This window comes from Clostridium sp. (assembly GCF_036642255.1).
GTDB lineage: Bacteria > Bacillota > Clostridia > Clostridiales > Clostridiaceae > Clostridium_J.
Map to the genome: position 1 here is coordinate 1 of NZ_JAVWDJ010000031.1, position 46,012 is coordinate 46,012.

38 protein-coding genes, 2 pseudogenes and 1 riboswitch are annotated in these 46,012 nt (G+C 31.4%); of the genes and pseudogenes, 15 read left to right on the forward strand and 25 right to left on the reverse strand.

Going from position 1 to position 46,012, the window contains the following annotated elements:
* The 8 genes from RR409_RS14910 to RR409_RS14945 all read right to left on the reverse strand — a co-directional run.
* The coding region (locus RR409_RS14910) for a (2Fe-2S)-binding protein (protein ID WP_332558563.1) at positions 1-472 on the reverse strand (472 nt) is incomplete at its 3' end.
* On the reverse strand, positions 465-2,597 hold the full coding sequence (locus RR409_RS14915) for a xanthine dehydrogenase family protein molybdopterin-binding subunit (protein ID WP_332558564.1): 2,133 nt from the start codon (positions 2,595-2,597) through the stop codon (positions 465-467). The genes RR409_RS14910 and RR409_RS14915, both read right to left, overlap by 8 nt.
* A 36-nt stretch (positions 2,598-2,633) precedes the next feature.
* Positions 2,634-3,227 carry a nucleotidyltransferase family protein gene (locus RR409_RS14920; protein WP_332558565.1) on the reverse strand — a complete coding sequence of 198 codons (594 nt, stop codon included), beginning with the start codon at positions 3,225-3,227 and terminating at the stop codon, positions 2,634-2,636.
* A 34-nt stretch (positions 3,228-3,261) separates the two neighbouring features.
* Positions 3,262-5,568 carry a molybdopterin cofactor-binding domain-containing protein gene (locus tag RR409_RS14925; RefSeq protein ID WP_332558566.1) on the reverse strand — a complete coding sequence of 769 codons (2,307 nt, stop codon included), beginning with the start codon at positions 5,566-5,568 and terminating at the stop codon, positions 3,262-3,264.
* The gene (locus RR409_RS14930; protein WP_332558567.1) at positions 5,569-6,018 is read right to left on the reverse strand and encodes a 2Fe-2S iron-sulfur cluster-binding protein; all 450 of its coding nucleotides are present in this window, start codon (positions 6,016-6,018) and stop codon (positions 5,569-5,571) included. It abuts the gene before it with no gap.
* Positions 6,018-6,806: an FAD binding domain-containing protein gene (locus RR409_RS14935; RefSeq protein WP_332558568.1), complete on the reverse strand. Its 789-nt coding sequence runs from the start codon at positions 6,804-6,806 to the stop codon at positions 6,018-6,020. The genes RR409_RS14930 and RR409_RS14935 overlap by 1 nt, the downstream gene beginning before the upstream one ends.
* 24 nt (positions 6,807-6,830) lie before the next feature.
* Positions 6,831-7,910 carry a 4Fe-4S binding protein gene (locus tag RR409_RS14940; protein WP_332558569.1) on the reverse strand — a complete coding sequence of 360 codons (1,080 nt, stop codon included), beginning with the start codon at positions 7,908-7,910 and terminating at the stop codon, positions 6,831-6,833.
* Between the two features lie 48 nt (positions 7,911-7,958).
* Entirely contained in the window at positions 7,959-9,257 is a 1,299-nt protein-coding gene (locus RR409_RS14945) for an amidohydrolase family protein (RefSeq protein ID WP_332558570.1), read from the reverse strand.
* Positions 9,258-9,972: 715 nt separating this feature from the next.
* Between RR409_RS14945 and RR409_RS14950 the strand changes: the two genes are divergently transcribed.
* From RR409_RS14950 to RR409_RS14965, 4 genes are all read left to right on the forward strand, one after another.
* The gene (locus RR409_RS14950) at positions 9,973-10,422 is read left to right on the forward strand and encodes an NAD(P)H-dependent oxidoreductase subunit E (RefSeq protein WP_332558596.1); all 450 of its coding nucleotides are present in this window, start codon (positions 9,973-9,975) and stop codon (positions 10,420-10,422) included.
* 17 nt (positions 10,423-10,439) lie between these two features.
* Entirely contained in the window at positions 10,440-12,335 is a 1,896-nt protein-coding gene (gene nuoF / locus RR409_RS14955; protein WP_332558571.1) for an NADH-quinone oxidoreductase subunit NuoF, read from the forward strand.
* A gap of 30 nt (positions 12,336-12,365) precedes the next feature.
* Positions 12,366-14,102, forward strand: coding sequence for an NADH-dependent [FeFe] hydrogenase, group A6 (locus RR409_RS14960; protein ID WP_332558572.1), 1,737 nt, complete (start codon positions 12,366-12,368; stop codon positions 14,100-14,102).
* Positions 14,103-14,190: 88 nt separating this feature from the next.
* Positions 14,191-14,349 carry a DUF2935 domain-containing protein gene (locus RR409_RS14965; RefSeq protein ID WP_332558597.1) on the forward strand — a complete coding sequence of 53 codons (159 nt, stop codon included), beginning with the start codon at positions 14,191-14,193 and terminating at the stop codon, positions 14,347-14,349.
* Between the two features lie 102 nt (positions 14,350-14,451).
* Here RR409_RS14965 and hydF read toward each other — a convergent pair whose 3' ends face one another.
* The 5 genes from hydF to RR409_RS14990 all read right to left on the reverse strand — a co-directional run bounded on the left by hydF (position 14,452) and on the right by RR409_RS14990 (position 18,810).
* Positions 14,452-15,681: a [FeFe] hydrogenase H-cluster maturation GTPase HydF gene (gene hydF / locus RR409_RS14970; protein ID WP_332558573.1), complete on the reverse strand. Its 1,230-nt coding sequence runs from the start codon at positions 15,679-15,681 to the stop codon at positions 14,452-14,454.
* A gap of 19 nt (positions 15,682-15,700) precedes the next feature.
* On the reverse strand, positions 15,701-17,110 hold the full coding sequence (gene hydG / locus RR409_RS14975; RefSeq protein ID WP_332558574.1) for a [FeFe] hydrogenase H-cluster radical SAM maturase HydG: 1,410 nt from the start codon (positions 17,108-17,110) through the stop codon (positions 15,701-15,703).
* 116 nt (positions 17,111-17,226) lie between these two features.
* Positions 17,227-17,472: a TM1266 family iron-only hydrogenase system putative regulator gene (locus RR409_RS14980; protein WP_332558575.1), complete on the reverse strand. Its 246-nt coding sequence runs from the start codon at positions 17,470-17,472 to the stop codon at positions 17,227-17,229.
* A gap of 392 nt (positions 17,473-17,864) precedes the next feature.
* On the reverse strand, positions 17,865-18,464 hold the full coding sequence (locus tag RR409_RS14985; protein ID WP_332558576.1) for a lysine exporter LysO family protein: 600 nt from the start codon (positions 18,462-18,464) through the stop codon (positions 17,865-17,867).
* A gap of 1 nt (position 18,465) precedes the next feature.
* Entirely contained in the window at positions 18,466-18,810 is a 345-nt protein-coding gene (locus RR409_RS14990) for a LysO family transporter (protein ID WP_332558577.1), read from the reverse strand.
* 153 nt (positions 18,811-18,963) lie between these two features.
* Here RR409_RS14990 and RR409_RS14995 point away from each other — a divergent pair, with 153 nt between their 5' ends.
* A complete protein-coding gene (locus RR409_RS14995) occupies positions 18,964-19,806 on the forward strand; it encodes a hypothetical protein (protein WP_332558578.1) in 843 nt (280 codons plus the stop codon).
* Positions 19,807-20,074: 268 nt separating this feature from the next.
* Here RR409_RS14995 and RR409_RS15000 read toward each other — a convergent pair whose 3' ends face one another.
* The gene (locus tag RR409_RS15000; protein WP_332558579.1) at positions 20,075-21,970 is read right to left on the reverse strand and encodes a glutamine synthetase; all 1,896 of its coding nucleotides are present in this window, start codon (positions 21,968-21,970) and stop codon (positions 20,075-20,077) included.
* A 439-nt stretch (positions 21,971-22,409) separates the two neighbouring features.
* On the opposite strand from RR409_RS15000, the gene RR409_RS15005 reads away from it, so the two are divergent.
* The 6 genes and pseudogenes from RR409_RS15005 to RR409_RS15030 all read left to right on the forward strand — a co-directional run bounded on the left by RR409_RS15005 (position 22,410) and on the right by RR409_RS15030 (position 28,468).
* A complete protein-coding gene (locus tag RR409_RS15005) occupies positions 22,410-23,030 on the forward strand; it encodes a 3'-5' exonuclease (protein WP_332558580.1) in 621 nt (206 codons plus the stop codon).
* 188 nt (positions 23,031-23,218) lie between these two features.
* Entirely contained in the window at positions 23,219-24,385 is a 1,167-nt protein-coding gene (locus RR409_RS15010) for an amidohydrolase (protein ID WP_332558581.1), read from the forward strand.
* A gap of 301 nt (positions 24,386-24,686) precedes the next feature.
* The gene (locus tag RR409_RS15015; protein ID WP_332558598.1) at positions 24,687-26,444 is read left to right on the forward strand and encodes an ATP-dependent metallopeptidase FtsH/Yme1/Tma family protein; all 1,758 of its coding nucleotides are present in this window, start codon (positions 24,687-24,689) and stop codon (positions 26,442-26,444) included.
* A 224-nt stretch (positions 26,445-26,668) separates the two neighbouring features.
* A pseudogene (locus RR409_RS15020) lies at positions 26,669-26,908 on the forward strand (WYL domain-containing protein); the annotation flags it as partial.
* 571 nt (positions 26,909-27,479) lie between these two features.
* Complete coding sequence (locus tag RR409_RS15025; RefSeq protein ID WP_332558582.1) at positions 27,480-27,713, forward strand: DUF2249 domain-containing protein; 234 nt, start codon at positions 27,480-27,482, stop codon at positions 27,711-27,713.
* A 383-nt stretch (positions 27,714-28,096) separates the two neighbouring features.
* The gene (locus tag RR409_RS15030) at positions 28,097-28,468 is read left to right on the forward strand and encodes a hypothetical protein (protein ID WP_332558583.1); all 372 of its coding nucleotides are present in this window, start codon (positions 28,097-28,099) and stop codon (positions 28,466-28,468) included.
* 44 nt (positions 28,469-28,512) lie between these two features.
* Here RR409_RS15030 and RR409_RS15035 read toward each other — a convergent pair whose 3' ends face one another.
* From RR409_RS15035 to RR409_RS15050, 4 genes are all read right to left on the reverse strand, one after another.
* The gene (locus tag RR409_RS15035; RefSeq protein ID WP_332558584.1) at positions 28,513-28,662 is read right to left on the reverse strand and encodes a hypothetical protein; all 150 of its coding nucleotides are present in this window, start codon (positions 28,660-28,662) and stop codon (positions 28,513-28,515) included.
* A 118-nt stretch (positions 28,663-28,780) separates the two neighbouring features.
* A complete protein-coding gene (locus RR409_RS15040) occupies positions 28,781-29,350 on the reverse strand; it encodes a response regulator (protein WP_332558585.1) in 570 nt (189 codons plus the stop codon).
* 11 nt (positions 29,351-29,361) lie between these two features.
* Positions 29,362-31,209: an ATP-binding protein gene (locus tag RR409_RS15045; RefSeq protein WP_332558586.1), complete on the reverse strand. Its 1,848-nt coding sequence runs from the start codon at positions 31,207-31,209 to the stop codon at positions 29,362-29,364.
* Between the two features lie 373 nt (positions 31,210-31,582).
* Positions 31,583-32,176, reverse strand: a complete 594-nt coding sequence (locus tag RR409_RS15050) for a hypothetical protein (protein ID WP_332558587.1) — start codon at positions 32,174-32,176, stop codon at positions 31,583-31,585.
* Positions 32,177-32,653: 477 nt separating this feature from the next.
* Here RR409_RS15050 and RR409_RS15055 point away from each other — a divergent pair, with 477 nt between their 5' ends.
* Together RR409_RS15055 and RR409_RS15060 are read left to right on the forward strand one after the other, a co-directional pair.
* Entirely contained in the window at positions 32,654-33,688 is a 1,035-nt protein-coding gene (locus RR409_RS15055; RefSeq protein WP_332558599.1) for a carbohydrate-binding protein, read from the forward strand.
* Positions 33,676-34,122 carry a hypothetical protein gene (locus RR409_RS15060; protein WP_332558588.1) on the forward strand — a complete coding sequence of 149 codons (447 nt, stop codon included), beginning with the start codon at positions 33,676-33,678 and terminating at the stop codon, positions 34,120-34,122. Before RR409_RS15055 ends, RR409_RS15060 begins: the two co-directional genes overlap by 13 nt.
* Positions 34,123-34,404: 282 nt before the next feature.
* On the opposite strand, the gene catA is transcribed toward RR409_RS15060, so the two are convergent.
* Positions 34,405-34,971 carry a type A chloramphenicol O-acetyltransferase gene (catA, locus tag RR409_RS15065; RefSeq protein ID WP_332558600.1) on the reverse strand — a complete coding sequence of 189 codons (567 nt, stop codon included), beginning with the start codon at positions 34,969-34,971 and terminating at the stop codon, positions 34,405-34,407.
* An 827-nt stretch (positions 34,972-35,798) separates the two neighbouring features.
* Positions 35,799-35,974: riboswitch (cobalamin riboswitch) on the forward strand.
* A 109-nt stretch (positions 35,975-36,083) separates the two neighbouring features.
* Here catA and RR409_RS15070 point away from each other — a divergent pair.
* Positions 36,084-36,605, forward strand: a complete 522-nt coding sequence (locus RR409_RS15070) for an ECF transporter S component (RefSeq protein WP_332558589.1) — start codon at positions 36,084-36,086, stop codon at positions 36,603-36,605.
* Complete coding sequence (locus RR409_RS15075; RefSeq protein WP_332558590.1) at positions 36,583-37,332, forward strand: alpha-ribazole kinase; 750 nt, start codon at positions 36,583-36,585, stop codon at positions 37,330-37,332. Before RR409_RS15070 ends, RR409_RS15075 begins: the two co-directional genes overlap by 23 nt.
* Before the next feature lie 249 nt (positions 37,333-37,581).
* On the opposite strand, the gene RR409_RS15080 is transcribed toward RR409_RS15075, so the two are convergent.
* The 6 genes and pseudogenes from RR409_RS15080 to RR409_RS15105 all read right to left on the reverse strand — a co-directional run bounded on the left by RR409_RS15080 (position 37,582) and on the right by RR409_RS15105 (position 45,942).
* Positions 37,582-38,676, reverse strand: coding sequence for a diguanylate cyclase (locus RR409_RS15080; RefSeq protein WP_332558591.1), 1,095 nt, complete (start codon positions 38,674-38,676; stop codon positions 37,582-37,584).
* Positions 38,677-39,231: 555 nt separating this feature from the next.
* Positions 39,232-40,239 carry a hypothetical protein gene (locus tag RR409_RS15085; RefSeq protein ID WP_332558592.1) on the reverse strand — a complete coding sequence of 336 codons (1,008 nt, stop codon included), beginning with the start codon at positions 40,237-40,239 and terminating at the stop codon, positions 39,232-39,234.
* Positions 40,240-40,828: 589 nt separating this feature from the next.
* Positions 40,829-41,317 (reverse strand): annotated as a pseudogene (locus RR409_RS15090) (cupin domain-containing protein); the annotation flags it as partial.
* 702 nt (positions 41,318-42,019) lie between these two features.
* A complete protein-coding gene (locus tag RR409_RS15095; protein WP_332558593.1) occupies positions 42,020-44,029 on the reverse strand; it encodes a methyl-accepting chemotaxis protein in 2,010 nt (669 codons plus the stop codon).
* A gap of 196 nt (positions 44,030-44,225) precedes the next feature.
* Entirely contained in the window at positions 44,226-44,792 is a 567-nt protein-coding gene (locus RR409_RS15100) for a TetR/AcrR family transcriptional regulator (RefSeq protein ID WP_332558594.1), read from the reverse strand.
* 424 nt (positions 44,793-45,216) lie between these two features.
* Positions 45,217-45,942 carry a VCBS repeat-containing protein gene (locus tag RR409_RS15105; protein WP_332558595.1) on the reverse strand — a complete coding sequence of 242 codons (726 nt, stop codon included), beginning with the start codon at positions 45,940-45,942 and terminating at the stop codon, positions 45,217-45,219.
* Positions 45,943-46,012: the final 70 nt, after the last annotated feature.

A 46,012-nucleotide genomic window follows, 5' to 3' on the forward strand; every position in this document is an offset into this window, starting at 1 on the left:
ACCACAATCCCTCACCTCTTTCAGAAGCTAGTTTAATGGCTTCAACTATCATAGTATAACCAGTACATCTACAAAGATTTCCAGAAATTCCAATTCTAATGTCTAACTCCGTTGGGTGAGGTTTTTTCCTTAGCAATGCTTCAGATGCCATAATCATTCCAGGAGTGCAGAAACCACATTGAACAGACCCAGCATCTTCATATGCTTGTTTAAGAACTTCAAATCTTTTTGTAAATTTAAATCCATCTATTGTTAGTATTGTAGCATCATTTAGTGTACCTACAGGAATTAAACATGAATTTACAAGATCATCGTTAATAATTACAGAACAAGCACCACATTCTCCTTGCCCGCACCCTTCTTTAGACCCTTTTAGGGAGAAGTCATCTCTTAGCACATCAATTAATCTTTTTAGAGGATTGCATTCAATTGTTACCTCATTGTTATTTAAAATAAATGTAATTTCATTCATTTGTCATCACCTCCATTAGGTATTCAGGAGTTACTGGAATATGAGTTATATTTTTACTAGTACCAATGGCATTTTTAACTGCAATGGCATAAGCAACTGGTGCACCAACAAAAGTTAATTCTCCCGCACTCTTAGCTCCAAATGGGCCATTTTCATAAGGATTATTTATTATTGCGCTTTCAACTTTAGGAAAATCTAATGAAGTTGGAATTACATAATCAGTATTTGTTCTTTGAATTAGCCTTCCGTCCTTAATGTTCATCACTTCTATAGATCCATGTCCCAACCCCTGAATTACTCCACCATCTATTTGTCCTCGGATAATCTTTTCATCAATTGCAACACCAACATCAAATACTGTGTATACTCCTAGAACAGTTACTTCATAAGTTAAAGGATTTACTTCAACTTCCACAACATTAACACCCCAAGAATATTCATTATAAGCGTCACCCTCAAATTTGGAATCATCCCAATAAAAACCTTCAGGGAATTTATAGTTTTCTGTTATCTGTTGTTCCATTCCATCAATCCAGTGTCTTTTCAATTTAGCTGAGGCTTGTTGTAACAGCTTTCCTACAATCATAATAGTTCTTGAGGCTACTGTAGGTCCAGAATCTGGAACTCTATCTGTATCAGGGTTTACTAAAATAACCTGATCTGCTGGAATGTTTAATTCCTCAGCCACAATTTTTCGAAGAGTGGTTTGAGTTCCTTGTCCCATTTCAACATTAGAAATAAGTATTTCTACTTTATCATCTTTGTATTTCCTTAACTTTACAACGGCTTTTATATGATCTCTTTCCCCACTTCCAGTGAACCCACCACCATGAAAGAACACAGACATACCAATACCCTTATAAAGCCCATCTTTATATTCTTTATATTTATCACTATAATTAGATAACTCTTCAACTTTCTCTATTAATTCTTTTAGAGGTACATACCCTCTATAAGTTCCTCCAGTAGAAGTTAAGTCCCCTTGTTTTACTAAGTTTGCATTTTTAAATTCTAAAGGTGTTAACCCAAGTTCTCTAGCGACATGTTCCATGTGCATTTCGAGGGCAAAAAAACCTTGAGGCGCACCGAACCCTCTAAAACCTCCACAGGGAACTGTATTTGTTGCAATTGACCTCCCTCTTACTCTTACATTTGGGATGTTATATGCTCCTGTAGCACTAAACATAGCCCTTTGCAAAACAATATTAGTTAAACCGCAGTATGCTCCACCATTTATTTTCACATCATTATCTATACCGATTATTTTATTATTTTTATCAATTAAAATGGTAACTTTTATCTTAGATGGATGCCGTTTTGTAGAGAACTCAATGTCTTCATCTCTATCAAAAATCATCAACACAGTTTTTTTTGTTTTTATTGCAGCAAAGGCAACATGTCCACCAGTTAAAGATGGGTATTCTTCTTTTCCACCAAAAGCTCCACCAGTAGTGCTTTGTATAATTTGAACCTTATCTTTTTCCCATCCAAGAGCTTGCACCACAGCATCTTTCACATAATATGGACATTGAATAGATCCGTATATTGTTACTTTATCATTATTAAAACTTGCTGCAATTCCTTGAGGCTCAAGATATATGTGTTCTTGATAACCAGTTTCATATTCTTTTGAAAATACCTTAGAAGCATTTTTGTATGCATCTTCAATACTACCTTTTTTATAGGTATAATCAGCAAATAAATTATTATCTCCATATATTGGGGTTTTATATTCTGATTCTTCCATTGTAAGTATTGGGTCTAACTCTTCATAATTAATCTTAATCTTTGATAGTATATTAAGTATTTTTGACTTTTCTTTCCCTACCACTAAACCAATAGGTTCTCCAATATAATTCACTACATTTTCAGCAAAAAAAGGCATATCGTAAGAAATAATTTTCACATTATTTTTACCAGGAATATCGTTCTTATCTATAATATAATATTCTTCAGGAAGCTCTGGGTATTCAATAGAAATTATTTTAGCTCTTGCTTTTGTTGACCTTATGGTCTTTGCATAAAGTAAGTCATCAAATTGAATATCACCTAGATACTTTGCCTCTCCTTTAATCTTATCACCAGCATCAAACCTATTAATTGGAGTACTTATACATTTATTCAATTAAAACACCCCCATACTCCTGTATAAAAGTAGAGCCTAAGCTCTGCTTCCATACTTAAAAAAATATTTTTCTTTTACGAATTTATAATCTTCATAGGTATCTATATCATATAAAATACTTTCATCTTTTAAATCTAGGGTCTCAAAACCTATGTGGGAAATCACCTCTCGTAAATTATTAAACTCGCTTCTATTTATTAGTGATTTTATGCAATCATTTTTAAAAAACACAGGATGACCCTTTATACCTTCATAGGAAGGTATAACTATTGACTTTTTGCTTTCATAATTAATTAAAGAATTGTAGATACTACTTCCTACAAGAACATAATCACCTGGGATTAGGAAGAATCTATCAGAAGAAATGGAATTTATACCTAGCCTTACTGAGCTAAACATTCCATCCTCATATCTATCATTTGATACTAAATTCACCTTATTGTAGTTTTTCAATAGATTCTTTATTATATGGAAATTGTATCCTCCAACTACTATAATTTTATCTACTTCATTGTACATATTTTCAATACAAGTCTGTAAAACAGTTTTGTTATTAAACTCCAATGCCATTTTGTAACTTGGTGCCCTAGATGACAATCCGGCCGCTAGAACAATAGCTTCTATACTCAATAGTTACACCTCCTTTTACTTAAATTCTATTAATCTATAATTTTTTTAACTCCATTAAAACCTTTTCAGGTGTTATTGGTAACTCTCGAATTCTTACACCACAAGCATTATAAATGGCGTTGGCTATAGCAGCTGGAGGAGTATCTATACCTATTTCTCCTACAGACTTAGCACCAAATGGACCTGAAGGTTCATAGCTTTCTGCAAATTCAACAGTTAATTTAGTTACATCTTTTCTAGTTGCCACCTTGTAGTGCATTAGGTTATTTGTTAACAGTTTTCCTGATACATTTCGAACTACATTTTCGTATAGTGTCATGCCTATTCCTTGAAGAAGTCCGCCTTCCACTTGTATTCTAGCTAAATTTGGATTAATTGTTGTGCCACAATCAACTAGGGACACATAATCCTTTACTTCCACTTTCCCAGTTTCAGTGTCAACTTCTACTTCAGCAAAGGCTCCCATAAATGGTGCTGGTGACTGTTCTCCACAGTAAGATTCACAAGCAACCAATTGTTTTTGATTATTGTTGTAATACAACTCTGTAGAAAGATCCTTTAAAGTTACTTCCATTTTTTCATCAACGGTCCTAAAAAATTCCCCATCAAAGTCAACGTTTTCCTCAGAAACACCAAATTTAAGAGCTGCTTCTTTAATAAGCATTTCTTTCATCTTATATGCCGTTCTCCTTACTGCATTTCCGGATACAAAGGTTGTACTTGAAGCATACGCTCCCGTATCAAATGGAGTTAAATCCGTGTCTGATGAATAAACTACTATATCACTAGTTGAAACTCCTAATCCTTCTGCCGCTATTTGCGCAAGAATTGTATCACTTCCAGTACCTAAATCAGTAGCACCAATTAACAAATTAAAGAAACCACCATCGTTAAGTTTTAAAATTGCTGAAGCCATATCTATTTTAGGAATACCAGAGCCTTGCATAGCTATTGCCATGCCGTATCCTCTAACTTTTCCATTTTCCATGATTTTTCTAGGATAATTTTCTTTCCAATTTATAAGCTGGGATCCTCTGTCAACACAATAAGCTAGCTTACAATTTTCTAGAACCATATCCACCCCTTCTCCACCTTCACCCATAATTTTGAATACTGGGGAAGTTTCACCTTCAGTTATCATGTTCATTTTTCTTATCTCAAGTGGGTCCATATTTAGTTTATGTGAAAGCTCGTCTATAATAGATTCTAATGCAAAATTTCCTTGAATAGCACCATATCCTCTAAAAGCACCAGCAGGGGTTTGGTTTGTATAAACCACCTTACCACCGAATCTTACTGCATCTACTTTATTATATAACGGTAGGGTTTTTGATCCACCTACCATAAATACTGTTAAGGCATGTTCTCCATAGGCACCTGTATCAGAAAGCACCTTAACATCTAAACCTTTAATATTTCCATTTTTGTTCGCTGCCACTCTTACATCGAATCTCATAGGATGTCTATTATATGAGGCGTCAAAAACTTCTGTTCTTGAGTAAATGAGCTTACTTGGTTTGCCTGTTTTAAGTGTTACAGCAGCAACAAGCATCTCTCCATGAATAGCTTGCTTTCCACCATAACCTCCACCAATTCTAGGTTTCATAACACGAATTTTATTAAGAGGAATTCCGAGGGCAGTACCTACAATTCTTCTAGCATGAACAGGATTTTGTGTTGAAGATATTATATTGACCCTACCATGCATGTCTAGATAAGCTGCAGAAGAGTGAGTTTCCATAGTAACATGAGCTTGTGCTTGAGTGTAATAAGTTCCACTTAAGACTACTTCAGCATTTTTAAACGTTTCATCTATATCACCAACACACATACTATATGCTGCTGCAATGTTTCTTTTTGGTTCAAAGCCAATGTCAAACATAGAATGACACTCGGGTTCATCATGAATTATTGAACTATTTCCTTCTGCTTTTTCAAAATCAAGGACGGGTTCAAATACTTTATATTGAACCTTAATTAAACTTAAGGCATCTTCAGCAATTTTTTCATTTATTGCAGCAACAACCGCTACTTCATCTCCAACATATCTCACAAATTTATCTAAAATGAACTTATCATGTGGTGAAGGCTCTGGATAACCCTGACCTGCTCTTGTTACAGCATTTCTTGGTACATCCTTATATGTTAAAATTGTTTCAACCCCATATAGTTTTATTGCTTCTTCTGTATCAATGTCCATAATTTCTGCAAATGCATGAGGGCTCCTCAATACTTTGCAAATCAGAGAATTTTGTGGAGCAAGGTCATTTGTATATACAGGCTTCCCTTTCAGTAAACCCATACTTTCAATCTTTGGAATAGATTTCTTAACCTCTTTCATTTATTCCACCCCCAGATATTTTTTTATAGCGCGAGTATGTCCTACATATCCTGAACATCTGCATAAATTTCCTACCAAATAATGACGTATATCATCTAGGTTTGGATTTTTTAATTCTCTCTTCATTGCTAGTATCGTTAGCACAAAACTTGGTGAACAATATCCACATTGTTCAACCCCTTCTGCAGCTAAAAACTTTCCTATTTCTTCAGCTTCGGCTTGTACTCCTTCAATTGTAGTAATTTCATGACCATCTGCCCTAACAGAAAGCCATGCACATGAAGGTATTGGTTTCCCATCTAATAACACAGTACATGCTCCACATGAACCTGTATCACAACCTCTTTTTACACTTAAAAACCCATTAGTCCTTAGAGTCTCTAGTAAGAAATCTTCAGGTTCTACTTGTACATTTTTATTTATACCATTAATAATCAAATTAACAATCATTACAATACCTCCATAAGTGCTCTTTTAACCAAAACTTTAGCAACTTCTTTTCTGTAAGCTTCAGAAGCTCTTAGATTACTACTAAGTTTTAATTCTTCTACCAATGAGTTACATAAATTATCTATATTTTCTTTAGGATTTTGTGAACTATTAATTATATTCATAGATTTGTAAGCCATAGTTGCAACTCCTGGCCTTGAGCCCACAACAATTTTAAAACTATCAACGTTTTTTGAAACAGCTACATTTAATATAGAAAAATCTGTTGCTGTATTTCTTAGATCCTTGAAGGATGCCTTTGTAATACCTTTATTTATCTTTATTTTAGTAATAATATCTCTAGGAGTTTGAGATGAAGACAAGAATTCTTCTAGACTTACTTCTCCTTTTTTAAATAGCTCTACTGTAGTATCTAATGCTAATAGCGCAGTTAAAAAATCAGAGAATCCATATCTTCCGCCAACTGTACCTCCTACTGTAGCCACATTTCGCAGCTGTACTCCCATTATTACAGAGGCTGCTTTATTAACAATACCATCAAAATAATTCTTTAAAATCTCAGAGGTTTCAACTTCTCTTAAAGTTGTCATAGCCCCTATTTCAATAAATTTATCATATTCAATAATATAATTTAGGTTTAGTCCATACAAATCTATTGCTTTATCAATCTTTCTATTTCCAAGCTTTAAATATGCACCCCCACCTAAAACTACATTATTTCCTTCAGATATTAATTCATTATAGGCTTCTTCTATTGATTTTGGCCTTAAGTAATTATTAATTCTCAACACATATCCCCCCAAACTTGTTAATTATAAAACTCCACTTATAGCATGAACCGGACAACGACTTTCACACAATCCACATCCAAAGCATTCTTCCTTATGGACACAAGCAATTTTTTCCACCTTCATTGCAAAATATGGACAAACTTTTTCACAAAGTTTGCACCCAGTACATCTATTTTCTTCTATAATTGGATAAGTAGGATCAAATTTAACTTCATTAGTTAAATTTGTGTTTTTTACTTCTTCAATTGAATTAAAATTATACTTTTTTAGTGCTTTTGGTAAATCATTTACTATTTTTTCATATAAATCTTTTCCTCTTATCATTGCTGAAGATAACATTTGAACAGCATCAGCTCCAGCAAGCATAAACTCTATTACATCATCAGCACTTGAAATGCCTCCTACACCAATAATTGTAATGTCAGGAAAAGCTTCTCTAATCATAGCCACTATAGCAAGAGCAACTGGTTTTATGTTAGGTCCAGATGTCCAAACCTGACCTTTATCATTTCCTACTAATATTTTTCTTTTCATTAGGTCTATTAGCATACTTGGGCCAAGAGAATTTACAGCAACTATTCCATTTGCACCATTATCTAATGCCATCTTAACGAAGCCAATTGGATCTGGCATATGTGGACTCATTTTCATAAAGATGGGTTTATCCGTGAATTTTCTTATGGTAGCTACTGTTTGTCCTATAACTGTCAAGTCCTTACCTACATAGTGAGTAGATATTTCAAATGCATCAGCAAAGGGATGAAGTTTGGGAATTAAAAACTCCATATCTTCTTTTGTATATCCAGCACTAATGATCAAAGGCACGTTTAAGCACTTTTTTAAATTTGGTAATATTTCCTCAATCCACTTATGGCTTGGAAACTCAGACCACAATTCTGCATTCATGATTTTGTTGTTATCACCATATATACAAGGTCTTGGCACTACTGCAGCATTTACTGATATGGTTTTGGTAACCATAGCTCCTAATCCGAAGCCTTGTAATGCAAGCATCTTCCTTTCATCTCCAACTAATGGTCCTGATGCTGGCATCAATGGATTTTTCAATTCTATTCCACATATAGATGTACTAAGATTCATAATATCCCCCTCAAAAAAATAAGTCTTTTTATAGAAATGTATAAATTCTCATCTTAATTTATTCCATATTTTTGAAGATGCATGAATACTTTTTTCAAACACATCATTAGATGGAAGTGATATTTTATAGTTCTTCATTAATTCTTTACCTCCGCAATAAACGTCTTTTGGTGTGAAATTATCAAACAATCCAAAAAACACATGACTAAAAATGTTATCACCATCTAAATTAGTAGGAGGTTTATATGGAACGATAATTAAATCTGACACGTAATTTTCTTGAATTCTACCAATTTTCACATTTAACTGTTTAGACACATAACTATAAGTATTGTTGATTAAAACTAGTAAATCATCTAGACTAAAAGCTAATGGGTCTTTATATTTATTCTTCATAGAATAGGTAAGATTTAAATATTCTCTTGTAATATTCGCCCCTAACCCATCATTTCCGATAATGCACGGTACGTTGTATCTTTTTAATAGTCTATAATTAGGTAATCCAACAGCATTGTTCATATTTGAGGTTGGGTTTAAAGCAACATATACATTAGATTCTTTTAATACACTAGCTTCATTCTCATTGATGTGTACACAATGAGCAAGGATTGAATCTTCAGTGAGCAACTTATAGTCATGTAATCTTTCAACCACAGTTTTATCATAATTAACAATGGAATCTGCTTCATCTTCCATACTTTCTGCTACATGCATGTGAATAGGTAATTTTCCTTTGGAATAGGAAATCTTATCTAATGTATTATCTGAAAGGGTCATTGATGCATGCATTCCAAATAATCCACAATAATTTTCCCTTCTAGCTTGTGAAAATTGTATATTTTCATCAATACATTCATCCACATTAAACCTATCGCTAGTTTCAAAACAAAAAATCCCTCTCATGCCTAAATCATCACATATGGCGGTCTTAAGTTCGGTTAATGTTCCTAATATTTCTCCTCCACTTGCATGGTGATCAATCAAAGTAGTAACTCCACTTTTAATGCTGTCTAACCCGTACACAACTCCACTTATATAACAATCAGGTCTTTCTAAAACACTATCTAGTTTCCACCACAATTGTTCTAAAATCTGCTTAAAAGATTTTGGGTTGAAAGCAAGGTTCATCCCTCGAGAGAGAGTTGAATATATGTGAGTATGTCCATTAATTAATCCTGGCATCACTATTGAATCACTAGCATCAATTATAGTATCAAATGCAGTTTTGTCTAAAGTGTCAAAATTACTCATAGGTCCAACTTCTTTAATCACATCATTAAAAATAATATATATATCTTTGTTGAAATTTTTAAAGTCATAACTTGTGGCATTAATAATAGCCTTCATAATTTCCTCCTTATTAATAAAGCCCTTTAAAATCATAAATTATTTTCAATGGGCAAATCACATCTATAAAAAGTAATAATTTAAGTAATTTTTCTCAAAATAATAAAAATTATTATTTAAATGCGCATGTTGTATCATAAATGCTTAATTTGAAATAAGACATAAATGGAATTGTTCATAGCGTATAAAAGATAGATATGGAAAAATATAATAACCTAATTTTACCATATTATTACATTAATGTGAAGTAAATACATATACGTTAAAAATTAAATATTTTTATAAATGAATTTTACGTTTAAGAAAAATTCATATTAAAAAAACATGTTTAATATTTCCTTAGAATTAATATCAGAAAAATATTTTTTGTTCGATTTTCCATATATGGATGATTATTAGTTGAATTTCCATAATTTTATTGCTTTAATGTGATAAAATTATATCGTATTATGAATAAAAAATTTCATTTATAATATATATGACAATAGGAATTATTTTTTTAACATAAAATTTACAAAAAAAATGTCTAAAAATAGCTAAATACATAAATTTGATACTATACAATCTGCAAGAAAAGTATTATACTATATCTGACATTGTTAAATAATTTTCAAAGTATAAAATTTTTTTATTTTGAAATTCCAAAAAATATATAATATTTTTTTAAATTAAAGGGGGCAATTTTTAAGTGTGCTGTAATAATGATAAAAATCAAATGTATAAGGACTTAGAATCATTTATTAATAATCTTCCGTCAAAAGAAGGTGCACTAATCGAAGTATTGCATAAGGCTCAACATATCTTTGGATATCTTCCATCTGAAGTACAAGCCTTCGTGGCTGAAAAATTAAATCTTCCTCTATCCAATGTTTATGGCGTGGTTACATTTTATTCCTTCTTCACTACTGAACCTAGAGGGAAATATGTGGTAAACGTTTGCATGGGAACAGCTTGCTTTGTTAGAGGTGCTGGAGATGTCCTTAAAGAATTCGAAAAACAACTTAATATTAAATCTGGGGAAACTTCTTCAGATATGAAATTTACTGTAGGTTCCCTAAGATGTGTTGGAGCATGTGGATTAGCACCAGTTGTAACAGTAAATGATAAAGTTTATGGACATGTCTCTACTGACCAAGTTTCAAAAATAATAGGAGAATACATGTAACTGAGGGGGTAAAAATTTTGAATAAAATTAATTCTTTTAACGAGTTAAAGCAACTTCACAAAGAGCATAAATCTTTACTAGATATTAGAAAATCTACTGGTTTAGATAAATTTCAACCTAAAGAGAATAGCCACAAAAGAGAAATTTTAATTTGTGGTGGTACTGGATGTAAATCTGCTCAAAGTGACTTAATTATGTCTAATCTAGAAAATGAATTGAAAGCTGTTGGTTTAGAAAATGAAGTATTTGTTTCAATAACAGGATGTTTTGGATTTTGTGAAAAAGGTCCAATAATTAAAGTAACTCCCGATGATGTATTTTATGTTCATGTTACTCCTGAGGATGCTCATGACATAGTAACAGATCATATTGTAAATGGTAATACAATTGAAAGATTGTTATATGAGGAACCAACAATAAAAGAAAAGGTTAAAACTCAAGATGAAATGACCTTTTATAAAAAACAAGTAAGAATTGCTTTAAGAAATTGTGGACTAATTAACCCAGAAGATATCAATGAGTACATTGCTGAAGAAGGCTATATAGCTCTTGGTAAATGTTTGAATGAATATACTCAAGATGATGTTATCAATATTATGATAGAATCTGGACTAAGAGGCCGAGGTGGCGGTGGCTTCCCTACCGGAAAGAAATGGCAGTTTGCTAAAGCATATGATGCAGATCAAAAATATATTATTTGTAATGCTGATGAAGGTGACCCAGGTGCATTTATGGATCGTTCAATACTTGAAGGCGACCCACATAGTGTTATTGAAGCAATGGCAATTGCTGGGTACTGTATTGGTGCCACAATTGGTTGTGTATATATTAGAGCTGAGTATCCACTAGCAATTAATAGATTAAGAATTGCAATCGAACAAGCTAGGAAATTGGGCTTACTTGGCAAAAACATAATGGGAACAAATTTCGATTTCGATATTCAAATTAAATATGGAGCAGGAGCCTTTGTATGTGGAGAAGAAACTGCTCTTATTCACTCTATAGAAGGACAACGTGGAGAACCAACAAATAAACCTCCATTCCCTGCTGAATCAGGATTATGGAATAAACCTACCTCTGTAAACAATGTTGAAACCTTTGCTAACATACCTGCAATTATAAATAAGGGAGCTAAATGGTATAGTTCAATTGGTACTGCAACATCAAAAGGCACAAAAGTTTTCGCCTTAGCGGGAAAAATTAATAATGTTGGACTAGTAGAAGTTCCTATGGGAACTACCTTAAGAGAGATTATTTATGAAATCGGTGGTGGAATCAAAAACGGTCGTGAATTTAAGGCTGTTCAAACAGGTGGACCGTCAGGTGGATGTATACCTAAGGAACATCTAGATATACCTATTGATTATGAATCATTAAATTCTATAGGCTCTATGATGGGTTCTGGTGGAATGATTGTTATGGATGAAGATAACTGTATGGTTGACATCGCAAAATTTTACTTAGAATTCACAAAAGAAGAATCATGTGGAAAGTGTACTCCATGCAGGGTTGGAAATACTCGTCTTCTTGAAATATTAGATAAGATTAGTAAAGGAAAAGGAACTGAAGAAGATTTAGATAAACTTCAGTCTTTATCACAAGCCATCAAAGATACATCTTTATGTGGACTTGGTCAAACCGCTCCAAACCCTATTTTAAGTACAATGAAATACTTCCGTAATGAATATGAAGCACATGTTATAGATAAAACATGCCCAGCTGGGGTATGTAAAGACTTAATGAAGTATGTTGTTTCAGATAGATGCATAGGTTGTACGAAGTGTGCTAGACAATGTCCTGTTAGTTGCATCAGTGGAAAAGTTAAAACTAAGCATGTGATTGATCAAGATAAATGTATTAAGTGTGGAGCTTGTCAATCCTGCTGCCCTGTAGATGCAATAGATTTAATTTAATCAAAAAAAGTTATGAAAGAGGTGTCAACATTGAGTTTAGTTACACTTAAAATAAATGATAAAGAAGTTCAAGTTGAGCAAGGTAAAACTATTTTAGATGCTGCAAAAACCCTAAATATTAAAATACCTACACTTTGCTATTTGAATCTCCATGATAAAAAAACAGAAAACAAGCCTGGTTCATGTAGAGTATGTGTTGTTGAAGTAGAAGGAAGAAGAAATTTAGCTCCTGCATGCTGCACTCCTGTAACTCCAGGTATGGTTATAAAAACTAGTTCTCCAAAGGCTTTAAGTGCAAGAAAAACAATTTTAGAATTATTACTTTCAGATCATCCAAATGAATGTTTAACTTGTGCAAAAAGTATGAATTGCGAATTACAACAACTAGCTGCGGAATACGGAATAAGAAATATAGAATTTAGTGGTGATAAATCTATATGCCAAAAGGAATCTAATAACTACTCTATTGCTAGAGATACATCAAAATGTATCCTTTGTAGAAGATGTGAAACTGTTTGTAATGAGGTTCAAAAGGTTGGTGCAATTTCATCAATCAACAGAGGTTTCAATACAACTATAGCTCCTGCTTTTGGTGCAGACCTTAAAGATACTAAATGTACTTTCTGTGGACAATGTGTAGCTGTATGTCCTACTGGAGCTCTTGTTGAAAAAGACAATACCTCTAAAGTATGGAGAAACTTAGCTGATAATGATAAAATAGTTATTGTTCAAACTGCACCTGCAGTACGTACTGCTTTAGGTGAAGAGTTTGGTGTTGAACCAGGTACATCTGTAACTGGTAAAATGGCTGCAGCTTTGAGAAGCCTAGGTTTCGATAAAGTCTTTGATACAGATTTTGCAGCAGATTTAACAATTTTAGAAGAAGCAACTGAATTTTTAGGTAGAGTTCAAGAAGGTAAAAATCTTCCGATGATAACAAGCTGTTGTCCAGGCTGGATAACATTTATTGAAAAACATTATCATGATTTACTACACTTACCTTCCACTTGTAAGTCACCTCAACAAATGTGGGGATCGGTTGCAAAATCATATTTTGCAGAAAAAATGAATATTAAACCTGAAAATCTAGTTGTTGTTTCAGTAATGCCTTGTATAGCTAAAAAGTCTGAAGCAGCAAGAGAAGAATTTACTCTTGAAAGTGGAGTAAAAGATGTTGATATAGTTATTAGTACAAGAGAACTTGCAAGAATGATTAAGGAAGCAGGAATAGATTTTAACTCACTACAAGACGAAAGTTTTGATAATCCAATGGGAGAATCAACAGGTGCAGGGGTAATATTTGGAACTAGTGGTGGAGTAATGGAAGCTGCATTACGTACTGCTTATGAATGGATTACCGAAAGCACTCTAGATAAAGTTGATTTTGAAGGAATTAGAGGATTAACTGGTGTTAAAGAAGCAAAGGTTAACATAAATGGCAATGACATAAAAGTAGCTATAGTTAGTGGACTTGGTAACGCTAAAGCACTTTTAGAAGATATTAGAACTGGTAAAGCAGACTATCACTTCATTGAAGTAATGGCTTGTCCAGGAGGATGTATTAATGGTGGTGGTCAGCCATATTCCAATAATAGATTAGATATTATTGAAGGTAGAATGCAAGTTCTTTATAATGAAGATAAAGGAAAATCAATAAGAAAATCACATGAAAATCCTGAGGTTAAAAAATTATATGAAGAATACCTTGGAAAACCAAACAGTCATAAAGCTCATGAGCTACTTCATACACATTATATTAAAAGATAATGACTAAATAAAGTTTTGTAACCCTACAATGAAAATTGTAGGGTTATTCTAATTCAAACCTTTTTTATTAACCATTTCAGAAAAAGAAATCCTTAGTGTATTAGTATTAATGCCATTAATGCTAGACCATATGTACAGAGAAGCGTGCTACTATCTTACCAAACTTGCACTGGTGAGCAATATTGAGTGTTCCAACTGTAAACCGGATGCACCAAGGGAAATTACGTATATTTCTTTAGTTTTGTAAGTATACTTTGATATAAAAATTAAAGCAACAATTTGCAATTAGGTAAAATAGTAGTAAAAACTACAGCACTTAAAACAAACTTAAGTACTGTAGTTTTTTAATTTAATTTTTAAATTTAAAAGGTTCTACTACCCTATCAAGGATACCATTTATTTCAGCAATTGCAATACCAAAATTTGTTATGGGAACCTTAACTTCTTTACAAATGTCAATTCTAGATAACATTTGGGCTCTATTAAACATACAAGAACCACAGTGGATTACTAATTTGTATTCTCTCAAATTTTCAGGAAAATCTTTACCCGAATAATTATCTATTATGATGCTTCCAACTATAGATTTTAACCATGTGGGCAGCTTTTCCCTTGCTATATCCCCTTTTAATTGATGATGTGTGCAGGCTTCAGCTATAAGTATCTTATCGCCTTCCTTAAGAGAAGATATTACCTTAGCTCCTTTGATAAATTCATTTAAATCTCCTTTTGAACGTGCCATTATAATAGAAAAAGACGTTAATGGAACACATTCATATACTTTAGAATTTACAACTTTAAAAATTTGAGAATCAGTTATTACTAAATCTGGTTTATTATTTAGAAGTTCCAGTCCATTCCCTAAATTATCTAAAGTCACTGTGACGGGAATAGCTTTATTATCTAATAAATCTCTTATCACTTGTACTTGAGGTAGTATAAGTCTTCCCTTTGGCGCTTGGATATCTTGGGGAGCAACCAATAAGACTTTATCCCCTGGACTTATGATATCTCCAATTAATGTAGTACTTTCAAAATCTGTTGGAGCTAATTTTACAATAGTGGATTTTAATTCATCTACATGGATGTTTTTATCTGCACTAATTGATATAAATGGTATGTTAAATTTTATTCTTAATTTCTCTAAAGCTTCATCAATAAAATTTCTTTCTACTATTAGATCAACTTTGTTAAGCACTCCTATTATAGGAATTGACTTTTTCTTAAGGTTTTCACACCATTGCATCTCTAACCTGATATTTTCATTATCATCTCGAAAGTCTTCTACGGAAAAAATTATCAAAGCAAGATCAGTTTTATTTATTACTTCTTTTGTTCTTTCGACCCTCAAGTTTCCAATTTCTCCAACATCATCTATACCAGCAGTATCAATAAATACTACTGGCCCAATAGGAAGAAGCTCCATGGCTTTATAAACTGGATCAGTTGTAGTACCTTTTACATTAGATACAAGTGCTATATTCTGATTCGTTATAGCATTTATGACACTTGACTTCCCAGCATTCCTTCTACCATAAATGCCAATATGCAATCTATTTGATCTAGGTGTTTCTATCATAATATCTCCTCTACTTACATTAGAATCGTAGATCTCTCTCTCCGGCTTCAATTTTTTTTAGCTTTTCAATAGTAGCTTCTCTTCCTTTAATATTAGGAATATCTAATAAAGAACTTTCAATCAACTGATCCCCTAACTCTTTAGTCCTATCAGTGCCATAATCCAACATAAATTCCTTTAATGTTAATAGTGCATTTCCTTGACAAACATTGTGAATTTGCCCACTTTTAGCAAGGGCCATAAATCTATCTCCAGTTCTACCCTCTCTATAACAAGCAGTACAATAACTAGGTATATAGCCACTTTCGATTAAACTTTCTACCATTTCTATTGGGGAACGATGATCAGCAACTTCAAATTGAGGCTTCTCTTCTACATCTCGCTGACTTTCTGCATAACCACCCACTCCTGTGCATGAACCAGTACTAACTTGGGATATGCCAAGTTTTAAGATTTCATCTCTCAACTTTGGTTCTTCTCTTGTAGATAAGATCATACCTGCATAAGGAACTGCTAATCTTAATACAGCTACAATTTTTTTGAAGTTATCATCTCCAACTAAATATGGATAATCTTTTAAACTTACATTTTCCGCTTCTCTTAATCTTGGGACAGATATAGTATGAGGTCCTACACCTGTTGTTTTTTCTAAATCTTCAGCATGTAGCAGCATTGCAATAGTCTCATATTTATAGTCATAAAGTCCGTATAATACACCAATTCCTACATCATCTATACCTGCTTCACGTGCTCTATGCATAGCAGTAGTATGGAAATTATAGTTATGCTTTGGACCACTTGGATGCATTTTTTCATAGGTTTCTTTATGATAGGTCTCTTGAAATAATATATATGTTCCTATATCAGCTTCCTTGAGCTTTTTATATTCTTCCACCGTAGTAGCCGCAATATTAACATTTATTCTTCTAATAGCACCATTATCGAATTTTAAAGAGTAAATTGTTTTAATGCAATCTAATATGTATTCTAGAGGTGTATTAACAGGATCTTCTCCAACTTCTAAAGCAATTCTTTTATGACCCAGACTCTCTAAAACCTTAACTTCCTCTTTTAACTCTTCCATATTTAATTTTCTTCTTTTTAAGCTTTCATTACAGTGTTTATAGCCACAGTAAACACAGTTATTCACACAATAATTGCTCACATATAAAGGTGCAAACATAACTATACGTTTTCCGTAAATCGTTTCTTTTACTTGCCTTGCAACTTTAAACATTTCTTCAAGCATTTCATCATCATTCACAGATAACAATATTGCTGCTTCTTTATGAGAAAGCCCCGTAGCATTTCTAGCTTTCTCCAATATATCTCTAACTATCTTCTCATTCTTAGAAAGCTCTAAACTTTCTGAAATAACTTTGTTTATTTCATTTTCAACTATGAAATCCTCTGCTTTGTATTTATTCATTATACAATCACCACTTACTTTCATATTTATTAGAACACTCTTATTTATTGACAATGCATAGCTTAAAAAATAAATTTACAATTTTAGCTTCTCAAATATTTAATTACAAATTTTCATTATGCCTTTGTTATAGCTGCCTTTACAGATACACCTTTTAACTTTCCCATTCTTCCAGTCATTGCTGATATTTCATCCATGATTCCATCTACAATTACTGATATAACACTTAATCCCCTATCTCTATATGGAATTCCAATTCTTCCCACTATCATTGAATTAAACTCATGTAAAATATCATTTACATCTTTTGCTTTTTCTATATCTTCAATAATAATACCTATTACAGCAATTCTTTTCTCCAAGATTTAGCACCACCATACAAAAAAGTTAAACCAACACAAAAAGTGTTGGTTGAAATTGTTAATAAATTATCTATTTCACCACCCTTTTGTTTAGAATCTCTTCACAATTAGGTCATATTATGTTTTATACCTCCTACTGTAAGAAGCTCTCACAGTCAAGGTTATATTTTAATTATATAAATATTCTGAACGAGAGTAAATACATTTTATTCGACAAATTTAAAAAAAGTATATGCCAAGGCATATACTTTTCACTATTCAGTGTTAAAACATTGTCAAATATATTGTATGTATAATTAAAAATTAGCACTATATTAATCTTTATTACAAATAAATATCTTATATTTATACTCTCTTATTAAGTTAAAAATTTAAGTGTTATAGTAGATAAACTATTTTATATTATAAAAGAATGTAACTAGAACGGGTACCAATGAACTCATAATAACACCGTTTATAAATGAAATAACTACTATCTCTGGATTAGTAGCTTTCGCCACCAAAGGAAGAGTTGTGTCCATGGAGGTGGCTCCAGCAGGAGCTATGGCTGTATAATAATTCATTTTTTTTGCTAAAAAAGGTATTAAAATTACTGCGAATACTTCCCTAAAAACATTTGTTAAAAATGCTATAGCTCCCAAAGCCTCTCCACCTAACTCTTTTAGCATAACACCAGATAGACTATACCAACCAAATCCCGAAGCAATGGCCAAACTTTCATTTATGGCCATATTAAAAATTAATCCTGTAATAAATCCTCCAATTAAACTACCCATTATACCACCAATAGGAACTAAAAGAATTTTAAATCCTAAAGATCTAAGATCTTTTAAAATATCTTTATTAGATCCAACATCTATGCCTACAAAGAATATCAATGCATATAGAGAAAGCGAAGCCACAGTATCTAAGTTAGCTATGATTCCTTCAGGAAATATAAAGAAACCGCAACCTATTCCTAAAATAATTGCACTTAAAATTATTGAAGTCATCTTACATATCCTCCATTATCTCTTTAGAACAAAGATTTTTTTCTTTGATGCTATTCTCTTCATTACAAATTACTATTTTAGAATTTTTAAGAAATTTATTGCTTAGTAAAAACACTAAAACTATACTTCCTAAAATAGTAAAAGCAGCGTAACTAAAAGCTTTTATACCAATTTTAGCAAGATTAGCTATAATATTTTCATTGGCGCCTATAGATGCTCCCATAGAAAATAACAAGAATACCACACCAAGTTGCTGAAGTTTTCCGTTCAATGCCTTTTGTTTTTTATTTAGTTTTATAAAATATCCCACAATGATTCCCAAAATTAATGCTATTATAATTTCCAAGTAATCCCCTCCAGAAAAATTTACATGTTTATTATAACATTGTCATAGGTTTTTGTCATATATAGTATTTTAATGACTATAACTCAATAATAAATTCTAAAAATTAGTTCACTTTAATATATTATTATATACTTCTATAAATGGGAGGCTTCTATGAATGAATTCTTTGTGCCACTTTATGTTAACGATGAAATTATATTAAGCATGTTTAAAATTGCTATTGAAAGATTTATCGAAGTTGAAAAAATTACAAATAAGCAAGAAGTTATAATTAACTCAAATGTTCCCCTTTGTGAATTAACCTGTGGTAAAATTCTTCAAGGAAATGCATCTGTACAATTACTACAGGGATACACCAGAAGAACAATTCAAGAAATCGAAAAGTCTACTATAACTACATATATTAGACTTGTAGATATATTAAACAACAACAAATTTTTAAAACAAGTGAAGAATAAAAATGATTTAGAGTTTCTTCAAGATGGAGATATTGTTGAATTGAAATGTAAAATGAAAATGAATTCTAAACTTAAAAAGATACAACACGTAATTGATATTTTAGAAATAGAAAGTGCCTTAGATGATTTTAATTTAGAGAATACTAGGGATAGCAAAAGCAACAATAAAGCAATTTTGAACTGGTTCAAAAGCACTTTACAATCAGTGAAAGAATCCAAATGCACAAAGTATATTACAGAACCATTATTTAATACAGAGATGCGAGGAATCATACCGATTCAAAATAATCATTCTTTAATGGAGCTAGATTGTAACTATCACACTAACTTTACTATAATTGGCAAAGTTAGTTCTATAGAAAAGGGAGAGAATAAACTTACACCACCAATAAATACTGAAAGTTGCTTTGATTTTATAAATGATAAACTTTCTTCACTTATTGGCAATGAGCTATTAGATAAATTAAATTTAGATGAATTAAATGAGGAAGATTTCACTAAATATGTTGAGATAATTCCCGTTATGATATATGTATAAGTTAACTTTAAATAATAATACATGGAATAATCCCACAATAAAAGATTTTATCAGAGCATAGTTTTTGTTCAAATTCACTAGTATAATTTTAAGTTTTCTTTATTGTAATAAAAAGCATGGAAATTGATATGCTGCTCTAATAGTTTAGAGTGGACAATTCAAAATTTCCATGCTTTTAATGTTTAAATTTTTAGTTAATAATAAACTCTACTTAATTGAGTAGTATTAATGTTAGTACTAAACGAAAAATTTATTTTGTGTAAATCTATTATATATTTAATAAATTTCTCCTGTAGTTTAGGTATAACTTTCTTAATCTCTTCATTTCACTATCCAAATTTATTTGTAAATCAGATAAGGTTTTATAATCTTCATTTGAAATTGCTTCCCTCATTCTTGTAAATAAGCTTTTTCTAATATGACTATCTTTCATTATTGTCTCTCTAATTTTATTTATTTCCATCCACTTTTCTAAATCATATTCCATTATATCTTCACACTGCAATTTTACAGTATTTCTTATTTCATTCATATAATTTGGTATTAATCTATGCTCTATTTCAGTGACCCATCTTGTTAAAATAGCAATTTTATAACTATTTATTATTTTGCTACTAAATACTTTGCCTTCTTCCAGTACCAATAATTTGTTAGTGTTTTCGAATCCTACAATATTTTCATAAACAGTCATAGGTGCTCTGCCAAAGAAATTTTCTCTCTCTTCTTCAGTATAGTGTTCAAAAACATCTTCCTCACTTCTATAACATCTAGAATGTTCTAAATACTGAGCATCTTCATTTGGACTTTTAGATAGTTCTTTTAATAGTTCATCACAGCTTTTATTGTTTTCAATTGCATATTTAATACCATCTACCATAGCCAAATTCATTGTTGCTAACGCTAAATAAATATTAGTATGAGGATTTGGAGAACGTAATTCAAACCTAGTTGCCATAGGATTTTCCAAATCTCTTATAAGTCCAATCAAGATAGTTCTATTTCTAGAAGGTTGATCTTTTGTATGACCAAGGGATGTAACTATACAAACAGGTGCCTCAAAACCAGGTCTTAGTCTTCTAAATGCCCCATTTGTTGAAGATACAAATGGATTTATAACCTCGTAATTCTTCAGTATACCCATCAATGCACCGTAGCCTACTTCACTAAGATAATCATTTTTATGACTGTGAAATAGATTTATAACCTTGCCATTCTTCAACTTTAAAATTACACCAACATGAAGGTGCTTACCATTACCTGCTATTTCATCAATTGGTTTTGCTTGGAATGTTACATCTAGTCCGTTTTTTCTGAAAGTTTCCTTTATAATCTCTCTTGCTAAAAGCTCATTATCACAAGCCTGAATTGCTGTGGAATATTTCCAATCTATCTCAAGTTGCTCCATAATATGATTAAAAGAACCACCCTCAGTAAGCTTTGCCTTAACTCCACCAACTTCTTTATGCCCCATTTCTGGCTCAAGACCATAATTTTCAAGCATAATCAAGGATTTCTCTAATGCTGTTCTTACAACACCTTTTGTTCTTTTCCAATATTGTTCCTTAAGAACTTCTGACGTAGATAGCTCTTCTACTTCTGCAAATTCATTTGGTGTCTTAACCCAAAATTCAAGTTCTGTTGCTGCAGTTATAGAAACTTTATCTATATCTTCAAAAGATAACTGTGCATTATTTAAATATTCAGGATTCTCCTTTAATAATTGCAAAACTGTATTATTAAAATATTCAACTGAATTTTTTAATATATGTCTAGAATCAACAGGGAGATTTTCGTGATAAAGATGGCACGGTATTCTTAGCGTTCCAACAGGTCTACCAGATTTACTATCTAGGTTTTCAAAATTGTAGTCCACGAACCAATTGCATTCAAGATCAATTTTCATATCAACCTTAGCATTATTTAATGATGCTATTCCTGGAAGCACAACGGATGACCCGTCAGTCTGTATTGCTGTTCCGTGTAAAAAAGTATTGATGTTTTCTATAAAATTTTGAGTTGGTATTTTTTCATCTGTATCATTCCCTAGAAAATCTATTCCTACTAAAGATACAAATTTAATCTCCTCATGATCATTAAGAAGATTCAATAAATCTTTTTTGTTATGCTTATCGTTTTTTATCACATATAGTAAATCATAATGCATTGAAAGACCCTCCTACCCTGTATATACTACAGTTTTTAATTTGTATTTTTGCTAGTTGATTTATTGTAAGAAAATATCACTTGCGTTATATGTATTGCATAGGGACAGATATTTACATAACTAAATAATCAAACTATTATGCCAAGTTAAATTATTATTCAGATTATATCATAAACACTATTACATGTATACGAATTATAATCAAAAAAATATAATTATAGTTCGTTATTTTCCTAAAATTAGATTCTATCTATTTTCAATATAAATAACAAATCTTAAAATACACTTAAAACCAATAAAAATAATTCCTAAGAGCATATTATTCTTTTTTATTATTTTCGCAACAACATTTAGAAGGAAATTCTTTTATCAATGAATTTATAATGGATTTCTTACTATATTTATGGTTTAATAAATTTATAATAAGGGAGGTTTTAAATTGAAGCTTTTATTTTTTGACACAGAGACTACTGATATAAAACCTGGTAACATATGCCAATTATCATATATATTAGTTGATAATAGCACAAAACCTCAAACTACTATAGGGAAAAACTTCTTTTTTACTGTAGAAGATATGAGTGCTAGTGCTGAAGATATACATGGATTTTCTTTAGAGAACCTTTATGAGTTAAGTAATGGACAATACTTTGAAGACCAGTTAGAGAATTTTATTCATGATTTCTTAAATTCAGATATAGTTATAGGACATAATGTGAACTTTGATTTAAAGTTCCTAAATCATGAATTGGAGTTTTGTGACATAGGATTTAATCCTAATAATGTATTTTGCACCATGAGCTACTACAAAGACGTATGTAAAATGACTAATGGTAGAGGTGGTATTAAAAATCCACGATTAGAAGAAGTAGTTACCTTTCTACAGCTTACTCAAGATGAAATAAAAACTAAATGTAATGAATTATTTAATGGTGTTGGAAATTACCATGATGCCAGATTTGATACAACTGCCACATACTTAATTGTTACCAATGGAATAAAAAAGGGGCTTATTCCAAAAGGATACTTTTCACAAATGACTAATAAACTCAATAAGTAGACTTTCTAACTATTTGGTATGGATTAATAAGTTCACTTCAGTGAACTTTTATAAACTTTAACCGGACAATATTAAATAATTATTAGGAAAATGAAATATTATTTAATTTTTGTATTTTACAAAGGATTTTGAATATATTTATAGTATCAATAATTAAATAATATTTTCACCATAAGGGGGATTGGGTTATGCTAGTAATTAAGAATGCAAACATTCATACTATGGCACAAGAAAACTTTGAAAATGGAATGATGTTAATTGAAAGCGGCAAAATAGCTTTTATTGGAAGGAATTTAGTGATACCAGAAGGCGCAGAAGTTATCGATGCAAAAGGTGGATTTCTCATGCCAGGCATGATTGATGCACATTGTCACGTAGGAATGTGGGAAAATGCAATGGGATTTGAAGGCTCTGATGGTAATGAAGCTGTTGATCCAGTAACTCCACATTTGAGAGCAATTGATGCCATAAATCCTGTAGATAAATGTTTTACTGAAGCTCTTGAAGCTGGTGTTACAACTGTAGCAACAGGTCCTGGTAGCGCCAATGTAATTGGAGGTACTTTTGTAACAATGAAAACTTTTGGTAGAAGAGTTGATGAAATGATAATAGACTCTTGTACTGCTATGAAAGTAGCTTTCGGTGAAAACCCTAAGAGAGTTTATCATTCACAAAAGAAATCGCCTTCAACTAGAATGGCAACTGCTGCTATACTTAGAGAAAATTTGATTAAAGCTAAAAACTATGTAGAAAAACAATTAAAAGCAATTGAATGCGGAGAAAAAGCTCCAGAATATGATATGAAAATGGAAGCACTGTCTAAAGTAATAAAAAAAGAAATACCGATAAAGGCACATGCACATAGAGCAGATGACATTCTAACTGCCCTTCGAATAGCCAAAGAATTTGACTTAGACATCTCACTTGAACATTGCACGGAAGGACATTTAATTGTAGATTATTTAAAAGAAGAAAATCCAAAAGCCATAATCATAGGACCTAGCTTATCAGATAGAAGTAAGATTGAGTTACAAAACTTAACTTTTGAAACTCCTTCTATATTAAATAAAGCGGGTATAGAAGTTGCAATAATGACAGATCATCCAGTTATTCCACTACAATACCTTCCAATATGTGCTGCATTAGCAGCCCGCGAAGGTATGGAGGAAGAAGAAGCATTAAGAGCTATAACAATAAATGCAGCAAAAGCAATCAATATGGATCATAGGGTTGGTTCTTTAGAAGTTGGTAAAGATGCTGATGTAGTTATTTACAATGGCCATCCTTTTGACTTAAGAAATAAAGTAAAATTTGTTATGGTTAATGGTGAAATAGTAAAAGACCTATTGCAATAAATCGTAATAGTAAAAATTCCTCATAAAATATGGGGGATTTTTTTTGTTGATTTTATTATTAATTTTTAACTAAAATAATCATTAAACCATTATGTAAGTATAATTATCCTTTAAGAAATAACAATCAATGCCATTATCTATACTATTCTCAAATATACCATAAATTACATTTCCAACTTATATGAAAAAAATTAGACTTTATTATTATTTTATATATAATTATATGTATGTTGTAAGTTTTTGCTTATACAGTAAACAACGGTTTAGTAAATTTGGTAATATTAAGGGGGAATTTTAGTTGCTGAATAAAATAAAAAAGAATTATATCTTAATACCAATAGTCATTGCATTTCTTTCCCTTGTTGCTTTAATTTTTGCAAATTATAAAACTTCATCTGCTGAATTTAAATCATATGCAGAATTTTTAAAAGATATATCAAGTTCTACAGTATCTACTGTAGAAGTTAGTGCTTCTCCAAAAATTAATGTAATTTTAAAAGATGGTACTAAATATTTAACTGACAATCCAAATAGCATAACGCTTAAGGAAGAATTGTTGAGTAAGGGGATAGAGGTGAAAACTTCTAGCACTATGCCTCCAATTCAAAGGATTCCAGTTACCATGTTAGGATTATCCTTATTGGCTATTGTTATAATGACGCTGAGAAACACATCGTTAACTGGTGGGAAAATTACTTCGCTAAGTGCTGAAGATGTACAAGGCATGGCTAAAGAAAACTTTAATTTTAATTCTGTAGCTGGTAATGAAGAGGCTAAAGAAAGTCTAAATGATATTGTTGACTTTCTGAAAAACCCAGAGAAATATACAAATTATGGCGCAAGAATGCCAAAAGGTGTGATTTTATACGGTGATCCAGGCACAGGGAAAACTCTTCTTGCGAAGGCTGTTGCTGGTGAGGCGAATGTACCATTTTATGCTGTGTCAGGCTCGGATTTCGTTCAAGTATATGTAGGGGTTGGAGCTGGAAGAATTAGAAGTTTATTTAAGAAAGCAAAATCTCATGGAAGAGCTGTAATATTTATTGATGAAATTGATGCCATTGGAAAACAAAGAGATAGTGGTAAAAACGGTGGTTCTGATGAAAGAGATCAGACTTTAAATGCTCTCTTAACTGAAATGTCAGGCTTTAACGAAAGCAATGGAATAGTAGTTATAGCTGCAACAAACAGACTTGATATGTTAGATTCTGCCCTATTAAGGCCAGGAAGATTCGATAGACATATAGAAGTTTCTCTACCTGATATTGCAGCAAGAGAAAAAATCCTGAGCCTTCACTTAGAAAATAAGCCTGTGCTGGATGTTGATATTAAAGATTTAGCTCATAAAACTGCCTACTTTTCAGGTGCAAAGCTTGAAAGTCTTGCAAATGAAGCTGCCATTTTAGCATGTAAGGATAATTCTGAATTTATCACAGACTATCACTTCGATAAAGCGTATTCAATTGTGTTAGCTGGTTACGAAAAAGTAGAAAGAAGCTCCTTGAGTGAAGAAGACAGGAGAATTACTGCTTATCACGAAGCTGGACATGCATTAATTTCCATGTTAAAGTTACCAAAAGAAAAAGTATCAAAAGTAACAATAATACCTACATCAAAAGGTGCTGGTGGATATACTCTTAGTCTTCCTAATGATACAGCTTATCAAAACTTAGATTACTTAAGAAGACGAATAATGGTACTACTTGGTGGACGAGCTGCCGAAGAAATAATTTTCGGTAAAGATAAGGTCACCACAGGAGCTTTTAGTGATTTAAAACAAACTACAAATATGATAAATAATATGATTACTGAATATGGTATGGGAAATTCACTTGGACTTCTCAGGTTATCAGAGCTAAATGGAATAGCAAATAATAGTGATATTAGTAATATTATTCAAGAATGTAAAATCACTGTGGATGAATTATATAAAGAAGCAAAACTAACATTATTAAATAACAAAGATATACTAGAAGAAATTTCTAATCAATTACTTGATAAAGAAACACTACACCACAATGATTTATTAAAATTAATGGACAATAAAGTTGCAGTATAAAATGTGTAGTTTATTTAAAATATTTTACAAATAAATCGATGTTTAAGATAACCCATATGTATAATTATAGGGGTTATCTTTTTTCATTTTTAATTATGATATTAAGAATTTACTTTGTTTCATAATGAGCTTTTGTTTCTAAAAGAAATCATTGAAGCGTCTATGTCTAATCATATATAAACATAGAATACATAACACAAAATTAAAAAAATACTAAAAAGGAAGTAGCTCCAATAGGTATGTACGCCTATGATGGATTTTGGTATATGCCTGCCTATGATTTCACACATAAGGAAATTCGACTTTTTAGAACTGACCGAATAATATTCTTAGAAAACACGAAAAAATATCATGAACATCAAATAAAGCTTCCTCAATGGTTAAGTGGCCATTCTACACAAACAATAAGATTGTATGTGGAACTAACTATAGAAGGAATACGCCAATGCCTTAGTGAGACTTAGCTCGAGGCAAGTATAATAATCACTGATGAAGACAATTGTTATATCGATATGATAATAGATAATAGTGAGCTAGAGTTTGTATCAAAATACTTTTTTCACCTTGGCACTCTTGCAAAGGTAATTGAACCCCCTAGTATGGTGAATTGTATTCGTAAAAAAGCCCAAGAGCTCGTACTTCATTACTCATCTCATTGCTCAGAAGTAAAATAAGTAATCTAAACTTACAAATAAATTTACTCATTAATAGCTTTTGTATAATAAGTTTATATTTCAATATTTTAATCTAAACTTTAGCCAGTTCGAAATTGTATTGGTTAAAAATGATGTGTAATATATTCATTTAAATATCTTATAATCTTAAATTTTTTAAAATAATTTGATTCAAATCACATTCAGTACCTAAAAACCTTTGTATAATTAAATCATAGATAAACTTTAATCCTCATGAGGGCTGACAAGGCCCTCTCCCTTCATAACCTATAAACAGCAGTTGTGATAGAAAATGCTTTAACAATACTTCATGGTCGTCTCCCCTTTCGTCCATGAGGAAAAAATATTAGGAGATGATTATATGTCACACTTTGATGCACAAGTAGATGCAAGAATGTATGAGCCAAGAGATAAACATGTTGTTATTTTTAAAACCTTCGATAACTTAGAAAAGGGTCAAACTATGGAACTTATAAATGATCATGACCCTAGACCACTACACTATCAATTCTTAGCAGAGTTAGATGAACAATTTAATTGGGAGTACCTAGAGCAAGGACCAGAAGTTTGGAGAGTTGCTATAGGAAAAATGTAATCAGTTGAAATTTAGCTGGGGATAGGAATAAACTATCCCCTTTTTTCTTATTTTTTAGTTTCCATTCTAAGCCGGATGCTTTATCTTTAGCTATGATATTTGATAATCCTTTTGTCTTATTCTGTTTATCAATTTTAATATATCATATGCAGTTTTTTCAATTTCATTTTTAAGATTATATATAAGTATCTTTCTTTTTTATTTGATTATTTAAATCATCAGCGTCATCTTCAATTATTGGGGTTAAATAATTTTTAATATTTGTCTCCTCTTTTAACCTATTCACTGAAGGGGTAAGTACTTAATGGTTAGTTCAATGTATAAATTTTAGATATTAGAGTAAAATAACTCAGGTTAAAGTTTACATACAAGGAGGAGTCGTAATGAAAATTAAGAGAGTTATAGCATTATTAGGATTATTTATGATGATGTCTTTTACAACTGTTTTTGCAAAGCCAACTGAAAGTAATTTATTTTTAGGGGAAATAGTAGAAGTTAGAATGGATTCTAAACAAGAAAATACTATGTTATTAGTTAAAGGTTATTTAAAAAGTTGCGAAGTTTTTGAGCAAGAGCTGGTTGCAATCATTTCTAAAGATACCGTAATAATGGCAGGCTGTGATGAGCAAACCAAAGAGCTTAAGTTTGAAAAAGGAGATAAGGTGTTTATAGAGTTAAGTCCTAGAATGACCTTCTCTATTCCACCTCAATCTCCAGCTTTAAAAATACAGGTTACCAAACCAGTAGAAAATTAGACAATAAAATCCTATGCTCAAATGCATAGGATTTTATCTGTTTTTTAGGAATTTCTCTTATCTTCTATTTCCTTAATAATACAACCTTTGTATCTCATGGATAATTTCCAGATAAATTCACTAACCTTTGAATTAAATTCAACTACTTCTTTGAATTTTAGATTTCCTCTTTTTACTTGAAAAATTTTCTTCAATTTACTCCCCCTATAGTCACATACTATATTCCTATATATTTTTTCTTTATCACCTTTATAATGTAAAGAATAGTCTGTGAAACTCTATTAAAACACCTTGATATTTATCTTCATTAACTCATTTTTTAAGGACATCTGAAATATCATAAAACTTTTTAGATCTCTTAACTTCACCCTTTGCTTTAAGAACATCTCCAATTAACTTGTATATTTCCGGACTCTCAGGTTCCAAAGCCAAAGCTATTTTTAACGTTTGAAGAGCCTCATGAAAGTCACCTTCAATTATTAATTTGCTAGATTTCTCTAAGTATAAATTTACATCTTTATTTAATTCATGTGAAATTTCATCAAGCAAACCTACAACCCTATCTGCTGTAAATGGTTTTTGAAGATATGCAATTGCTCCTAGCTTTGTACATTCTACTGCATTTTTAACAGTGGCAAAAGCAGTCATTATAATAACTGGAGTATTAATGCCCTCTTCTCTTATGCGTCTTAGTACCTCAGTACCACTAAACTTTGGCATTTTTATATCTAAAAACGCTAAATCAAACTCATTATTCATAAAAAGCTCTATGGCTTCCAATCCATTACTCCCAGTTACTACTTCATAATTATTTATTTCAAGACAAGTGGTTAATAAAAGTCTGATATTTTTAGTATCATCTATAACTAATGCTCTCTTCAAAAAAACATCTCCTATTCATCCGAATTTTCGGCCAAAGGAATGGTGAAAATAAAGTTGCTTCCCTCATTAACCTTACTCTCACACCAAATTTTACCACCATGAGCCTCAACAATTTCTTTTGCAATTGCCAATCCTAACCCACTTCCTTTTATTTCAGCATGCCCTTCCTCAACTTGAAAAAACTTGTCAAATATATTGTTTTGATATTCTTGTGGTATGCCTTCTCCTGTGTCCTTAACAGATACATAAACGTTGCTACCTTGTATATTTGCGCTTACTACAACATCCCCATCCACATTTGTGTGCTTTAAAGAATTTGAAATTAAGTTATTCAAAACCCAAGTTAATTTTTCACCATCGCCCATTATCTTAGGAATGTTTTCACTTAAATGACAAACTAAATTTATTTTATTTATATCAGCTTGTTCACAAAAATAATTTGTACTTTCTTTAATTATTTTCTCAATTGAACAGGGCTTCATATTAAACACTTCCTTATCAGATTCGACTCTTGATAAATAAATCAAATTTGAAACAAGGTTAGATAATGTATCAGTGTCATCTTTGATTGCATCAATAATTCTTCTTTGTTTTTCATTTAAAACTCCAAGATTAACATGATCAATTAAGCTTAATCCCATCATTATAGAAGTCAATGGTGTTTTAAATTCGTGTGAAATTGTTGCAATAAAATCTGTCTTCATTTTTTCTAATTGCTTTAAACCTGTTACATCTTGCAAAAGTACAACTATTTCATTAACCTTAAGTTCATTGTCACTAGCAATTGACACCACCACATTAAAGTGATAAATATTCTCATTAGATTTAATGCTTATAATTTCTTCTTTAAGTGGTTGTTTTACTTCATGACCTTTGTAGGCATTAAATATGTAGTCATATAGTCCTGCATATCTTATAGCCTCAAGGAAATGTTTATTGCGTATATCCTCTTCTTTAATGTTAAATACATTTTCACATGCATTATTAATAAGTATTATTTTAAAGGTCGTATCCAGTACAATAAGAGGATCAGATATACTTTTTACTATTGCAATAGATTTATTTTTTTCTGCAAGGAGTTTTCCCTTTGTAGTGTTTTCAAATTGTTGAATTCTAGATGTCATGTTATTAAATTCTTTAGCTAAATCTCCTATTTCATCATTTGAAAGTATTGGCGCTTGTTGATCCAATTCTCCTTCCTTCACTCGTTTCATTGTTTCTGTTAGAAGGTATATTGGTTTCAAAAACTTGCCAAGGAAGAATCTTGATATGAAAAAACCACCAACCACTGCAATTAATGAAAGTACTATCATGGTATACATAATACTTAAGGCATTATTGGTTACAGTGTCCTTACTTCCAAACATGGCTTTTTCATTTAATAATGACAAATTATTGGTTTCATTTATCAAAGTATTATAAATCTTGACTACATTATCATTGTAAAATTCTTTAGCTTCAACTACTTCATTTTTGTTCTTAATCTCCTGAATTTGTGAAAACATTTTTAAGTACTCTAAATAATTAATATTTATTTTACTAAAAATTTCTTTTTCTCCTTGTTCAGTTACGTTATTTACTCCGATGTTAAACCATTTATAAAATTCATCGTTAGCTTTATAAAATGCTTCAAAAGCATTATCACCATTTAAATATTCAACTATTTCAATATTTTCCTTATCAATTAGTTCTCTCATCTTAGTAGCGGCATTAACACTTTTATAATTATTACCCATCAATCCATCAATGGATTTACTAAGTTTATAAATACTAACAACTGATGTTAATCCAATAATTGCAATTACAAATACAAGAATAGTATATATAATTGCAATTTTGCCCTTTAGTGTCTTTTTCATCTTAACCTCCGGTAAACTCTATAATTTAATTTTATAATTTTACTAGTATTGTTTCAAACAACTATACTTATGATAAAGGCTGCAAATAAGAGATATAATCGTGGATACATATAATAAACTTCTTAAACAACTCTTTATATGTTGGATAAGTTTCATATTAGATTTTAATGAAGTTTGCTAGGTTTATATTCTATTGTTAACATATAGTTTACACATTAAAATAATATAATGCTACATCTACATATTTCTCTTTACTTTTTAGAAAAAAAGTAAAATTTCTTATACAATAAGAAATCCCTCAACTGTGTAACAACCAGCAGAGGGATTTTTTTACGCTGTATATATTTCTTTAATCTCAATTTGGCTATTATTATTAAGAAATTCTATTCTCAAGTTCATATATTTCGTTATTTTTCTCATCTAATTCCAATCTTAACTTATTTATTTCGTTATCTTTTTCTTCTATTTTCTTTTCTAATTTATATATATAAATTTCTTTTTCTTCTACCTCATCATTTAGATTATAGATAAGTTGGTCTTTTTCTGTTATTTCATCATATAAGTTATCAATTCTTTCTTCCAGTTCTTGAATTAGATCATTCTTAACATTACATTCTTCCTGTAAGTTTTCAAGTCTATCCTGCGTTATAAGTTCTTCCCTTACTTTTTCATTTATTACTTTTCCTTCATCATCTACATAAACACTTATTGGTGACATATCACATATTTCACACTTTGCCTCAGAGTATATTTGCTGACCTTTTTCATAAACTGTTACTTTAACTTTAAAAATATCACCATCACATTTACTACAAATAGGTACTAAAGTTTCATAATCCTGAAGTATTGCTTTTAAATCTTCATTGTCACAAGACATACACTTAAAAGCAGCATGCCCTACACCAGGCTTTATTTTGAAGGAAACTTCTCCACAGTTTTTACAGTTAGCAGTTCTTTTAAATGGCATTATCAAATTCACTCCTTAAAAATATACTCTTTTAAAAAAATATATTCGAACTCAGTAGATTTTATAATGCTTAGTGCACTTTTTAAAATGATTTATTTAAATGTATACCAAATACATTGTGGGCTTTGTGGCACTACTAAGGTCAAATCATATTATATTAGTGATGAGGTTTATAACCTGAGCAACAATAAAAGGAGTTTATATATGCAAACAAAAGAATCTTTTTACCGTCCTTATAGCGCCGAGGAAGTTATTAGCCCCTATTGTCCTTCACAAAGAAGAATCTTTGAAAACACTTATGATTACATTGGTGAATACGAGGAATTCTATGACTTTGAGGATTACAATTTATATTACAGAGCATCACAGCAAGATATTACAAGGATATTTAACCTACTAAGTGAAGAGGAACCTGAACTTTTTAGAAATTTTACAAGATTTGGAGTGCCGAGGCAGCAAGTAAACAATTACTTTAGAATAGCTATTAACTACACCTTGGACAATACCTCAAAATCAAGTGGTAATATAAATCAAAGAACAAGTGCTATTTTTAATGATTTTAGAAGAGAATATGCTAACATTTTAAATGCTCTTCGACGTCAAGGCGTACGTAATAATATAATTAATAATACGTTTAGAGATGTAATAGAATTTACTCTTAGAAATACTACTACAGTCCCTGCTCCACCACAACCTCCACAGAGCAGATGGAGTCAATGGGAAGATCTTGGTGGAGTTTTAACTTCTGGACCTGCAGTTGCCTCCTGGACGCCAAACAGACTTGATGCCTTTGCAGCAGGAGCCAACAACAATTTGTATCACAAGTATTGGGACGGCTCACGATGGAGTAATTGGGAAAATCTTGGAGGTACTTTGACTTCTAGTCCTGCAGCAGTATCCTGGGGTAACAACAGAATTGATGTTTTTGTAAGAGGAACTACTAATACCATGTATCATAAATATTGGGATGGTTCTAGATGGAGCGATTGGGAAGACCTTGGTGGAATTTTATCTTCTTCTCCTGCTGCATCCTCTTGGGGAGATAATAGAATAGATACCTTTGTTCGAGGAACTGATAATGCTCTTTATCATAAATACTGGAATGGCTCTTCCTGGAGTGAATGGGAAAACCTTGGTGGAAATCTAACTTCATCTCCTGCTGCAGTTTCTTGGGGAAATAATAGAATAGATGTATTTGCACGGGGACAAGGTGATAATCTGTATCATAAATGGTGGGATGGTTCACGTTGGAGTGATTGGGAGAACCTTGGTGGAAATCTAACTTCAGATCCAGCTGTATCTTCTAGAGCATCCAATAGACTTGAGGTATTTGCAAGAGGTAGGAATAATGTGCTCATGACCAAGATTTGGGATGGCTCACGTTGGAGTGACTGGGAAAACCTAGGTGGAACATTAACGTCACATCCTGCAGCAGTGTCCTGGGGACCTAACAGGACAGACGTATTTGCTAGAGGTACAAACAATGCAATGTGGCATATTTGGAGAGATTAGCAGGTATAGAGATTTTTAAAGGTTTTTCAGGCTATATTACTAAGATCACAGACCTTATGCAAAGTCAAGATGAAACAACCTCAGGATGTTATAAATTAGTTTCATTAGAAGGTGAAGATGGAAGTATAGTAAATTTCGTAGTAGCACTAAACACTTACTTTGTAAACCATTCAGTGGTCTATATAGGTGACAAAGTCACAGGGTACTTCGATGAACTTGCTCCTGTACCACTTATCTATCCCCCACAATATCGGGCAATAATTATGGTAAAAAATATGCCAGGTGAAAATGTAAAGGTAGATTATTTTGACAGCGAACTAATAAGTAGTGATAATTATTTAAAATTAAATATAGCTATGTTTACTCAAATTTTACTCACAAATGGTCAACCCTTTAAGCGAAACCTTGAAAATAGAAACTTAATTGTGATCTAAGGACCTTCACAAAAAGTATACCAGCTTAAACTACACCTTATAAGGTTATTGTTTTTTGTTAGTGCTTTCACAGAATTGATAGAAATAAGGTGTCACTTCAATACTGTACTAAACAAAATCCCTCTACTTTTTAATGCAAAGTAGAGGGATCATTATTATATAAGACTCTATTATATAATAATGCTTAAAATATACTAACTATTAAGGGAAATAAATAATATGACTCCCTTGTTTTGTTTTATAAGAATAATACATTCTAACCACAACTATTGGATGTTTTTGTTAACTACTTAACCATGTTTGAGGATTTAAGGCTAACTCTTGTACTTCATTAATAAATCTGCTTATGTGGTAGCCGTCACAAACTGCATGGTGTACCTGTATGGACATGGGAATAAATGTTTGATTATTCGCCTCAAAATATTTGCCCATAGTAAAAATAGGAACTAAGTAGGTTGCATCATCATACACATTCAGATTAAATCCAGTAAAACTTACCCAAGGAATGCTGGATATAGGGAATGTATTGGCTGGTTCGTTTAATTTAGGAGCAAACTTCATATTGTCTCCATAATTTTCGATATCATGAAGATAATCGCTGTAAAAACGTGAAAAACTTTCGTCATACTCTGTCCAAATACTTGAAAATGTTTCGTTAACTTTATGAAAGATAGCATAACTCGGACTCATACTATCCCAGTATCCTAAATTTCCTTTTTCATCAAAACAAGTGCGAAATTCCTTATGATTATTAATCACAGTTGGGATGATATAAATAAGTGTTGGATATAGTTTAAGGTTTCTAAGTTTAATTTCATGCAGTAAATTTGTTATTTTGTTTAAGTTAATCTATGTTGCATTAAACCATATAAATCTTTTTGCCAAGTGAGTTTAGGTCGTCATTATATGTTTTTATTTGTTTTGGTTTTTTGTTTTTTTACTTACAATATACTCTTTCATATACTTTATTGAAAACAATATGTATGTCAAAGTCAAAATAGCCATAATTGTTGCTATTAAATATTTCTCCTTAGTAACTGCAACAGCAATGCCTATAAGTCCTATTGTGTAAAAATATATACCAACTATAAATTGAAAAAACGTTATAGTTCCTCTTTCATTACTCATAGATTAATATTGCAAGAAATGTAAATTAATTTCTTGCCTTACCCTCCTTTTATAATTATCAAAATAAAAAATGTGTAACCTTATTAGTGTGTTTAGTCCTGACTTTTACTATTTTTAAATCAATAAATTACAACTAATTCAACAGCATCACCGAATCCAAGATCTAAACTATGTATAAAGTATGGTTGCTTTAAGCTGAATTTAATATTCATATTAAAAAGTTTTAATTATCTTATTAAAGATAAAATTTTGCTTTTTTCATGGTATCACATTTATAAAAATAACACAATAATTTATCAAAAGCTACTATTGTTTATTTAATTAGATTACCACTGATGGATCTTTTTCTAAATTTAATAAAAAATGAGGCTAATAAGTATAACGAGAATATAAAATTTAATATTAAAGGAATCCTTGATAATTTGCCTGAAACAAAATGCTTTTATTATCTAATGTAATCCATACTCTAAATGGTACAGAAGTTCTTCTAAGTTATGATCCTAGCCTTGTTATCCAGAAGAAAGTATGATATATTATTAATAAAATTAAGAAAATAACATTCAAAAGGTGCCCATTATGGGAGAATAGGGAATGGGGTGAAAATCCTCAGCGGACCCGCCACTGTATACGGTAGAGTTCTTGTTATACCACTGGTTTTTACTGGGAAGGTAAGAAACTTGTTATTCCGTTAGCCAGGAGACCTGCCTTTTGTGAGTATGATTTCTAAGGTGAAGTCTGTTAAAGAATGATGGAAAAGTTCTTGAATACGCAATAAGTGTATTCAAGAGCTTTTTTTATTATTTAAAATAATTTTTTAAGGAGATGTGATTTTTATGAAAAATCAAGTAAAAACAAAACAAATAGTTATTATGGCTCTATTTATTGCAATGAGTGTTGTGGGTGGATACATAAAGCTTCCAAATCCCATAACAAGTAGTATAGCATTTGATTCCCTTCCTGCTTATTTGTCGGCCTTGTTACTTGGCGGTATTCCAGGGGCAATAGTAGGGTTTTTAGGGCACATGGCATCAGCGGCACTTGGCGGGTTCCCATTAAGCTTACCTATTCATATTCTTATAGGTGTTGAAATGGCGCTAATAATGGTTATATTTAACTTCTGTGCTAAAAAAACAAACATTTTCACTGCGGTTATTCTTGGTATTATATTAAACGGTGTAGTAACTCCTGCATCCCTTATTTTAATTCCTGGAATGGGTATGCCTGTTTTTCTAGCTGCTGTTCTGCCATTAACTATTGCCAGTGCTCTTAATATAATCATTTGTGCTTTAGTTTATAATCCAATAAAAAAAGCTATTTCGAAAGAAATGACAAATGGTTATAACAATGGGATATAAGGGAAGAGATGTTGAAGTAGTCCAAATAGATCATGATATTTCCATTGTAACGGCTTGTGATTCCTGTGGAGGAATTGGAATTAAGGAAAATGATGTTGTTAAATTCTCACCATATATTGTAGGAAGATTTACTACAAGAGTTGCACTTATGGAGGTACTTTCCATTAATGCTATTCCAAAAACTATGAGTATTGCTATATGTAACGAGTCAAGTCCAACTGGTGATGAAATTATCAGTGGTGTTCTCGAAGAGCTTAAAGCAACAGGCTTAGAATCATTATCCCTAGCTATAAGCACAGAGAAAAACATCCAAACAAGCCAAACTGCTCTTGGGGCTACCGTTATAGGAATCTGTAAAAATGAAAATATTAGAGTTACTAAATCTAAAGCTGAAGATTTTGTTTACTGTGTTGGCATTCCAAAGGTTGGAAATGAGATAAATGGGTTAGATGATGTTGATATTGTACAAATTAAAGATGTTAAGGAGCTTTTAAAGCTAAATGGTGTTAGTGATATAGTTCCAATTGGATCTAAAGGGATTCTTAAGGAAATTGAGCTGCTGTGTCGCAATGTAGATTGTAAATTCATTTATAATCCTGAAAAAGAAATAGAAATATATAAATCTGCGGGTCCATCTACTTGTGTTATATTTACCGCCTCAGAGGGTACCGATTTTTCAGGACTTACCCTAAAACCGATAAAGCTCGGTGTACTAAAAAACTTATAGAACTCACAGCATCAATTTAACGAAATTTTAAATTGATGCTTTTACTTTAAGTAGCCCAAACCAAAGGTAATTTGGATGGGCTGCTTAAAGTGAATTCCATGTAATCTTTCAAAGAATAATTTACCCATGCAAATTTGCACTGGTGTACAGCTTTTATAAAAGACAACAACACTTTAGTAAATGCCAAATACCATTACTGAATTTAAGTAATTTCAACTTTTATTAGTTAATAAGAAAGTAAATCAAAAATTAACTAACTAAGCATTGATTGTCGGTACATACCTTATTTCTTCCTGTCCTCTTAGCTGCATATAGTGCAATATCAGCCTTTTCTAAAAGCTTTTCTATTTCACTAGTTAGTTCTGGATAACTAGCAACCCCGATAGATACAGTTATTGATATTTCAAGTCCTGTAGATAAAGCAAAGATGTGATTTTCCACACTAGTACGGATACGTTCTGCTGTTTGTACTGCATTAACTTTAGGACAATCTAATAATAACACGGTGAATTCTTCTCCACCATTTCGTGATACTATATCAAAACTCCTAGAGTTTTTAGCTAAAATTATTCCTAATTCGCGGAGTACAATATCCCCTTCTGCGTGCCCATAAGTGTCATTGACCTTTTTAAAGAAATCTATATCAATCATTAATAGAGATAAATTCTCTTTCTTTACTTTTGCATTTTCTATAGCATAATTAAAAGAGCTATCAAATTTTCTTACATTATTTAAACCCGTAAGAAAATCCTTCGTGGATTCAAGTTGTAATTTTCTAAATGCTTCGTTAGTAGATAGACAATAATTTGAGTAGTAGGCAATAATTATTGTAAGTAGAATTGTTGCTCCCAAATAAATTGATAAAAAGTAATAAATATTTATTAAATCTTTTAATAAATATGTTAAAACAATACTGGAAAATAACATATTGCACAAAGTTGCATAAATCCATTTTTTCGTTTCACTTATTTTTAATGTTGTAATAAAGGCAGCACCAATAGTAACAATTGTTATCAAAAAAGCACCAGCGATAGAAGACATATTCACTCCGAAGTAAGCTATTCTAAATATGGATATTATTACTCCAGAAACTATAGCGGCTATAGCTCCACCATGTACAGCTGTCAAAGCAATGGCCACATTTCGGAAATCTATTATTGTATTTTCACCAACACTAATGCTATATAACATTAATGTTACTCCTAATACTCCTGTTATAAGTCCAACTGTAAGCTTCATTTTTATAGAAGAGTTCTCGTCTAACTCTCGTTTTTTTAAGAATTGACTAGCGATACTTATATAACTAATTAAAATTGTCATATTAATAAATAAGTCCCCAACCAAAAATATTCCCCCTTAAATTAACTCTCGTCAAATTGTACCATCAATAAGTATATAGTAGAATTTTACAATAGTAAAGAAAATCCATTTTATTATCTTCATCGTAACAATATGATTTTATATTTTAATAATGTCTCAACCATTCCATTAAGAGTCATTTCATCATTAATGTTAAAGAACTAGCGACGCTTTTTTAAATGTATTAGTTAAAATCATCACTAATTTTATTTTATAACTAGCAATACAATTTGTTACCCATAGATTAGATTCTATTAGTCTTTTAACCTTTATTCTTAGCTCATCTCTTTTTCCTTAGGCATTTATTAATACTTTTCCACCAAAACTGTTTGTCCCTAAGTGGATCTGTTTTAAAAAAATAGCCCCAATTTTATGGGGCTATTTATGATATATTCTATTTTAAATAAGTAATTAATATTATTGTATTTTTAATGTTATCACTAGTATTAGTGAATTATTAGATTATCAATTTATAGGTATATATAGTTTACTGTTTTGTGCAAAACTATTAAACTATTAAACTGTATTGCTTTTCAACAACTAGTTTATTCTAGTACCTTCCCACAGCCCACCATTTGAAAAACTGCCCTCATAGCCCCAAGTACCTTTAAAGGTAGTACCATCTTTAGAGAACTTAAATATAAACTTGCCCTTTGTTTCGTAGTTTCCATCGTTATTTATATCTTGGTACCAAGTCCCTGTCATTGTATCTCCTATAATAACGCCTAATACTCTACCTTTATTATATTCATATTCTCCACTTACATTAAATCCTGTTTGATTTAAATACATTTTTTTAAAGTTTGTATCCCATGTACCAGTTACATCTATAGTTCCGCTTAACTTTACAGTGTCACTTACAGTTGCTATCCTTTTGCCATTCCACTGACCTTCATTGGTAAAGCTTTCATTTTGTCCTCTATTTCCGGTAAATGTATTATCCGTATTAAATAAAAACCTAAATCTACCAGTGGTATCAAAGCTTCCAACCTTATACCGACTTTCAAACCAAGTACCAACTAGAGTATTGCCATCCAAAATTCCTTCAATTCGTCCATTATTCTTGACATACCTTCCAACAACAATACTATCTTTCTGTTCAAGATTCATTAGATTATAATTTGTATCCCAAGTTCCTGTTACGTCTAATTTTCCTAACTCAACCTTGGTTCCATTCCATTGTCCTCCACTAATGCTATCCTTGCCGAAGCCCCAAGTACCTTGAAAATGCGTTCCATCATTTGAAAAAACAAATCTAAAGTTTCCTACACTATCGCTTTGAACCCAACCACCTTCTAGTACATTATCAGTTAATATACCTATTAATTTTCCATCATTGAATTCATAACTACCAGTAACCAAGTTTCCTTCTTGAATTAAATACATTATTACAGGCGCTACAGTCCAACCGGTTATCCATTTACCACTAAGATGTATTCTATTTGAATTTGCGTTACAACACTCTTTCACGTTACAAATTAAATCACTTTGTAAATAACAAGAAGAGCACTTATAACTCAATAAGTTTTTTTCATTATTTGCATCCAAAAAACAAACCTCCAAAGAAAGTTCCCCTATTATACTATGCTTAAGATTGTAAAAGTAAACTAAACATTCAGCATTATCGTTGATAACTTATTAGCTTTCACCCGAGATATAAATATAGGTTTTTCAATTTATGCTGTAATTTCACAGTTATCCAATTTCTATTGTTTCATTGAATCAAATACAGTAGTAATCTTCTATTTTGAAAAATGCTACATTTACTGTACTATAAAACATATATGTCGGTAAATTCCCTTCTAAAACAAAAATGTGATAACTTATTATTTAAGCTATCACATTTTATTTTTTACATAGTTTGCACTTATCCTATAAGTATACCAACCTTAGGAAGCTTATGGAGTCTCTTTATTAGTCCGTGGTAACTTCCAATCTGGGAGGTTAAATCTTTACCAGCAATCAATCCACGGTGCATAGCTTCCTTCCATTTATCATTATTGCTTACATCATATACAATTCCGTTAATAGCTACGTAAGACGGTTTGCCCATAGTACCGTTAAACTGAGCGAGTTCATTAAAAGTAAATTCCCTGCTATGCCTAGGTGAGCTTTGTTTATTTTCAGGGAAGTAGCGGTGGTTGTGCTCAGCAGCGTCTGCCTCAGCCTTAGTTCTATGAACTGTACCATGTGGATGCTGAGGAGGTGCATAAATGGAGTATAATTTAATAGGTTTATTACCTGTATTGATTAGATTGTGCCATTTACCTGCAGGTATGATGAAGATAAAATCATCAAAAACTCTTTTTTGAAAATCCAAGCAATTTTTTCTATCCCCCATCTTAACAAGGCCTTCACCTTCTTCAATACGTATGAATTGGTCAAGGTCGGGGTGACTCTCTAAACCTATTTCTCCGCCAACAGGGATGCTCATCAAGGTAAGTTGCAAATGACATCCAGTCCATAAAGCAGTACGGAAATTATTATTTTGCTTAGTTGCCTCCTCAATGTTAATTACAAATGGTTCTGGTCCATAATCTTTCAATTTAATTTTTGAAAAGTCGGAGTCATGTATTGGCATATTATTGCAATAAGGGCAATGATATTTGTTGTAAGTATCATACATTATGTCACAATTATACTGTGATTCTTCTTCATAGTATGGGCAAGGATATTTTTTCTTAGTTTTAGACATATTGCTCACTCCTTTCATAGACTTATACAATTATGATATGATTAAGTTTATAAAAGGTGTTTGGATTCATGGATGTCTATGCCCGTAATTAAAATTATTATAAAACATATTACGTTTTTATTTGGATATTACTTTGAATCCTTTTAGAATAGAACTAAAGTAAATACCTATTGATAAGTGCAATAATACCAGAGCTTACTGTGGATTGAAAAGAATTAATATGAGTAATAGAAACTATAAATCAAAATTCAGTATTAACGTAAATTGTTTATGGTTTACTTTGTAAACCTCTGCTTAGAAGCAGCCTTATTTTTCTACCAATATTTATCACTGAATATAAATTCGCGTAGGTTTATGATTCACTGTATAATATGGAAACTAATCTTCAAAGCATCTCCAATTATTTGACAATTCAGCTAGTTTTAACAAAACGTGGTAGAGGCGTCAACTATGCATAATGAAAAATAAAAAAAGGCACCTGGTGCCTTTTAATTTAGGGAATCAAAGTTAAGTTCTAATTTATACATGAACTTACATTAATTCTCTTGAAATTTCTGATATGAATAAATTAACTTTCATCCTAGAAGCCTATAGTTTTTAAAATTTAAATTATCCTTGCTAAATCTTTATACTTTATCTCGTTTTAAACTTACTTAACTCTTCATTTAGGTTTTCAGACAAATTCTGAAGTCCCATCACATAATTATTGAACTCTTCCATTGTAGCATTTATCTCTTCCGTTGATGCTGATACTTCTTCCGAAGATGAAGCTGTTTCTTCGGATACCGCAGAGATACTTTGGATTTGACCAATAACTTCTTCCTTTTGATTATTAATATTTGAAACTTTTACCTTAATATTTTGTACCTTTTCAATTAAGTTATTTATTGAAGTATATATATCATTGAAGATATCATTTGTTCCATCTACTGCTACATCTTGCTCTGTAACTATGTTTTTAGCTTGTCCCATTGCTTGTACTGCAATGTTGGATTTTTCTTGAATATCTCCAACAATTTTCTTTATTTCTTCTGTTGAGCTCTTAGATTGTTCTGCTAACTTTCTTATTTCATCAGCTACAATAGAGAACCCTCTACCAGCCTCTCCTGCTCTTGCAGCTTCTATAGAAGCATTAAGAGATAATAGGTTTGTTTGTGTAGTTATTTGTGTAATAGTTTCAGAAATCTTGCTAATCTCTTTTGTACTCTTACTCATCTCATCAACTATTTCTGCTACAGATTGTGTGGTTTCTTTAGTTTCTTCTGATTTATCCATAAGAAGTTTAACCATGGCGAGTCCCTTATTGCTTAAATCTCTAGTTTTCGAAGATACTTCATCCATTTCATTAGTTGACATTGCAATGCTATCTAATCCTTGCGCTAATTCTTCCATTTCAGTGGACACTTCCTGTGTACTTGAAGCTTGTTGAACTGCTCCATGGGATATCTCCTCAATTGCTCTTGATACTTCTGATATAGAAGCTGTGGTTTCTTCCGTCATTGCAGTTAAGTTACTAGCAGTTTCTAACACCGTTTGTGACGATTTATCAACATTTTTTAGTATATTAGAAATATTATCTATCATAGTATTGAAGTTCTTTCCTAAAACCCCAATTTCATCCTTTGACTTGATATCAACAAATTCAGTTAAATCTCCTTGTGAAGCCTTTGACATAACTTCTTTCATCTTGTTAATGTCTACGGTTATTGATTTAGTAATTTTAAGAGATATTAAGCTTGCTAAAGCACCAGCTATAATTAGAGATACAATAAGTGCTATTACTATATCTTCTGTATCCTCATTTAATTCATCCATTGCCATAGTTCCTAATACTGTCCACCCTGTCACAGGGCTATTTGTATATACAGCGAACTTGTCTTCTCCACTATATACGTAGGTACTAAAGCCTTCTTTCTTCTCCTTTGCTTCATTCCACACTGGAAGTTTAGAAAAGGTATCCGTACCAATTAATTTTTCATCAGGATGAGTTAATAGCAAACCATTTTTATCAAGGAGTACAACATATCCCTTCTCCCCAACAGTTATTTCTGATGTGCTTTTTGCTAATACAGCAAAATCTATATCCATAGCAACTACACCAATTATTTCTCCATTCTTTTCTACAGTTTTTGAGATAGATACAGTAGTTTGGCCAGTAGTATGATCTATATATGGGTCACTGAATACAATCTTGCCCTTACTCTCTACTGCAGTTTTGTACCAAGGTCTTGAAGTTGGATCATAATCGGCTCCCATATCAGTTTCAGGATAGATATAATAGTCCTTTGTAACTGTACCCATATATACAGCTTGTACATTTCCGTTACTTTCTTTTACACCTTTCAGGCTATCCATGAGATAAGGTGAAAATTCTGGATTACTTTCTATATTTATAAAATTAAAGTTATTTGAAAGCATTGTCACATTGTTTCCCATTGAAATAAGTTCTTTATCTATTCCTCTATTTGCCTCCCTTAGCATCTGAACACTTGTACTCTCAAGTTTTTCAGTTAGTATTGATTTGGATTCATAATAAGATACTGCTCCAAGAGCAATCATTGGGATTAGGCAAATACTCAGTAAGCTGACTAATAACTTACTTCTTAAACTGTTAAAACTAATTTTAATCTTTACTTTACTCATATTAACTAAAACTCTCCTTCTTTCCTTTGTTTTTTATTAAAGATATTAATATTGCAACCTTTATCCCCAATGATATCCATATGCAAATTTACTAGAAATTTTAAGTGAATGAACGCTCATTCACTTATGTTTTTAAGAAAAGGCTAGAAACATATAAAGCATATATTGGATTGCTTTACAATCTCTAAACATAGCTCTAACTTTTTATAGCCCTTCCTATAAACTCTATTATTCCATTTTTCAATTTTGCATAAGTTTCCTCTGAACCATCGAAAGGTTCAGTAAATATAATGCCATTTATGGACATCCTTATTATTTGTGCTAATATATTTACATCTATTTTCCTAATTTCACCCTTGTTTTGACCATCAGATATTAGTTGCATCATCATGTCATTTGTAAGACTTTTAAGCTCAATTGCTCTATTGCCAATATTTCCTCCAGGATAATCTGACTCTTGGGCTAACACTTTAGCTATACAGGGGTTTTCCTTAATAATATCAAAATTAAATGCTAAATAATTTTGAATTATTTCTACAGTATTTAGATTATCTTCTTTACAATTACGTAAGAAAGCAATTCTTTTCATATATTCTTTTTCGAATATATAATTTAAAATTTCCTCTTTACTTTTAAAGTAATTATAAATTGTACCCACTGCAACACCAGCACTATTAGCTATTTGTTGAACCTTAGTCACATGGAAACCTACTTCTGCAAATATATTCATTGCACTTATTGCTATTAGTTCTTCTTTCTTCATAGTATCTCCCCATCAATACTCTTTAGATCTTTCTTTTGTAACACTGATTCATGTATTACTTAATTTGATTTCACAATATAATTAACCATGATTCAGCACAATATTGGTAATTATTATATATTTCGACCTATATTCCAAAAACATTATACTGATTTATTCAAAATGTTATAATTTATTTTAATTAATCATTAAATAAAAGAAAAATCGTAATTTACAGAAATTGCTGACAAAGGCAAGGAGTAATTTATTAGTGAAATTGATACTGATGTCATGTTTATCATAGTTTTATTAGAGTGCTACAGTATTAGAAGTTGTATTTAGCTCTTTCAATTTATAAGTAATGCTAATTATCATATTTGTAAAATAGGCATTGTTGAGCTATGACGCATTAAAATAGTTCTTGTTATTGCACTTTTGTGTTGAACTACATGTCAGCACCCCAAATTGCAACACTTTGATTATACAAAGTAAATTTGTCCTCTTGCCATTTTAGAGTATTTAAAAAGTAGCCAAGAGAATCTGCATTATATCTACCTGCTATCTTTTGGTAGGCGAGGAGTTCGTATACTCCGTCTGAATCAAAATCTACTGGATATAATCCGCTTAAGGGATTTACAAAGCCACTTATTGGCTCCTTTAATGTTCCGCTATTATTGTATATTTCATTTAAATATTCTTGATCCCTAAGGGAAATATCAATAATATATTTTTCATTGTTTGCAGTGCTAATAGCCTCAACTCTATAGTTGTCCATATAGGTGATTTGGTATTCATACTCCTCGTTATAAGCATTAAAATCAAAGATCAGCATTGGAATATCATCTATGAATGAGTAAATATAGTGATACATTATGGCACCACTTCCACCGGAATCAATACTTATAAATATGTCCTTAACCGCATCTCCATTAAAATCCCCTAAAAATACTCTTGGATTATAACCTGCATTTTCACTTAGTGGCACTCTGATTAGCTTTCCTGTTTTTCCATCTTTCACTACAAGGGTTATGTCTTCAATAAATTGGCTTGAAGCCGTGGGTATTCCAGTTAAAAACACACCATCAGGTACTTTATCTCCATTTACATCTCCTACTGTTTTAAAAATAATATGGGTATTCATTGTATTTGTTCTAAAATTATAATTATACATAAGGTCTCCTTTTCATTTTAAGGCTTCAAAATATATTATGAGTGAAGTAAAGATGCTGCTACTGATTTTA

Coding starts and splice junctions, on each gene's coding strand:
- RR409_RS14925 (WP_332558566.1), bottom strand. CDS start 5,568: ATGAAAGAGGTTAAGAAATCTATTCCAAAGATTGAAAGTATGGGTTTA.
- RR409_RS14930 (WP_332558567.1), bottom strand. CDS start 6,018: ATGATTGTTAATTTGATTATTAATGGTATAAATAAAAATGTACAAGTA.
- RR409_RS14940 (WP_332558569.1), bottom strand. CDS start 7,910: ATGAATCTTAGTACATCTATATGTGGAATAGAATTGAAAAATCCATTG.
- RR409_RS14945 (WP_332558570.1), bottom strand. CDS start 9,257: ATGAAGGCTATTATTAATGCCACAAGTTATGACTTTAAAAATTTCAAC.
- RR409_RS14950 (WP_332558596.1), top strand. CDS start 9,973: ATGTATAAGGACTTAGAATCATTTATTAATAATCTTCCGTCAAAAGAA.
- hydF (WP_332558573.1), bottom strand. CDS start 15,681: ATGATAGAAACACCTAGATCAAATAGATTGCATATTGGCATTTATGGT.
- hydG (WP_332558574.1), bottom strand. CDS start 17,110: ATGAATAAATACAAAGCAGAGGATTTCATAGTTGAAAATGAAATAAAC.
- RR409_RS14985 (WP_332558576.1), bottom strand. CDS start 18,464: ATGACTTCAATAATTTTAAGTGCAATTATTTTAGGAATAGGTTGCGGT.
- RR409_RS14995 (WP_332558578.1), top strand. CDS start 18,964: ATGAATGAATTCTTTGTGCCACTTTATGTTAACGATGAAATTATATTA.
- RR409_RS15000 (WP_332558579.1), bottom strand. CDS start 21,970: ATGCATTATGATTTACTATATGTGATAAAAAACGATAAGCATAACAAA.
- RR409_RS15010 (WP_332558581.1), top strand. CDS start 23,219: ATGCTAGTAATTAAGAATGCAAACATTCATACTATGGCACAAGAAAAC.
- RR409_RS15025 (WP_332558582.1), top strand. CDS start 27,480: ATGTCACACTTTGATGCACAAGTAGATGCAAGAATGTATGAGCCAAGA.
- RR409_RS15030 (WP_332558583.1), top strand. CDS start 28,097: ATGAAAATTAAGAGAGTTATAGCATTATTAGGATTATTTATGATGATG.
- RR409_RS15045 (WP_332558586.1), bottom strand. CDS start 31,209: ATGAAAAAGACACTAAAGGGCAAAATTGCAATTATATATACTATTCTT.
- RR409_RS15050 (WP_332558587.1), bottom strand. CDS start 32,176: ATGCCATTTAAAAGAACTGCTAACTGTAAAAACTGTGGAGAAGTTTCC.
- RR409_RS15070 (WP_332558589.1), top strand. CDS start 36,084: ATGAAAAATCAAGTAAAAACAAAACAAATAGTTATTATGGCTCTATTT.
- RR409_RS15075 (WP_332558590.1), top strand. CDS start 36,583: ATGGTTATAACAATGGGATATAAGGGAAGAGATGTTGAAGTAGTCCAA.
- RR409_RS15095 (WP_332558593.1), bottom strand. CDS start 44,029: ATGAGTAAAGTAAAGATTAAAATTAGTTTTAACAGTTTAAGAAGTAAG.
- RR409_RS15100 (WP_332558594.1), bottom strand. CDS start 44,792: ATGAAGAAAGAAGAACTAATAGCAATAAGTGCAATGAATATATTTGCA.
- RR409_RS15105 (WP_332558595.1), bottom strand. CDS start 45,942: ATGTATAATTATAATTTTAGAACAAATACAATGAATACCCATATTATT.